Source organism: Pseudomonas sp. GXZC, from assembly GCF_026967615.1.
Taxonomy (GTDB): domain Bacteria; phylum Pseudomonadota; class Gammaproteobacteria; order Pseudomonadales; family Pseudomonadaceae; genus Aquipseudomonas; species Aquipseudomonas azotoformans_A.
Genome location: NZ_CP114115.1, coordinates 6814616 through 6871381, shown reverse-complemented (window position 1 = coordinate 6871381; position 56766 = coordinate 6814616). Strand labels below are relative to the sequence as shown.

At 60.2% G+C, this 56766-nt stretch carries 51 protein-coding genes and 3 pseudogenes (2 of these 54 only partly in view); 24 read left to right on the top strand and 30 right to left on the bottom strand.

Annotated features, from left to right (window positions below; all coding sequences use genetic code 11):
* The 3 genes from OZ428_RS32570 to OZ428_RS32560 form a co-directional block, all read left to right on the top strand.
* Positions 1–636 carry the 3' end of a formylglycine-generating enzyme family protein gene (locus tag OZ428_RS32570; protein WP_133075572.1) on the top strand. It extends 1074 nt beyond the left edge of the window, so only the last 636 of its 1710 coding nucleotides appear in the window; the start codon falls outside the window, past its left edge; its stop codon occupies positions 634–636.
* Positions 637–720: 84 nt separating this feature from the next.
* Positions 721–1650, top strand: a complete 930-nt coding sequence (gene tagQ / locus OZ428_RS32565; protein WP_033901114.1) for a type VI secretion system-associated lipoprotein TagQ — start codon at positions 721–723, stop codon at positions 1648–1650.
* A 124-nt stretch (positions 1651–1774) separates the two neighbouring features.
* Positions 1775–2158: a helicase gene (locus OZ428_RS32560; protein WP_269132321.1), complete on the top strand. Its 384-nt coding sequence runs from the start codon at positions 1775–1777 to the stop codon at positions 2156–2158.
* A 49-nt stretch (positions 2159–2207) separates the two neighbouring features.
* Here the strand turns inward: OZ428_RS32560 and OZ428_RS32555 are convergent, their stop codons facing one another.
* The 6 genes and pseudogenes from OZ428_RS32555 to exbB form a co-directional block, all read right to left on the bottom strand.
* A complete protein-coding gene (locus OZ428_RS32555) occupies positions 2208–3608 on the bottom strand; it encodes an aminoacyl-tRNA deacylase and HDOD domain-containing protein (RefSeq protein ID WP_269132320.1) in 1401 nt (466 codons plus the stop codon).
* A 77-nt stretch (positions 3609–3685) separates the two neighbouring features.
* Positions 3686–5761: an ATP-dependent DNA helicase RecG gene (recG, locus tag OZ428_RS32550; RefSeq protein WP_269132318.1), complete on the bottom strand. Its 2076-nt coding sequence runs from the start codon at positions 5759–5761 to the stop codon at positions 3686–3688.
* Between the two features lie 8 nt (positions 5762–5769).
* On the bottom strand, positions 5770–6690 hold the full coding sequence (locus OZ428_RS32545) for a hydrogen peroxide-inducible genes activator (RefSeq protein ID WP_016975936.1): 921 nt from the start codon (positions 6688–6690) through the stop codon (positions 5770–5772).
* Between the two features lie 144 nt (positions 6691–6834).
* The gene (locus OZ428_RS32540; RefSeq protein WP_016975935.1) at positions 6835–7584 is read right to left on the bottom strand and encodes a TonB family protein; all 750 of its coding nucleotides are present in this window, start codon (positions 7582–7584) and stop codon (positions 6835–6837) included.
* Complete coding sequence (gene exbD / locus OZ428_RS32535) at positions 7581–8006, bottom strand: TonB system transport protein ExbD (RefSeq protein ID WP_003195519.1); 426 nt, start codon at positions 8004–8006, stop codon at positions 7581–7583. Before exbD ends, OZ428_RS32540 begins: the two co-directional genes overlap by 4 nt.
* A gap of 6 nt (positions 8007–8012) precedes the next feature.
* A pseudogene (exbB, locus tag OZ428_RS32530) lies at positions 8013–8982 on the bottom strand (tonB-system energizer ExbB).
* A gap of 188 nt (positions 8983–9170) precedes the next feature.
* Here exbB and OZ428_RS32525 point away from each other — a divergent pair.
* Positions 9171–10028, top strand: coding sequence for an SDR family oxidoreductase (locus OZ428_RS32525; RefSeq protein ID WP_133075567.1), 858 nt, complete (start codon positions 9171–9173; stop codon positions 10026–10028).
* 31 nt (positions 10029–10059) lie between these two features.
* Here the strand turns inward: OZ428_RS32525 and OZ428_RS32520 are convergent, their stop codons facing one another.
* The 6 genes from OZ428_RS32520 to OZ428_RS32495 all read right to left on the bottom strand — a co-directional run bounded on the left by OZ428_RS32520 (position 10060) and on the right by OZ428_RS32495 (position 15354).
* Positions 10060–10803, bottom strand: a complete 744-nt coding sequence (locus OZ428_RS32520; RefSeq protein ID WP_269132317.1) for a hypothetical protein — start codon at positions 10801–10803, stop codon at positions 10060–10062.
* Positions 10804–10859: 56 nt separating this feature from the next.
* Complete coding sequence (locus OZ428_RS32515; RefSeq protein ID WP_003176922.1) at positions 10860–11240, bottom strand: RidA family protein; 381 nt, start codon at positions 11238–11240, stop codon at positions 10860–10862.
* Positions 11241–11262: 22 nt separating this feature from the next.
* The gene (gene spoT / locus OZ428_RS32510; protein ID WP_016975931.1) at positions 11263–13368 is read right to left on the bottom strand and encodes a bifunctional GTP diphosphokinase/guanosine-3',5'-bis pyrophosphate 3'-pyrophosphohydrolase; all 2106 of its coding nucleotides are present in this window, start codon (positions 13366–13368) and stop codon (positions 11263–11265) included.
* Between the two features lie 60 nt (positions 13369–13428).
* A complete protein-coding gene (gene rpoZ / locus OZ428_RS32505) occupies positions 13429–13692 on the bottom strand; it encodes a DNA-directed RNA polymerase subunit omega (RefSeq protein WP_003176920.1) in 264 nt (87 codons plus the stop codon).
* Positions 13693–13859: 167 nt separating this feature from the next.
* Complete coding sequence (gene gmk / locus OZ428_RS32500; protein WP_033901130.1) at positions 13860–14480, bottom strand: guanylate kinase; 621 nt, start codon at positions 14478–14480, stop codon at positions 13860–13862.
* A 10-nt stretch (positions 14481–14490) separates the two neighbouring features.
* On the bottom strand, positions 14491–15354 hold the full coding sequence (locus OZ428_RS32495) for a YicC/YloC family endoribonuclease (RefSeq protein WP_269132316.1): 864 nt from the start codon (positions 15352–15354) through the stop codon (positions 14491–14493).
* Between the two features lie 185 nt (positions 15355–15539).
* Here OZ428_RS32495 and rph point away from each other — a divergent pair, with 185 nt between their 5' ends.
* Together rph and OZ428_RS32485 are read left to right on the top strand one after the other, a co-directional pair.
* A complete protein-coding gene (rph, locus tag OZ428_RS32490) occupies positions 15540–16262 on the top strand; it encodes a ribonuclease PH (RefSeq protein ID WP_003213280.1) in 723 nt (240 codons plus the stop codon).
* A gap of 22 nt (positions 16263–16284) precedes the next feature.
* Complete coding sequence (locus tag OZ428_RS32485; protein WP_133075564.1) at positions 16285–16653, top strand: DUF4870 domain-containing protein; 369 nt, start codon at positions 16285–16287, stop codon at positions 16651–16653.
* 58 nt (positions 16654–16711) lie between these two features.
* On the opposite strand, the gene OZ428_RS32480 is transcribed toward OZ428_RS32485, so the two are convergent.
* The gene (locus tag OZ428_RS32480) at positions 16712–17491 is read right to left on the bottom strand and encodes an exodeoxyribonuclease III (protein ID WP_003195493.1); all 780 of its coding nucleotides are present in this window, start codon (positions 17489–17491) and stop codon (positions 16712–16714) included.
* 82 nt (positions 17492–17573) lie between these two features.
* On the opposite strand from OZ428_RS32480, the gene pyrE reads away from it, so the two are divergent.
* Positions 17574–18218 (top strand): orotate phosphoribosyltransferase, encoded by a 645-nt coding sequence (gene pyrE, locus OZ428_RS32475; RefSeq protein WP_010168197.1) that lies wholly within the window; start codon positions 17574–17576, stop codon positions 18216–18218.
* A 94-nt stretch (positions 18219–18312) separates the two neighbouring features.
* Here pyrE and OZ428_RS32470 read toward each other — a convergent pair whose 3' ends face one another.
* The 6 genes and pseudogenes from OZ428_RS32470 to coaBC form a co-directional block, all read right to left on the bottom strand.
* The gene (locus tag OZ428_RS32470; protein ID WP_269132315.1) at positions 18313–19182 is read right to left on the bottom strand and encodes a hypothetical protein; all 870 of its coding nucleotides are present in this window, start codon (positions 19180–19182) and stop codon (positions 18313–18315) included.
* Positions 19170–20228: a type IV toxin-antitoxin system AbiEi family antitoxin gene (locus OZ428_RS32465; protein WP_133075562.1), complete on the bottom strand. Its 1059-nt coding sequence runs from the start codon at positions 20226–20228 to the stop codon at positions 19170–19172. Before OZ428_RS32465 ends, OZ428_RS32470 begins: the two co-directional genes overlap by 13 nt.
* Positions 20229–20423: 195 nt before the next feature.
* Positions 20424–21329 (bottom strand): acetylglutamate kinase, encoded by a 906-nt coding sequence (gene argB / locus OZ428_RS32460; RefSeq protein WP_016975925.1) that lies wholly within the window; start codon positions 21327–21329, stop codon positions 20424–20426.
* Between the two features lie 19 nt (positions 21330–21348).
* Positions 21349–22764: pseudogene (locus OZ428_RS32455) on the bottom strand (phosphomannomutase/phosphoglucomutase); the annotation flags it as partial.
* Positions 22765–23010: 246 nt separating this feature from the next.
* Complete coding sequence (gene dut / locus OZ428_RS32450; RefSeq protein WP_133075559.1) at positions 23011–23466, bottom strand: dUTP diphosphatase; 456 nt, start codon at positions 23464–23466, stop codon at positions 23011–23013.
* Positions 23467–23471: 5 nt separating this feature from the next.
* Positions 23472–24680, bottom strand: a complete 1209-nt coding sequence (coaBC, locus tag OZ428_RS32445; RefSeq protein ID WP_061434599.1) for a bifunctional phosphopantothenoylcysteine decarboxylase/phosphopantothenate--cysteine ligase CoaBC — start codon at positions 24678–24680, stop codon at positions 23472–23474.
* Between the two features lie 157 nt (positions 24681–24837).
* Here coaBC and radC point away from each other — a divergent pair, with 157 nt between their 5' ends.
* The gene (gene radC, locus OZ428_RS32440) at positions 24838–25512 is read left to right on the top strand and encodes a RadC family protein (RefSeq protein ID WP_033901951.1); all 675 of its coding nucleotides are present in this window, start codon (positions 24838–24840) and stop codon (positions 25510–25512) included.
* A gap of 28 nt (positions 25513–25540) precedes the next feature.
* On the opposite strand, the gene OZ428_RS32435 is transcribed toward radC, so the two are convergent.
* Entirely contained in the window at positions 25541–27133 is a 1593-nt protein-coding gene (locus tag OZ428_RS32435) for an ABC transporter substrate-binding protein (RefSeq protein ID WP_269132313.1), read from the bottom strand.
* 458 nt (positions 27134–27591) lie between these two features.
* Between OZ428_RS32435 and rpmB the strand changes: the two genes are divergently transcribed.
* Positions 27592–27825 (top strand): 50S ribosomal protein L28, encoded by a 234-nt coding sequence (gene rpmB / locus OZ428_RS32430; RefSeq protein ID WP_010207494.1) that lies wholly within the window; start codon positions 27592–27594, stop codon positions 27823–27825.
* A gap of 11 nt (positions 27826–27836) precedes the next feature.
* Positions 27837–27992, top strand: a complete 156-nt coding sequence (rpmG, locus tag OZ428_RS32425) for a 50S ribosomal protein L33 (protein ID WP_003176906.1) — start codon at positions 27837–27839, stop codon at positions 27990–27992.
* 71 nt (positions 27993–28063) lie between these two features.
* On the opposite strand, the gene OZ428_RS32420 is transcribed toward rpmG, so the two are convergent.
* The gene (locus OZ428_RS32420) at positions 28064–28426 is read right to left on the bottom strand and encodes a cupin domain-containing protein (protein WP_016975921.1); all 363 of its coding nucleotides are present in this window, start codon (positions 28424–28426) and stop codon (positions 28064–28066) included.
* A 229-nt stretch (positions 28427–28655) separates the two neighbouring features.
* Between OZ428_RS32420 and OZ428_RS32415 the strand changes: the two genes are divergently transcribed.
* Both OZ428_RS32415 and OZ428_RS32410 read left to right on the top strand, forming a co-directional pair.
* Complete coding sequence (locus tag OZ428_RS32415; protein ID WP_133075557.1) at positions 28656–30149, top strand: aldehyde dehydrogenase; 1494 nt, start codon at positions 28656–28658, stop codon at positions 30147–30149.
* Positions 30150–30299: 150 nt separating this feature from the next.
* A complete protein-coding gene (locus OZ428_RS32410; protein WP_038843526.1) occupies positions 30300–31442 on the top strand; it encodes an MFS transporter in 1143 nt (380 codons plus the stop codon).
* Here the strand turns inward: OZ428_RS32410 and OZ428_RS32405 are convergent.
* A complete protein-coding gene (locus tag OZ428_RS32405; protein WP_269134245.1) occupies positions 31439–33007 on the bottom strand; it encodes a phospholipase D-like domain-containing protein in 1569 nt (522 codons plus the stop codon). The two genes, OZ428_RS32410 and OZ428_RS32405, sit on opposite strands and share 4 nt — an antisense overlap.
* Before the next feature lie 62 nt (positions 33008–33069).
* The gene (locus OZ428_RS32400; protein WP_269132312.1) at positions 33070–34494 is read right to left on the bottom strand and encodes an aminotransferase-like domain-containing protein; all 1425 of its coding nucleotides are present in this window, start codon (positions 34492–34494) and stop codon (positions 33070–33072) included.
* Positions 34495–34661: 167 nt separating this feature from the next.
* On the opposite strand from OZ428_RS32400, the gene OZ428_RS32395 reads away from it, so the two are divergent.
* A complete protein-coding gene (locus OZ428_RS32395; RefSeq protein ID WP_016975915.1) occupies positions 34662–34886 on the top strand; it encodes a DUF1127 domain-containing protein in 225 nt (74 codons plus the stop codon).
* A 1-nt stretch (position 34887) separates the two neighbouring features.
* Here OZ428_RS32395 and OZ428_RS32390 read toward each other — a convergent pair whose 3' ends face one another.
* The gene (locus OZ428_RS32390) at positions 34888–36180 is read right to left on the bottom strand and encodes an NAD(P)/FAD-dependent oxidoreductase (protein ID WP_133075553.1); all 1293 of its coding nucleotides are present in this window, start codon (positions 36178–36180) and stop codon (positions 34888–34890) included.
* A 115-nt stretch (positions 36181–36295) separates the two neighbouring features.
* Here OZ428_RS32390 and OZ428_RS32385 point away from each other — a divergent pair, with 115 nt between their 5' ends.
* Entirely contained in the window at positions 36296–36649 is a 354-nt protein-coding gene (locus OZ428_RS32385; RefSeq protein ID WP_016975913.1) for a YkgJ family cysteine cluster protein, read from the top strand.
* Between the two features lie 8 nt (positions 36650–36657).
* Here OZ428_RS32385 and OZ428_RS32380 read toward each other — a convergent pair whose 3' ends face one another.
* Complete coding sequence (locus OZ428_RS32380) at positions 36658–37146, bottom strand: Lrp/AsnC ligand binding domain-containing protein (protein WP_003176896.1); 489 nt, start codon at positions 37144–37146, stop codon at positions 36658–36660.
* Positions 37147–37302: 156 nt separating this feature from the next.
* Between OZ428_RS32380 and dadA the strand changes: the two genes are divergently transcribed.
* The 6 genes from dadA (at position 37303) to OZ428_RS32350 (ending at position 43397) form a co-directional block, all read left to right on the top strand.
* Positions 37303–38604 (top strand): D-amino acid dehydrogenase, encoded by a 1302-nt coding sequence (gene dadA / locus OZ428_RS32375; RefSeq protein ID WP_038843531.1) that lies wholly within the window; start codon positions 37303–37305, stop codon positions 38602–38604.
* Positions 38576–38929 carry a RidA family protein gene (locus tag OZ428_RS32370; RefSeq protein ID WP_028618462.1) on the top strand — a complete coding sequence of 118 codons (354 nt, stop codon included), beginning with the start codon at positions 38576–38578 and terminating at the stop codon, positions 38927–38929. Before dadA ends, OZ428_RS32370 begins: the two co-directional genes overlap by 29 nt.
* 78 nt (positions 38930–39007) lie before the next feature.
* Positions 39008–40081 (top strand): alanine racemase, encoded by a 1074-nt coding sequence (gene alr / locus OZ428_RS32365; protein WP_269132311.1) that lies wholly within the window; start codon positions 39008–39010, stop codon positions 40079–40081.
* Positions 40082–40197: 116 nt separating this feature from the next.
* Positions 40198–40746 (top strand): cupin domain-containing protein, encoded by a 549-nt coding sequence (locus tag OZ428_RS32360; RefSeq protein ID WP_003176893.1) that lies wholly within the window; start codon positions 40198–40200, stop codon positions 40744–40746.
* A gap of 181 nt (positions 40747–40927) precedes the next feature.
* Entirely contained in the window at positions 40928–41341 is a 414-nt protein-coding gene (locus OZ428_RS32355) for a c-type cytochrome (protein WP_016975909.1), read from the top strand.
* A 133-nt stretch (positions 41342–41474) separates the two neighbouring features.
* Positions 41475–43397 carry an acetyl-CoA hydrolase/transferase C-terminal domain-containing protein gene (locus tag OZ428_RS32350; protein ID WP_269132309.1) on the top strand — a complete coding sequence of 641 codons (1923 nt, stop codon included), beginning with the start codon at positions 41475–41477 and terminating at the stop codon, positions 43395–43397.
* A gap of 83 nt (positions 43398–43480) precedes the next feature.
* Here the strand turns inward: OZ428_RS32350 and OZ428_RS32345 are convergent, their stop codons facing one another.
* Together OZ428_RS32345 and rep are read right to left on the bottom strand one after the other, a co-directional pair.
* Complete coding sequence (locus OZ428_RS32345; RefSeq protein ID WP_025856334.1) at positions 43481–44053, bottom strand: xanthine phosphoribosyltransferase; 573 nt, start codon at positions 44051–44053, stop codon at positions 43481–43483.
* A 58-nt stretch (positions 44054–44111) separates the two neighbouring features.
* Positions 44112–46121 (bottom strand): DNA helicase Rep, encoded by a 2010-nt coding sequence (rep, locus tag OZ428_RS32340; RefSeq protein ID WP_099493208.1) that lies wholly within the window; start codon positions 46119–46121, stop codon positions 44112–44114.
* Between the two features lie 255 nt (positions 46122–46376).
* Here rep and OZ428_RS32335 point away from each other — a divergent pair, with 255 nt between their 5' ends.
* Positions 46377–48050: a putative bifunctional diguanylate cyclase/phosphodiesterase gene (locus OZ428_RS32335; RefSeq protein WP_033901960.1), complete on the top strand. Its 1674-nt coding sequence runs from the start codon at positions 46377–46379 to the stop codon at positions 48048–48050.
* Here the strand turns inward: OZ428_RS32335 and OZ428_RS32330 are convergent.
* Positions 48047–49459, bottom strand: a complete 1413-nt coding sequence (locus tag OZ428_RS32330; protein WP_133075550.1) for a NorM family multidrug efflux MATE transporter — start codon at positions 49457–49459, stop codon at positions 48047–48049. The genes OZ428_RS32335 and OZ428_RS32330 overlap by 4 nt on opposite strands.
* 149 nt (positions 49460–49608) lie before the next feature.
* On the opposite strand from OZ428_RS32330, the gene OZ428_RS32325 reads away from it, so the two are divergent.
* Both OZ428_RS32325 and OZ428_RS32320 read left to right on the top strand, forming a co-directional pair.
* Complete coding sequence (locus OZ428_RS32325; protein WP_061434582.1) at positions 49609–50529, top strand: LysR substrate-binding domain-containing protein; 921 nt, start codon at positions 49609–49611, stop codon at positions 50527–50529.
* A 177-nt stretch (positions 50530–50706) separates the two neighbouring features.
* Positions 50707–52683 (top strand): methyl-accepting chemotaxis protein, encoded by a 1977-nt coding sequence (locus OZ428_RS32320; protein ID WP_269132308.1) that lies wholly within the window; start codon positions 50707–50709, stop codon positions 52681–52683.
* 3 nt (positions 52684–52686) lie between these two features.
* On the opposite strand, the pseudogene OZ428_RS32315 reads toward OZ428_RS32320, so the two are convergent.
* Together OZ428_RS32315 and OZ428_RS32310 are read right to left on the bottom strand one after the other, a co-directional pair.
* A pseudogene (locus OZ428_RS32315) lies at positions 52687–53340 on the bottom strand (ATP-binding protein); the annotation flags it as partial.
* Between the two features lie 372 nt (positions 53341–53712).
* Positions 53713–53931, bottom strand: a complete 219-nt coding sequence (locus OZ428_RS32310) for a hypothetical protein (RefSeq protein WP_269134244.1) — start codon at positions 53929–53931, stop codon at positions 53713–53715.
* Positions 53932–55350: 1419 nt separating this feature from the next.
* Here OZ428_RS32310 and OZ428_RS32305 point away from each other — a divergent pair.
* On the top strand, positions 55351–56766 hold the 5' portion of the coding sequence (locus OZ428_RS32305; RefSeq protein ID WP_269132307.1) for an AAA family ATPase. 597 nt of this gene lie beyond the right edge of the window; 1416 of the gene's 2013 nt are visible here — the first part of the coding sequence; its start codon is at positions 55351–55353; its stop codon lies off the right edge, out of view.

The window sequence follows — 56766 nt, the reverse complement described above, 5'->3', positions numbered from 1 at the left end:
GGCGCCTTGTCGGCGCCGCGTTCACGCTACAAAGAGCTGTTCGCCCAGTGGCAGAAAGAAGGTCGCCTGGCCGCGCTCACCGATGCCATCGACGACGCCCAGGACCCGACCAAACGCCTGGACAGCATCATCGCCGCCAGCGCCGACCCCAAGCTGCAAGCCGAGCTGGGGCTGGTCAACGAAGAGCTCAAGCGCAACGTCTCGCTGATCGCCCAGCAACGCGAAGAGGCGGCGGGCAACCTGATCCAGTCGGCCGCGTTGGTGGCCGAGACCATCGCCAACTACAACATCCGCCTGGCCAACCTGCAGAAGAGCCGCCAACAGTCCCTGGACAACAAGGACGAGGCCAGCGCGCAGCTGTTCGACATGGCGATTGCCAATGGTCGCAGCGCCCTCGATGGCGCGGTGGCGATCTATATCGACAACCTGGCCACCGGCACGCGTTACACCGATGCGGTGATCCAGGCGCAGTTTCAACGGATCAAGGAAGAGTTGGATCGCAAGCCAGTGCTCGGCAAGAGCCTGGTGACGCGCGCAACACTGTTCGTTCGCCATGTCGGCAACTACCGCAAGCAACAGCGGGCCGACCCGGCAACGATCTTGAAGGAATTGCTCGCAGCGAGCGGTCAGCGATGAGCGCTGGCTGTATGGCGAGCTTGGAAGGGACTCAGGCGGCGGTGGGCCGTGCTGGGCAAGTCAAACTTAAACGAGAACACACCTATGCTTTTTTCCCGTAAGGCGGTTTCCAAGCGTCACTTGCTGCTGATCGCAGCCGGTTTCAGCACTGTGTTGACCGGTTGCGCCACGTCGCCGGCCTCCAAGGTCGCGTCGAGCACCAAGGTCGAGTACTACCCGAACTGCTACGAGCCGGTGCAGCACCTGCGCGCGACCGATTCGGACATGACCAAGTCGGTCGTGACCGGCGCGGCCATTGGCGCTGCTGGCGGTGCCCTGCTGGGCGCGCTGACCGGCGACTCTGACAAGCGTGGCCGTAACGCCGCCATCGGCGCAGCGGGTGGCGCATTGGCCGGCGGCGCGGCGGGTTACTACACCGAGCGTCAGAAGCAGATCAGCGATGACAACCAGCGCATTGCCTCCTACTCCACCGATTTCAACAAAAGCGCCTCCGACATCGACCGCAGCACCGCCTACGCCAAAGCGTCGCAGCAGTGCTACCAGAGCGCATTCACCAAGCTGGTGGCTGACCGCAAGGCCAAAACCGTCAACGACACCGAAGGCCGCAAGCGCCTGGCGGAAATCGTGTCCGGCCTGAAGGAATCCAATGACCTGATCGTCGCGGTCAACGGCAAAGCCAGCGAAGACCTGAACAACTACACCCAGGCCTACGAAAAAGACCTGCAACAAGTGGGTGTGCAGCGTAATGACGTGGTGACCGTGGCCCAGGCAGACGTAGCCCCTGCGGTCGTCCCGGCCAAGAAGGGTGGCAAGACTCCACCGAAAGTCGCGAAGAAAAAAGACCTGCCGGTTGTGCCGAAAGAAGCGGTGACCACCGAGAAGAGCATTCAGACCGTGCAGGCCAAGCAGGCTGAAAGCAAGCAGGTCGCCAGTGCCGGTAAGGCACAGATCGAAGGCACCTGCCGCGATCCTAACCTGGCCGACTGGGCGCCCGTGCCTTGCCCGAACGTTTAAGCAACATGCTGCTATAAGCGTCAAACGCCAGCCGATCTTCCGCTAATGCGCAAGATCGGTGGCGTTCTTTTTGCAAATCGTTAAACTGCTGCGGCCACTCAATAATTACACCGAGGCCGTGTGCATGAAATTTCGTCTTCTCCTGTGGGTGCTGGGCCTGATGATGGGCAAAGCCAGCCGCACCAATCCTGCCTTCCAGCAACAGTTGGGCGATAAAGACCTGGCGTTCCAGTTGCAGACCCTCGACGGCAAGGTTGCCCGTCACTTCATCGTCAAAGACCAGCGCATCACCAGCCGCTCGGGCGTTCACCCGTCGCCGGCGTTCGCCATCGCCTTCAAAGATGCCGCCTACGGCTTCGCCACCATGCAGGCGAAGAACAAGCAATTGGCATTCATGACGGGGATTCAGGACAAGTCGATCCAGATCAAGGGCAACCCGGCGCTGGTGATCTGGTTCCAGGGGTTGACCAAGTATTTGAAGCCGAAGAAGAGCAGCGCCAAGAAGTGAGCTTCAAGCTGCAAGCTTAAAGCTGACAACTTGAAGCTTGCAGCTGCTGTTAAGCCTGACTGAACTGCGAGGCCAGCTCACGCAACAACACCTCGGCATCCAGCACTTTGCCCACCACTTCCTCAGCCTTGTCCCGCGTCAGTCCCAGACGCTCAAGCAGCGCATCCGGAATCGCCTCATCCGGCCCGGAGCCAATCCCTCGGCTGCGCAACAAGCGCACCGCCAGGCACACCAGGTTCGGGTATTCAGCGTACTGACCATCGTAGGTCGGGTCATGCTGGAAGCGCAGCGCGGTGGACAACTCATCCGGCATGTCCCAGTAGCGCATCAGCCAGGCGCCAATCTGCTCGCGGCTGATACCCAGCAAGTGTTGCTCGACATAGCTGTGGCACAGGTGCGGGTTGACCTCCAGGTGACGGCAGATCAGCGAAAAGTGCGGCGGGAACACGTGAGCCAGCAGCAGGTAACCGAAGTTGTGCAGCAGACCGGCCAGATAAGTCAGGCCGGCTTCCGGGCGCTGGGCGCGCGGCATGGCGCGGGTCAGGCCTTCGATCACGGCGGCGGTGTAGATCGACTGGTGCCAGTACGGTGTGGACTGGTGCGGGTGGTCCTTGGGCAGGCTCAAGGTCTTGCCCAGGGCCAGGCCCAGCGCCAGGTTGATCACCAGGTCGAAGCCCAGCACGCGCACGATGGCGTCTTCCACGGAGCGGATCTTGCCTGGCGATGCGTAGTAGGGCGACGCGGCCCAGCTCACGACTTGCGCGGCCAAAGCGGGGTCGGTTTCGACCACGCCGGTGATGTCATCAATAGTGGCGTTGGGGTCGACGCGCAGCTTGATGATCTTCTGCGCCGTGTCGGCCAGCGGTGGAATCTCGATGGTCGCTTCCAGGCGTTGCTGGATGCGGCGGGCGGTGAACGCCTGCATCGCCTGGGTGATTTCCTCACGGTCATCATTCGGGCGGTCGAGGTTGGGGCGGATGTTGCTCAACGGCTCGCCGAAGTGGCCGGCGCTGGCCTTGGTGAGCATCGTCTTGAAGGCGTCGCTGGAGATCTCCAGCAACAGGCCGGCTTCACCCGAATGCACCAGCAGGCTCGGCTCGTTGAGCAGGCTGCCTTCGTACAGGCACGGCGAACTGGTGAGCGGCGGCAGGCCCGGCAGCAGGCTGAGTTCGTGCTTGCCCAGCATGCGTTCGACGCGATCCGGCGACACTGCCGTGAGGCGGCGACCGGTAAGTTCGGCGAGGCGGTTGAGGTCGAGCAATTGGTTCTGCGGGAACAGCACCATCAGTGCGCCCACCGCGTCTTCCAACAGCACGGCCTGGACTTTTCGCGCAGGATTCAGGCCCGGTAGGTCGGTGACTTCCGTGTAGGGGATGGCGAGTTTTGCGAGCAGAGCCCGAATGACCGGCGGGGCGGTCAGTGGGACTGTGGCGAGGGCAACTTCTGACATGGCCTGATCCAATTTCTTACAGTCCACGAAGTATAACCAGCTTGATACAAGTGTTGGTCGACTAAGTGAGTCAGGCGTCACACTTGGCCGTATTGCTGCCCATGGCGTAGCCAGCGATCCAGCAACGGGCTGACATGATCCGGCCAACGTTCGAGCAGCGCTTGCGCCGCATCGCGCACGGCCGGCAGCAGGTCGGCGTCGCGCATGAGGTCCGCGACCTTGAATTGCAGCAGGCCGGTCTGGCGCGTACCGAGCATTTCGCCAGGGCCGCGCAGTTCCAGATCCTTTTCGGCGATGACAAACCCGTCGTTGGTTTCGCGCATGATGCCCAGGCGTTGGCGACCGATCTGCGACAGCGGCGGGTGGTATAGCAGCACACAATGGCTGGCGGCACTGCCCCGGCCGACACGGCCGCGCAATTGGTGCAGTTGCGCCAGTCCTAGGCGCTCAGGGTTTTCGATGATCATCAGGCTGGCGTTGGGCACGTCCACGCCGACCTCGATCACCGTGGTTGCCACCAACAGTTGCAGGTTGCCGGCCTTGAATTCGGCCATCACGGCGGCTTTTTCAGCCGGCTTCATGCGGCCATGGATCAAGCCGACCTTGAGCTCGCCCAAGGCGCTGGTGAGGTCCTCAAAGGTGGTTTCGGCCGCCTGGCACGTCAGCTCTTCGGACTCTTCAATCAGCGTGCACACCCAGTACGCCTGGCGCCCTTCGGCGCAGGCGCCGCGCACGCGCTCGATCACTTCGACACGCCGGGTGTCGGTGACCAGTACGGTATTGACCGGCGTCCGGCCGGGCGGCAGTTCGTCGAGGATCGAGGTGTCGAGGTCGGCGTAGGCGCTCATCGCCAGAGTGCGCGGGATCGGCGTGGCGGTCATGATCAACTGGTGCGGGTTCATGCGCCCGCCCACGCCTTTCTGTCGCAGGGCGAGGCGTTGTTGCACGCCGAAACGGTGCTGTTCGTCAATGATCACCAGCGCAAGGTTCTTGAACTGAACTTCGTCTTGGAACAGCGCGTGGGTGCCAACGACCATCGGCGCTCCGCCGGCAATCTGTTCCAGTGCCGCTGCGCGCACCTTGCCCTTGAGCTTGCCGGCCAACCACGCCACTTCCAGGCCCAGCGGTTCAAGCCAGCGCTTGAAGGTGATGAAGTGTTGCTCGGCAAGGATCTCGGTGGGCGCCATCAACGCCACCTGGTAACCGGCTTCCAATGCTTGCAGGGCGGCGAGGGCGGCGACCACGGTCTTGCCCGCGCCCACATCGCCCTGGATCAGGCGCAGCATGGGTTCCTGCTGGCTCAAGTCATAGGCGATTTCGTTGCCGACGCGTTGCTGGGCACCGGTCGGCGCAAAGCCCAGGTTGGCCAGGTACTGCGCAGGCAAACGCGTGGCCTTGGGCATGGCCGGCGCGCGCAGGGAGCGCATGCTCTCGCGCAGGCGTTGCTGGGACAGTTGGTGGGTCAGCAGTTCTTCAAACGCCAGGCGATGCTGGGCCCAGTGATGACCCAGTGCCAGCTCGTCGACATCGGCATCGGCAGGCGGGTGATGCAAGTAGCGAATCGCATCGTCCAGCGACGCCAGCTGATAGTCGCGGGCCAGCTCCAGCGGCAGCCAGTCGGGCAGGCTTTTCGGGTCGAGCATCGTCAGCGTCTGCATGCACAGCTGGCGCAGGCGTTGCTGGGTCAGGCCTTCGGTGAGCGGGTAGATCGGTGTGAGTGTGGTGTCGACCGGCGGCGGTTCGTCGCCGGTGATGGCGCGGTATTCCGGGTGATAGATCTCAAGACCCGACGCACCGGGCCGCGCTTCGCCGTAACAACGAACGCGGGTGCCGCGCTTGAGCCCTTCCTTCTGCGCATTGCTGAAATGGTAGAAGCGCAGGCTCAGGCCACCGGTGCCGTCCTGCAGGCGCACCACCAGGCTGCGGCGCTTGCCCATCACCACATCGGCACCGCTCACGGTGCCTTCGACCACCGCATCCTGCCCAGGGCGCAACTGGCCGATGGGCACGACGCGGGTGCGGTCCTGATAGCGCAGGGGCAGGTGGAACAACACGTCCTGGAGGTTTTCCAGGCCGACCTTGGCCAACTTCTCGGCCATGGCTTCACCGACACCCTTGAGTGCCGTCACCGACACCTGCGACAGCTCAGTCATACCGTTGCTTAACTCGCAGCCGTCGGCTTGGCCACCGAGCACAGGCGGATCGAATCGGCGAGGATCTCAATCGCTTTCGGCCGTGGGAAGCTGGCGCGCCAGGCGATCGCCACGGTGCGGAATGGCACTGGCGGTGTCAGTGGGCGCACTTCGATCACGCCGGGGGCGTAGTGATGGCTGTCCACTGCCGACAGCGGCAGGATCGAAATACCCAGGCCGGACGCGACCATGTGCCGGATGGTTTCCAGGGAGCTGGATTCCACGGTGGTGTGCTTGGCGCCGTCGTTGCCCTTGGTCAGGGTCGGGCAGGCTTCCAATACCTGGTCGCGGAAGCAGTGGCCTTCGCCCAGCAGCAGCAGGCTCTTGTCGTTGAGCAGGCCAGCGTCGATGGTGTCTTTTTGCGTCCACGGGTGGGACGCGGGCATCAAGACGTAGAACGGCTCGTCGTAGAGCGGCAGGGTCAACACGTCCGCCTCGTTGAACGGCAGGGCGATGATGATCGCGTCCAGCTCGCCGTTGCGCAGTTTGTCGCGCAGCACGTGGGTGAAGTTTTCTTCGATATACAGCGGCATCTGCGGCGCGACGCGGTGCAGTTGCGGGATCAGATGCGGGAACAGGTAGGGGCCGACGGTGTAGATTGCGCCGACTTTGAGCGGTGCAGTCAGCTGGTTCTTGCCGGCCTGGGCCAGTTCGCGAATGCTCTGCGCTTGCTCCAGTACCTTCTGGGCCTGGGCCACAATGCCTTCGCCCACAGGCGTCAGGCGCACGGCGCTCTTGCTGCGCTCGAAAATCAGCACACCGAGTTCGTCTTCAAGCTTTTTCACGCCCACCGACAGCGTCGGCTGGCTGACATGGCAACGCTCGGCCGCATGGCCGAAGTGCTGCTCTTGGGCGAGGGTAACGATGTAGCGTAATTCTGTAAGAGTCATAGCGGGCGTCCATGAGGTTGCGGGCCAAGCATACCGGCTGCAATCGATAGACGCACGTTATCAGAACTTTGCTGGGGATTGAGCGGGGAGTTACGCAGATTTTGCTGAGGGTGGTGAGGGTTGCCCCCTCACCACCTTCATTTTTCAGCGACGACGCTTCTCGATGTTGTACACGAACGGTGCAACGATCTCGATGCTGCCGCCTTTGAGCATGTCCGCCGGCGGCTTGGGCAGCGGCTGGGCACGACGGATCATGTCCAGGGTGGCGCGGTCCAGGTCGGCGTTGCCGGAGCGGCCCACCAACTCGTAGGACAGCACGTTGCCTTCGGCATCCACCACGAACTTCAGGCGGTTCAAGCCTTCCTTGCCACGGGCCTGGGCGCCTGGCGGGTATTTCTTGTACTTCTGCAGGTGCGCCAGCAGGGTGCCTTCCCAGGAAGCCTTCGCTGCGATCTGCTGCGGAGACGGGCCTGGAACAGGCTGGGCCGATTTTTCAGCCGGTGCCTGGGTCGGCGGAGCGTCGCTCGGCGGATCCTCGGAGGGTTTCTCCTTGGGCGGCTCGATCTTCTTCTCCACAGGCTTGGGCGGCTGCGGTTTAGGCTTGGGCTTGACCGGCTTGGGCACCTGGATCGTTGGCTTGGGCGCCTCGGCCAGTTTCGGCAGGGGCAGCTCTTCCACCGGTGCAGGCGGTTGCGGCGGCGTTACCACCTTGGGCGGCGCTGGCGGCGGCGGGGCTGGCATCGGTGCCAGGTCGATGACCATGGCAGCCGGTGGCAACTGCACCGTGCGCGGCGCGGACCAATGTAGCGCGATAGCGATCGCGACGGCATGCACGCCCAGTACGACGGCGAGGCTGGTGCCATAACGCGTCAGTTTGTGGCGCGTCGTGATCATTTCTTGGCTGCCGTCTCAAGTCCGACCAGGCCGACCTTGAGGTAGCCGGCTGCCCGCAGGGCATCCATCACGCTCATCAGGTCGCCGTAGTCCACGCCCTTGTCAGCCTGGAAGAAGATCGTCGTGTCTTTCTTGCCTTGGGTCTTGGCGTCGAGCACCGGCCCCAGGGTTTCAGCTTTGACTTCTTCTTCGCCCAGGAACAGGCGTTGGTCCGCCTTGACGCTGAGGAAGATCGGTTTCTCTGGCCGTGGCGCAGGTTTTGCGCTGGACGCGGGCAGGTCAACCTTGATGTCCACGGTCGCCAACGGTGCCGCCACCATGAAGATGATCAGCAGCACCAGCATCACATCGATAAACGGCGTGACGTTGATTTCGTGGTTCTCGACGAGTTCGTCGTCGCCTTGATTCAAATGCAGGCCCATGGCCGATTACCCCACTTTCACCATGTGCGGTTGCGAGCTGCGCTCGGTAGGCAGGTGATCGAGGTCGCGGCTGACCAGCAGCAGGACTTCTGCCGACGCGTCCGATACCTGGGCCTTGTAGCCGGCAATCGAACGGGCGAAGACGTTGTAGATCACCACCGCAGGAATCGCGGCAACCAGGCCCAGGGCGGTCGCCAGCAGGGCTTCGGCGATGCCGGGTGCAACGACGGCGAGGTTGGTGGTCTGGGTTTTGGCGATGCCGATGAAGCTGTTCATGATGCCCCACACGGTACCGAACAGGCCGACGAACGGCGCGGTGGAACCGATAGTTGCCAGCACGCCGGTGCCGCTGCTCATGTTACGACCGCAGGCCGCCACCAGTCGCTCAAGGCGGAAAGCAACACGTTCCTTGATGCCTTCTTTTTCGCGGGTGTTGGCGGACAGGCGCATTTCTTCCAGCGCGTCGTGCACCAGGGTGTTGGCCAGGGTGCCCTTCTTGGTCGCGCTTTCGCTGGCTTCCTTGAGGGTGGTGGCCTTTTTCAGGTGGACGATTTCAGTGCGCAGACGACGTTTGGCGCCCAGCAGCTCGAAGCCCTTGGCGATCCAGATGGTCCAGGTGATGATCGAGGCGATGGCCAGGCCGATCATCACGGCTTTCACCACCACGTCAGCATTCTGGTACATGCCCCACGGCGACAGGTCATGGGCCATGCCCAGGGTGTTGTCTTCCTCCAGCACTACACCGGTGTCGTCGGCGGCGGCTGGGTCAGCTGCCAGGGCCGGGTCGGTGGCGGCGGGCGCTGCGTGGTGCCGCGGCGTTTTGCTCGGCGGCAGCCGGGGTAGCGGGTGCGGTGGCATCAGCGAATGCGGCGGTCGGTGCCAGCAGTACGCTGAGCAGCAGCGCAGCAATCGCGCGCCAGGCGCGGGACGGGCTGTGAAGCTTGGTTGGCGAAGCGGGGGTTGTATTACGTGTCATGCTGGCCGGACCTGAGAGAAAAAAATGAGTGATCGTCCTACCAGACCCAGAGGGTCGAGGACAAATGGGCGGTTATTATTGCAAGTAATTCTTGTTAACAGAAGTAATACAGTAACTTTATTTGTGCTTTTTCTGGCCGTCTGTCATCTGCGAAGGCTAACCTAGACCTTTCAGTACGGAGTTTTGTGATGTCTGCGCCTTCTGTTGTGATTGCCGGATGTGGCGATGTGGGGAGCCGGCTGGCCAGCCAGTTGCTCGCCTCGGAATGGGAGGTCCATGGCCTGCGCCGCGATATTTCGCGGCTGCCCGACGGGGTGATCGGCATCGCCGGCGACCTGTTCAACAAGGACTGCCCTGACACCTGGCCGATCGGCGGGGTGGATTACCTGGTTTACTGCGCCGCAGCGACAGACCACGACGAAGCCGGCTATCGCGCTGCTTATGTAGAAGGGCTGAAACATGTGCTGGAGTGGCTGGGCGATTACGGCCAGGAGCCGAAACACCTACTGTTTGTGTCCAGCAGCAGCGTCTACGGGCAGCAGAATGGCGAATGGGTCGACGAAACGTCGGAGACGCAGGCGAAGGGTTATTCTGGGCAGGTGATGCTGGAAGCCGAGCAAGTCGCACTCGACAGCGGTATTCCGGCGAGCATTGTGCGTCTGACGGGTATCTATGGGCCGGGTCGCGAATGGCTGTTGACCCAGGTTCGCCAAGGCTACCGCGTGGCAATCGACCCACCTTTATATGGCAACCGCATTCACGCGGAAGACGCAGCGGGTTTGCTGGCGTTTTTATTGCGGCATGTGGAAAAGGGCGGTTCGCTGGACAAGGTCTACATCGGCGTCGACGATGCGCCGGCGCCGTTGGCCGAGGTAGTGGATTGGTTGCGTGAGTACCTGGGCGTGACCGAATGGGCTGATGACGCGAGTGTGCGGCGTGCTGGCAGCAAGCAATGCAGCAATGCCCGAGCCAAGGCGTTAGGCTGGACGCCGACGTATCCGAGTTATCGGGAAGGCTATGCAGCGATCCTCGAAGGCCAGCGTTAAGTGAAAAAGGAGCCCAAGGGCTCCTTTTTTATCATTGTTTTTCCAGCAGCCACTGGCGAGGCCCTGGCGTAAACGAAGGCACCTCATCCGCCTGCGCGGTATTGATCGCCTGGAAGATCTCCAGTTGCTTACCCTTGCGCACAAAAATCCACGGGTTGCCTTGGCCGTTCAGTTGCAGCCAGATGCTGTCGTAGCCTCCGCTCATGGACGCGCAATCGCCCGCCAGGCACAGCGAGTACTGATCGACATTCGGCAGGCCGGCAACCTTGCCGTTAGCCTGGAATTGCACGATGGCGCCGCTGCCGAAGCCGTCGAGGATCTTCCAGTCGCCCCCCATATAAGCGGCGTACAGTGCGCGCTCGAAGTTTGCACCCAATGGCGCGCCTTCCGGTGCGGGCTCTTTGGGGCGGGTAAACAGCTGCTCAGGCTCGTTGTCGTTGGCCACTTGCAGCAGTTGTTTGCCTTTGCGCTTGAGTTCGGTGGCGGAGCTGCCGTAGAAGTCCACACTCCAGGCGCCAGATTTTTCACCCAGCAACTTGCCTTCCGCTACTTCAAAACCGTTGTAGTAGCGTGCCTGCGAGGCCTTGGTATTGACCTCCCATTCGAGGTTCGGGCCAAAGCTCTGCAAGGCTTCACGCAAAGGGCCACCCTTGGCTGCCGCATCGATGGCGACCTGGTTGATCCAGGTGCCGCTCACATCCCGGTCGGCAGGGTTGCTGGCGCAGCCGCCAAGCAACAGGGCGAGCAGTGATGAGGCTACAAGCGCTTTGCGCATCATGAAATCCTTTTAAAACGAAGTCGGCGCAGCCTATGGGGGCTGCGCCGGGTGTTTTACTCGATGACCAGAATCGCGTCCATCTCAACCTGCGCACCCTTTGGCAGGGCAGCAACGCCGATGGCGGCGCGGGCTGGGTACGGCTGTTCGAAGTACTTGCCCATGATCTCGTTGACCTTGGCGAAGTGGCTCAGATCGGTGAGGAAGATGTTCAGCTTGACGATGTCTTTGAACGAGCCGCCGGCAGCCTCGGCCACCGACTTGAGGTTTTCGAAGACCTGCACGGTCTGTGCTTCGAAGCCTTCAACCAGTTCCATGGTCTTTGGGTCCAGTGGAATCTGGCCGGACATGTAGACGGTGTTGCCTGCCTTGATCGCCTGGGAGTAGGTGCCGATGGCGGCCGGGGCTTTATCGCTGGTGATAACAGTCTTGGTCATGAATGACTCCTTGTAATGTGGCTTAGGCGCGCATGCGAGTGATGCGGATCACACCCGTCAAGGCACGCAGTTTCTTGATCACGCGGGCCAGGTGCACGCGGTCGTGAACGCTGACCACCAACTGGACCACGCTGATGCGACCATCGCGCTCGTCCATGCTGATCTTCTCGATATTGCCGTCGGCCGCGTTGACGCTGCTGGCGAGCAGGGCGATCAGGCCGCGCTGGTGTTCCAGCTCGACGCGCAGCTCGACGTTGAATTCGCCGGTGACATCCTTGGCCCACGAGAGCTGGATGCATTTTTCCGGGTTGTGGCGGATTTCGGTGATGTTGCGGCAGTTGTCCAGGTGCACCACCATGCCTTTGCCTGCCGACAAGTGGCCGACAATCGGGTCCCCCGGGATCGGCGTGCAGCACTTGGCGTAGCTGAGCACCAGGCCCTCGGTGCCACGAATCGCCAGCGGACCTTCCGGGCTTGGCAACTGTTCGCCTTCGCCGAGCAGGCGGCGGGCGACGACGTAGGCCATGCGGTTGCCCAAGCCGATGTCTTCCAGCAGGTCTTCAATGGTTTCCTGGCGGTATTCGTGGAGCATCGCTTGCACGCGCTCTGTAGGAATCTTGTCCAGGGCGCTGTCGAAACCGTTGAGCACCTTGTTCAGCAGGCGTTCGCCCAGGCTGATGGATTCGGAGCGGCGCTGTAGTTTCAGCGCGTGACGGATGTGCGTACGCGCCTTGCCGGTGACCACAAAGTTTAGCCACGCCGGGTTCGGGCGTGCACCCGGTGCGCTGACGATCTCGACCGTGGAGCCACTTTGCAGCGGCTCGGACAGTGGTGCGAGACGGCGATTGATCCGACAGGCGATGCAGCTGTTACCCACGTCGGTGTGGACCGCGTAGGCGAAGTCGACCGCCGTGGAGCCTTTGGGCAGCTCCATGATCCGGCCTTTGGGCGTGAACACATAGACCTCGTCCGGGAACAGGTCGATCTTCACGCTTTCGATGAATTCGAGGGAGTTGCCGGCACGTTGCTGCATTTCTAGCACGCCCTTGACCCACTGGCGGGCGCGGGCATGGGTGCCTTTTGGCTGCTCGTCGCCGCTGGATTTGTACAGCCAATGGGCGGCGATGCCGTTGTTGGCCATCTCTTCCATTTCGCGGGTACGGATCTGGATCTCAATCGGTACGCCATGCATCCCGAACAGCGTGGTATGCAGCGACTGGTAGCCGTTGGCTTTTGGAATCGCGATGTAATCCTTGAAGCGCCCCGGCAGCGGTTTGTACAAATTATGTACAGCGCCCAGCACGCGGTAGCAGGTGTCGACCTTGTCGACGATGATCCGGAACGCATACACGTCCATGATCTCGTTGAAGGCCCGGCGCTTGCCGCGCATCTTCTTGTAGATGCCGTAGATGTGTTTCTGCCGGCCGCTGACCTCGCCTTCGATCTCGTCGATCGCCAGGCAATGGCTTAGCGACTCTTCGATTTTGTTGACGATTTCCTTGCGGTTGCCCCGGGCGCGCTTGACCGCCTGGTAGATGCGCGCCGAACGCATCGGGTGCATGGCCTTGAAGCCGAGGTCTTCGAATTCGATACGAATGGCGTGCATGCCCAGCCGGTTGGCGATGGGCGCGTAGATTTCCAGGGTTTCCTTGGCGATGCGCCGGCGCTTTTCACCGGACAGCACTTCCAGCGTGCGCATGTTGTGCAGCCGGTCGGCCAGCTTGACCAGGATCACGCGGATATCGCGGGCCATGGCCATGGCCATCTTCTGGAAGTTTTCCGCCTGGGCTTCGGCCTTGGTCTCGAAGTTCATCTGGGTCAGTTTGCTGACCCCGTCGACCAGTTCGGCCACGGTTTCGCCAAATTGCGCGCTGAGCGCTTCCTTGGCGATGCCGGTGTCTTCGATCACGTCATGCAGCATCGCGGCCATCAGGCTTTGATGGTCCATGTGCATGTCGGCAAGAATGTTAGCCACCGCAAGAGGATGGGTGACATACGCCTCGCCACTGCGGCGGCGTTGGCCGTCGTGGGCTTGTTCGGCGTAGAAATACGCTCGGCGGACCAGGTTGACCTGGTCTGGGCCGAGGTAGGCCGATAAGCGATCGGCGAGGGCGTCTATGCTCGGCAAAGTGTGAACTCCTGCCGTTGGCTGTGACCCCGCGCCGTGCTACGTCGACCAGGCATAGGCTTAGACGGCCTCGTTGGACTCGTCCTCGAACGCTGCAAACAGCGGTTCGTCTTCAACGATTTCGGCGTTGGCGATGAACTCGTAGCTCATCAGGCCTTCAGCGATTTCACGCAGGGCTACAACGGTAGGCTTGTCGTTTTCCCACTGGACTAGGGGCTCTTTGCCGCCAGTGGCCAGTTGACGGGCACGCTTGGTAGAGAGCATGACCAGCTCAAAGCGGTTATCCACGTGTTCTAGGCAGTCTTCAACGGTTACGCGGGCCATGGTATTCCTCGGAGCGAATGCAAGATGCGCGCTGCCCGGTTGGGCGAGCGGACTAAACAGTTTAAAAAATCACCAGCGTTTAGGGAAGCGCTGATTTTTCGCAGGCCCTCGCAAAACCGCTACAAGTGCCAATGTAAAGCCCTTGCAGCGGTTTTGGGAAGAGCCAATCAACCGAGCAGTTCGGCCAGTAATTTGCCGAAACGCTGTTGCTGACGCTTTTGCTGGAGCTGATTGGTGCGGAAAATAGCCTTCAAATCGTCCAGTGCATGGGCAAAATCGTCGTTGATGATCAGGTAGTCGTAGTCGACGTAGTGGCTCATTTCGCTGACGGCTTCACGCATGCGGCCTTCGATAATCTCGTCACTGTCCTGGCCACGGTTGGTCAGGCGCTGGTGCAAAGCTTCCAGCGAAGGCGGCAGGATGAAGATCGAGCGCGCCTGCGGCATCAGCTTGCGGACTTGCTCGGCGCCCTGCCAGTCGATTTCCAGGATCAGGTCGTGGCCTTCATCCAGGGTCTGCTGCAAGTGGCTTTGCGAGGTGCCGTAGAGGTTGCCGAACACTTCGGCACGCTCCAGGAAGTCGCCGTGTTCGATCATCTTGACGAACTCGGTGCGCTCGACGAAGTGGTAGTGCTCGCCGTTCACCTCACCCGGACGCATGGCGCGGGTGGTGTGGGAGACCGAAATGCGGATCTGCTCGTCAGCGTCGGTCAGGGCCTTGACCAAGCTGCTTTTGCCCGCGCCCGAAGGGGCGGAAATGATGTACAGGGTGCCGGTGCTGTGGGTCATGGAGGTTGCCTTACTCAATATTCTGTACTTGTTCGCGCATCTGCTCGATCAACACTTTGAGGTTGACCGCAGCCGTGGTGCTGCGCGGGTCGAACGCCTTGGATCCGAGTGTATTGGCTTCGCGGTTGAGTTCCTGCATCAGGAAGTCCAAACGCCGACCGGCGGCACCGCCGGACTTGAGCACGCGGCGTACTTCGAGGATGTGGGTGCTCAGGCGATCGAGTTCTTCGGCAACGTCGCTCTTCTGCGCGAGCAGGACCATTTCCTGTTCCAGGCGCGTCGGGTCGAGGTCGGCCTTCATGTCGGTGAAGCGGTCGAGCACCTTCTGGCGCTGGGTGGCGAGCATCTGCGGCACCAGCTCACGCAGCGTGACCACGTCTTCTTCGATGGCGGTCAGGCGCTCGCTGATCAAGCGCGCCAGCTCGGCGCCCTCGCGCTCGCGGCCGGCTTTCAGCTCTTTGAGGCCTTGGTTGAACAGGGCGAGGGCTGCGGCGTTGAGGGCTTGCGGGTCGGTGGCATCGGCCACCAGCACGCCGGGCCAGGCCAGTACTTCCAGCGGGTTGAGCGCGGCTGGCTGCTTGATGAGTCCGGCGATGGTTTCGGCGGCGGCGACCAGTTGCGCGGCGCGGTCGCGGTCAATCTGCAAGGCTTTGCCGGTGGTTTCTTCGGTAAACCGCAGGGTGCATTCCAGCTTGCCGCGAGAGATACCCTGGCGCAGTGCTTCACGCACGGCGCCTTCGAGATCGCGAAACGACTCCGGCAGGCGCAGGTGCGGCTCCAGGTAACGGCTGTTGACCGAGCGCAATTCCCAGCTCAGGGTGCCTTGGACGCCGGCTTTTTCGGCGCGGGCGAAGGCGGTCATGCTGTGCACCATGGAGGTACCTCGCGTTGCAGCCCGCAAACACGGGCTGATGATTAAGAAGGCGCAGGATTGTAGCGCAGTGGGGCGGACACGCCCAAACCCGAGCATTCGTAACCGGATTTTTTAGCAGTGCCCCGAATCGGCTCGCGGCTCTATAATGCTCGGCAGTTTTTCGTCCTCAGTACAGGTGTCTCCCTATGAAACGTCCAAGTGGTCGCGCTGCCGATCAGCTCCGCTCGATCCGCATCACCCGCAACTACACCAAACACGCCGAGGGTTCTGTACTGGTCGAGTTTGGCGATACCAAGGTCATCTGCACCGTCAGCGTCGAAAACGGCGTGCCGCGTTTCCTCAAAGGCCAGGGCCAGGGTTGGTTGACCGCCGAGTACGGCATGCTGCCGCGCGCTACCGGCGAGCGTAACCAGCGTGAAGCCAGCCGTGGCAAGCAGGGCGGCCGTACCCTGGAAATCCAGCGCCTGATCGGTCGCTCCCTGCGTGCAGCACTGGACATGTCCAAGCTGGGCGACGTGACCCTGTACGTCGACTGCGACGTGATCCAGGCCGACGGCGGCACCCGCACCGCGTCCATCACCGGCGCCATGGTAGCCCTGGTTGATGCACTCAAAGTGATCAAGAAGCGTGGCGGCCTGAAAGGCGGTGACCCGCTCAAGCAAATGATCGCTGCCGTATCGGTAGGCATGTACCAGGGCGAACCTGTACTGGACCTGGACTACCTGGAAGACTCGGCTGCCGAGACCGACCTGAACGTGGTCATGACCAGCACCGGTGGTTTCATCGAAGTACAGGGCACCGCCGAAGGCGCGCCATTCCAGCCGGCCGACTTGAACGCCATGTTGGCCCTGGCCCAGAAAGGCATGACTGAAATCTTCGAGCTGCAGAACGCCGCCTTGGCTGACTGAGCCCGCCTCAAGGAGAAGCGCCATGAATGACAACCAAGAACTTGTGCCGATGCCTTCCTATGAAGTGCGGCAGGGGGCGATGTTGTGCCATCTCGCGGCGTTTCTCGGGTTTGTGTTCCCTTTCGGCAGTGTCGTGGGGCCGCTGATCCTGTGGCAGATGAAGAAAGAAAAAGACGCGTTCATTGATGATCAGGGTAAGGAAGCCCTGAACTTCCAGATCACCGTCGCCATTGCCTGGATCGCTTGTATCGTGCTGGCCTTCGCGGTGATTGGGTTTTTCCTGATGATTGCCCTGGCGGTCGCCACGGTGGTGCTGACCATCATCGGCAGCATCAAGGCCAACAAAGGGATCGTCTATCGCTACCCGTTGACCTGGCGTGTGATCAAATAATGAGCGCCCACAAAAAAACCGACAGCGATGTCGGCTTTTTTGTGCCTGGAAAAAGACCTCAGATGGTCAGTGTCCAGTCGTAGTCCACGATCAGCGGCGCGTGCTGCGAGAAGCGTGGCTGGCGCGGCAGGCGTGCACTGCGCACGAACCGGCGCAGACCTGGAGTCAGCAACTGGTAGTCGAAACGCCAGCCCAGGTTGAGCATCTCAGCCTGTTCGTTGTCCGGCCACCAGCTGTACTGGTCGCCTTCGCGGCTGACTTCGCGCAAGGCATCCACATAGCCCATATTGCCGACAATCTCGTCCATCCAGGCGCGTTCCGGCGCCAGGAAACCCGGGGATTGCTGGCTGTCGCGCCAGTTCTTGATATCCAGCTTCTGTTGCGCCACGTACAGCGAGCCACAATAAATGTACTCGCGACGTTTGCGTCGCTGTTTATCCAGGTAACGGGCGAAATCGTCCATTAGCTTGAACTTCTGGTTCAAGTCTTCATCGCCGTTCTGCCCCGAAGGAAGCAGCAAGGTCGCGATGCTGACCTTATCGAAATCGGCTTGCAGGTAGCGCCCGTAGCGGTCGGCTGTCTCGAAGCCGAGGCCGCTGATGACCGCCTTGGGTTGCAACCGCGAATACAAAGCCACGCCACCTTGGGTGGGCACTTCGGCATCGCAGGCATAAAGGAAGTAGCCATCCAGTTGGAAGGCTGGGTCGTCCAGTTCAAAGGCGGAGGCGCGGGTATCCTGCAGGCAGATGACGTCGGCATTCTGGGCTTGCAGCCAACTGAGCAAACCACGCTCGACTGCAGCCTGAATACCATTAACGTTCACACTGATGATCCGCATAAATGGCCCCAAAAATCGCGTGCGTGTATGATACACGCCGTCTACCTAATTAGCTAAATCCGTGGTATCTGAGGCTTTTTTCATGCAGGCGTATCAACGCGATTTCATTCGTTTTGCCATCGATCGCGGCGTTTTGCGCTTCGGTGAGTTCACTTTGAAGTCCGGGCGAACCAGTCCGTACTTCTTCAATGCAGGCTTGTTCAACTCGGGTTCTGCCCTGGCTCAGCTGGGTCGTTTCTATGCGGCGGCCATCGTTGAAAGCGGTATTTCCTTCGACGTGCTGTTCGGCCCAGCCTACAAGGGTATCCCCCTGGCGGCCGCGACGGCCGTGGCTCTGGCTGAACATCATGGCCAGGACCTGCCTTGGTGCTTCAACCGTAAAGAGGCCAAGGCCCACGGCGAAGGCGGCAGTCTGGTCGGGGCGCCGCTCAAGGGCGACGTGCTGATCATCGACGATGTAATCACCGCCGGTACTGCGATCCGCGAAGTGATGCAGATCATCGCCTCCCAGGACGGTGCCAAGGCTGCCGGCGTGCTGATTGCGCTGAACCGCCAGGAACGTGGCAACGGTGAATTGTCGGCCATCCAGGAAGTGGAGCGCGATTTCGGCATTCCCGTGGTGAGCATCGTGTCGCTGAACCAGGTGCTGCAGTTCCTGGAAGATGATCCGCAGCTCAAGCAACACCTGCCGGCGGTGAAGGCGTACCGCGAGCAGTTTGGCGTCTGATTTCAGGGCTGCTGCGCAACCCAGCGAGAGCAAGCTCCCTCGCCACAAATAAAAAGGCCCCGCTCAATCAGATTGAGCGGGGCCTTTTGTTTTATTAGTCCCGAAGTCGTAAGGCGCGCAATAAGGTATCCACCTGCCCAAAAGCATCTTGCTGCCATTGGTCTGGTGTGCGATCTCCCAGAATCTGGCTGTCTTCGACGAATCGTCTTACCGCCGTCGGGCCATAGTCATCATGGGTAGCAAATTTTTCTCCGATGAACTGAAATCCCTGCTCTCCGCTGCCCGTTTCAAGCACTGATCGACATTCCTCTGCGAGCGCTTCGACACCGTCGGGAAAGTTGCGGACGGAGTAGTAGATGTCATAGGCGTCCTTCTGTTTATGCCTTCCATTCAGCGCATACCCCTTCATTGCCAAGAGTGCGGGGATAGAACATACGGCGACTTCCACGCGATTTTTCCCACCCGTGGGCATGGGACCCTCAATGGCAACCATTTGGTAGAAGCGCATTGCCAAGTCGGCACCGTCAGCACGTTGAACAGCAAAGTCGTTGAGGATTGGAGGTTTGTTCTGGATGATTTCGGCGTCACGCGGCATCAAGAAGTCCACGATCACATCTATCGCCGGTCCGCCGTCCTCCACGGGCACCTGGCGAACGAGTTGGAATCTGCGAAGCGCTCCTCTCTGTTGATACCCGTTGCCCATCAGTGCTTCGATCAATGTCGCGTATTCGCCATCACCGAGTGCTTCTGCGTTCAGGCTCAAATCGACATCAAGGGTTCCAACGTGTTGCATATCGTCATTCGCAAGCAGAAGCCAAGGCACTGCTCCGCCGATCACTGCAAACTTTCCTTTGAAAGAGCCGAGGATTTGACCGATTTCCACTAACACTGCCTTCACGGCGGTCGTGGTTCTGTCGTCATAATCTGAAGCAGACTGGGGTTCTTGAGGGACTAACGAGACCATGTCAGTTTTTCCTGTCTCAAGTATTCGGCAGCTTCTTTCCCGCGCTCTCCTGCAACTGATAGATCCAGGTAGGTCTGAACCAGGCTGGTACATATGGCACCCGGTGCGGGTTCAATGGCGTCGAGTAGAAGCCCTTCCTCTTTGGGTAAGGTGATCACTACGTTTTCTCCCGTTGATGCGGGAACCAACTGTAATGCTTTGACCAGCCTCTCTAACCCTTCACGGTCGGCAAAAAAGTAATTCGTATTGATACGGGCATAGGGGGCGAGCCATTGGGCGGCAGAAAAAGACGCAAAAAGCGCGTGCCCGCGGCTCATTTCTCCAATGGCGTTACGCGCCGCATTTTCCAATGCTCTACCGTGCAAGGCGGTATAGAAGACTTTACGGTCTCCTGCTGGAGGCTCGTATGTCTCGGCCCAAGCGTCTAGGAGAGATTGAGGGTCGGATAGGTTTACGCCATCGTTTGTCGTCCGGGCCCATTCTCTATTCAGGAGTGCTGTTCGGACATTGCTGACTTGCCCCAGGCTCGCTCCGGCAGCTTCGGACAGTTCGACCACGCGCCAGGCTCGGCCCGGATCTCGAAGCATCGTGCGTATGATCTGTGCTGACTTTGGTTTGAAGAAAGACTTCAGCTCTCTGCGTTCTGAGGATGGTTTGTCAGCGACTTGATGGTCAATGGATACGCCACCGAATGAGATCCACGCATTGCCCTCCAGATCCAGATACCCCACCTCTCTTTCCCGGCATGCCTGTCTGGCGATGGGCGACAGATAAGGCGCGACCACAACGGGCGTTGCCTGTGTCCGCTGTTTGGTCAAATAGTCGCGAAGCCGAAGTATCGCCGCACTTATAAATCTGGGTTGGCCGCTTGCTATTACCTCGCAGACCAGAGCATGCGACCTTCCCGAGACGGTTATCTCGACAATGCAGTCGGGCGTCCACCCCTCTGAAGGTGAAGGCAGTTTCAGGTTTTCAATCTTGAGGATCGGCACTTTGCTCAGGAGATTTCGCAGGGCATCCCTTGAGCGGATTTCGAACTCTTTCATTGATCTCACCCTTTTCAACAAGTGCTGAAAATAGTCAAAGCAGTGAAATCTGTCGAGAATTTTCACTGAAACTAATAGTTTCAACGAATGTTGAAAATCAAGTAGCAGTGAAATAAATCAGGTTTCGATAACTCCCGACACAAATAAAAAGGCCCCGCTCAATCAGATTGAGCGGGGCCTTTTGTGTTTTGACGCTTAAGGACGCTTGCGGTTACTGATCAGCGTGCCCATGCCGGTATCCGTGAAGATCTCCAGCAATACCGCATTCGGTACCCGGCCATCAATGATCAACGAGCTGCCCACGCCGCCTTGCACCGCTTCCAGCGCGCAACGGATCTTCGGCAACATGCCGCCGTAGATGGTGCCGTCGGCGATCAACTCGTCCACTTGTTGCGTGGTCAAGCCGGTCAACACCTTGCCTTCCTTGTCCATCAGGCCGGCGATGTTGGTCAGCAGCATCAACTTTTCAGCCTTCAATGCTTCGGCCACCTTGCCGGCCACCAGGTCGGCGTTGATGTTGTAGGACTCGCCATTGGCGCCCACGCCGATCGGCGCGATCACCGGAATGAAGTCGCCTTTGACCAGCAGGTTCAGCAGGTCGGTGTTTACGCCAACCACTTCGCCCACTTGGCCGATGTCGATGATTTCCGGTTGGGTCATTTCCGGTGTCTGACGGGTCACCGTCAGTTTTTTCGCGCGGATCAGCTCCGCGTCCTTGCCGGTCAGGCCGATGGCGCTGCCGCCGTGGCGGTTGATCAGGTTGACGATGTCCTTGTTGACCTGGCCGCCAAGGACCATTTCCACCACGTCCATGGTCTGCGCGTCAGTAACGCGCATCCCATCGATGAAGTGACTCTCGATCGACAAGCGCTTGAGCAGGTCGCCGATTTGCGGGCCGCCGCCGTGCACCACCACCGGGTTGATCCCCACGGCTTTCATCAACACGATGTCGCGGGCAAAGCCGGTTTTCAGCTCGTCGCTTTCCATGGCATTGCCGCCGTACTTGATCACCAGCGTCTTGCCGACATAGCGTCGGATGTAAGGCAACGCTTCGGACAGGACCTTGGCAGTGTTGGCAGCGGCTTCGCGTTCGAGGGTCATTCAGGGCTCCGGTAAAAAATCAGAACGGTAATTGGAGATCAGGGGCAACACGTTTCAACTGGGCGTGGAACACGTCCTTGATGCGCTGCAACTCAGCCTCGGTATCCGCCTCGAAACGCAGGACCAGCACCGGTGTGGTGTTGGACGCGCGAACCAGGCCCCAGCCTTTGGCGTAATCGACTCGCACACCATCAATGGTGGTCAGGTTGGCGCCTTCGCCCCATTGCGCATCGTGCAGTGCGTCAATGATGCTGAATTTGCTCTCCTCGGTCACATGGATATTGATCTCTGGCGTAGAAATATCGTTCGGGAAGGTCTGGAACAGCTCTTCAGCCGTGGATTCTTCCTTGCTGAGGATCTCCAGCAACCGCGCGGCACTGTAAATACCGTCGTCAAAGCCGAACCAGCGCTCCTTGAAGAACACGTGGCCGCTCATTTCGCCGGCCAACAGCGCGCCGGTTTCCTTCATTTTCTTTTTGATCAACGAGTGACCGGTCTTCCACATTAGCGGGCGACCGCCATATTCCTTGATCAGTGGCGTGAGGCGGCGGGTGCACTTCACGTCGAAGATGATCTCGGCGTTGGCGTTGCGCGCCACCACGTCGCGGGCAAACAGCATCAGCAGGCGGTCGGGGAACACGATCTCGCCGGTCTCAGTCACCACGCCGACGCGGTCGCCGTCACCATCAAAGGCCAGGCCGACGTCAGCCCCGGTTTCCTTGACCTTGGCGATCAGGTCCACCAGGTTTTCCGGCTTGCCTGGGTCCGGATGGTGGTTGGGGAAGTGGCCGTCGACCTCGCAGAACAACGGGATCACTTCGCAGTTCAGGGCTTCGAGCAGCTGCGGGGCGATCACGCCAGCCGCGCCGTTGCCGCAATCCACCACCACTTTGAGGCGGCGCGCGAGTTTGACGTCACGGGTGATTTCATCAGAGTAGCGTTGCAGGATGTCGACTTGGGTGATGGTGCCCTTGCCGCTGGTCAGATCGTTGTTTTTTAGGCGGTCGTGCAAGGCCTGGATCTGTTCATTGGCCAGGGTGTCGCCAGCGATGACGATCTTGAAGCCGTTGTAGTCCGACGGGTTATGGCTGCCGGTCAGCATCACCCCGGACTTGCCGGCCAGGACGTTGGCGGCGTAGTACAGCGCCGGCGTCGGCACCAGGCCCACATCGCTGACATGGCAACCGCTGTCGGCCAGGCCCTGGATCAGTTGCTCCACCAGCTCCGGGCCGGACAGGCGGCCGTCACGGCCGACCGAAACGTTGGGCTCGTCCTGGGCCAGGCTCTGGGAGCCGATGGCACGGCCAATCCAATAGGCAGTTTCGGCAGTCAGGGTCTTGGGCACCACGCCACGGATGTCATAGGCGCGAAAGATGCTGTCGGGGAATGTCGGGGCTACGCGGGCTGCGGTACTCATCGCGGGGGGAAACTCCATCTGAAAGGGGCAAGGCTGGCCTTAATGTGGCTGACCGGCAGGCTCAAACTGAAGGGTATGACGGTGTTTTCGGCAGAGAGTTCGTGGTGCAAAAATGCCATCGGAGCGCTGGCTCCGTCTTGATGTCTGCGTAATACCTTGATTTCTATGGAGAAATCTCGCTGATAAAATCCGCGCATTCTTCGTCCTGAAAAGCCCAGCGGTGGCGTCTGGCCGGGCAACGGCGCCCGGCCAGCTTCAGCTTAGTCAGTGACTGCCGGAATGCCCAAAACCGCCTGCGCCGCGTTGGGTTTCATCGAATTCCTCTACCAGTTCGAAGTGCGCCTGCACCACTGGCACCAGGACCAGTTGGGCAATACGCTCGCCGACGGCGATGTTGAAGGCGGTCTGGCCACGGTTCCAGCACGATACCATCAGTTCGCCCTGGTAGTCCGAGTCGATCAGGCCGACCAGGTTGCCCAGCACGATGCCGTGTTTGTGGCCCAGGCCGGAGCGCGGCAGGATCAGCGCCGCCAGGCCAGGGTCGCCCACGTAGATCGACAGGCCGGTCGGAATCAGGAGGGTCTTGCCCGGTTCAAGGACGGTGTCTTCATTGAGCATGGCGCGCAGGTCCAGGCCGGCGGAGCCTGGCGTGGCGTAGGCCGGCAGTGGGAATTCGTTGCCGATGCGTGGGTCGAGGATCTTGGCTTGCAAAGCGTGCATGGAAATTAAACCTGGTTCAGCCGTTGGGCGATAAAAGAGATCAGTTGGCGGGCAATCTTGCCCTTGCTGGTCTGGGCGAAAAGGGTGGCATGCAGGTCGCGGTCGATCACGCTGCAGGCGTTTTCCTCGCTGTTGAAGCCGATGCTCGGGTTGGCGACATCGTTGGCAACGATCAGGTCGAGGTTTTTGTCTTTCAATTTGCGTGCGGCGTAGTCCAGCAAATGCTCGGTCTCGGCGGCGAAGCCGACACTGAACGGACGGTCCGCACGGGTGGCGATGGTGGCCAGGATGTCTGGATTGCGCACCATTTGCAGGAGCAGGCCGTCGCCGCTTGTAGGGTCTTTCTTGAGTTTTTGCGGGGCGACCACTTCCGGACGGTAGTCCGCAACCGCTGCCGAGGCGATGAACAGGTCGCACGGAATGGCCGCCTCACAGGCTGCCAGCATGTCGCGGGCGCTGACTACGTCGATTCGCGTGACCCGATCCGGGGTCGGCAAATGCACCGGGCCGGTGATCAGGGTGACGCGCGCGCCTGCCTCGACCGCCGCTTCAGCCAAAGCAAAGCCCATTTTTCCTGAGCTATGGTTGGTGATGTAGCGCACCGGGTCGATATTTTCCTGGGTCGGGCCGGCGGTGATCAGCACGTGCTTGCCGGTCAGGGCCAAGTGTTGGAAGCAGTCCGCCGCACAGAGTGCCAGGTCAGTGGCTTCAAGCATGCGGCCCATGCCGACGTCACCGCAGGCTTGGCTGCCGGACGCCGGGCCGAACACCTTGAGGCCACGGCTTTGCAGGAGCTGGGTGTTGGCCTGGGTAGCAGGGTCGCGCCACATGGCCTGGTTCATGGCCGGGGCGATGGCGACGGTGGCGTCGGTGGCCAGTACCAGGGTGGTCAGCAGGTCATCGGCGATGCCTTGGGCCAGGCGGGCGATCAGGTCGGCGGTGGCCGGGGCGATCAGTACCAGGTCGGCCCATTTGGCCAGCTCGATATGGCCCATGGCGGCTTCGGCTGCCGGGTCCAGCAGGTCCAGGTGAACCGGGTGGCCGGACAGCGCTTGCATGGTCAGCGGAGTGATGAACTCACTGCCACCGCGGGTCATGACCACGCGCACTTCGGCGCCTTGGTCCAGGAGCCTGCGAACCAGTTCTGCGCTCTTGTAGGCGGCAATGCCGCCGCCAACGCCGAGAACGATGCGTTTCCGATACAGACGCTGCATTGGTTTGCCTTTCCAGTTCAGTGATGCCAGTTCAGTGACGCCTGCGATGCCCCCTCCCCAGGGGAAATCACACGCAAAAAAGAGGGCCTACGATAACACAGCGTCCGTCAGGCAACAGCGACGCACATGCCATGGTGCATATGGAGAGGGAGGTGGGATGAGTATTCGCGATTGGCCGGTGGCAGAGCGGCCCCGGGAAAAGCTTTTGGAATGGGGCGCAGCGAGTCTGTCGGATGCCGAGTTGCTGGCGATCTTCCTGCGTACCGGGGTTTCCGGTCGTAGCGCGGTGGACCTGGCGCGCCATCTGTTGGCGCAATTTGGCGGCTTGCGCCCGTTGCTGGAGGCCAGTCAGGCGCTGTTCAGCCAGCAATTGGGGCTGGGGCCGGCAAAGTTCGCCCAGTTGCAGGCGGTGCTGGAAATGGCCCGGCGCCACATGGCCGAGCGCCTGCGCCAGGATTCGGTGCTGGAAAGCCCGGTGGCCGTGCGGGATTACCTCAAGGCACTGTTGCGCCATGAGCCGCATGAGACCTTCGGCTGCCTGTTTCTCGACTCAAAACACCGGGTGCTGGGTTTCGAGGCGTTGTCCCAGGGCACCATCGATACGGCGATGGTCTATCCCCGGCAAGTGGTCAAGCGTGCCCTGGCGTACAACGCAGCGGCTTTGATCCTGTGTCACAACCATCCTTCCGGCAGCCTTGAGCCGAGTGCGGCTGATCGGAAATTGACCAAGCTGCTGCAAAAAGCCTTGGAGGTGGTGGATGTGCGGGTGCTGGATCACATCATCGTGGGGGATGGCGATCCACTGTCGATGGCGGAGTATGGGTGGATGTAAGCCCGCCCCATGGGAGCGGGCCCGGTTGTCAGGGCTTGACGCTGACTTTTGAGAAATCCTGGCGCCCGAATGGGCTCACCTGGTAGCCCTCGACATTCTTGCGCGCCAGGGCAAACGCGGTCGGGTGCGCGAGCGGCAACCACAGTGCCTGCTGCTGGATCTGCGCCTGGGCCTGCTGGTAGAGCTTGCTGCGGACGCCTTGCTCGCTGGTGGTCTTGCCGGCGCTGATCAGCTTGTCCAGCGCGGGGTCGCAATAGCGGGCGAAGTTGGTGCCGGATTTCACCGCCGCGCAGGAGAACTGCGGGGTCAGGAAGTTATCCGGGTCGCCGTTGTCGCCGGCCCAGCCCATGAACAGTAGGTCGTGCTCGCCGGCCTTGGCGCGGCGGATCAGCTCGCCCCATTCGATCACGCGGATCTCGGCCTGGATGCCGACCTTGGCCAGGTCAGCCTGTAACAGCTGTGCGCCGAGGTTCGGGTTGGGGTTCAGCAGGCTGCCGGTGGGGCGGGTCCAGATCGTGGTCTTGAAGCCATCCTTGAGCCCGGCGCGGTCCAGCAGTGCCTTGGCCTTGGCGAGGTCCTGTGGATAACCCGGCAGGTCCTTGGCGTAGCTCCAAGTGTTGGGCGGGTAGGGGCCGTTGGCGGCTTCGGCGGTGCCTTCAAACACGGCCTTGAGGTAGCTGCCCTTGTCGAACGCCAGGTTGATTGCCTGGCGCACTTCGGGCTTGTCCAGAGGCGGGTGCTGGCTGTTGATGGCTACAAAGGCGGTCATGAAGGCGGCGGTTTTCTCCACCTTGAGCGCTGGGTCTTTTTCGGCTTCACCCACATCCAGCGGCTTGGGAGACAGGGCGATCTGGCATTCGTCGCGATGCAGTTTTTGCAGGCGCACGTTGGCGTCCGGGGTGATGGCGAAGATCAAGTTATCCACAGCCGGTTTGCCGGCGAAGTAGTCCGGGTTGGCCTTGTAGCGCACCACGGCATCTTTTTGGAATCGACTGAAGATGAACGGCCCGGTGCCGATCGGCTGGCTGTTGAGCTTCTCCGGCGTGCCGGCCTTGAGCAGTTTGTCGGCGTATTCCGCCGGGTAGATCGAGGCAAAACCCATGCTCAGGGCGGCGAGGAAAGTGGAGTCGGCGTGGTCCAGGGTGAAGCGCACGGTCAGCGGGTCGAGGGCGTCGATTTTCTTGACCAGCGTTGGCAGTTGCAGCGATTGCGCGTGGGGGAAGCCACTCTGGGCGATCTTGTGCCAGGGGTTGGCCGGGTCGAGCATGCGCTCGAAGCTGAAGCGTACGTCTTCGGCGGTCAGGGTACGGCTGGGGGTGAAGTATTCGGTACGATGGAATTTCACGTCCGGGTGCAGCTTGAAGGTATAGGTCAGGCCATCCGGCGAGACTTCCCAGCTGTCCGCCAGGCTGGGCACCAGTTTGCCGCTGGCCGCGTCGTAGTCCACCAGGCGGTTCATCAGCACATCGGCCGAGGCGTTGGTGGTGGTCAGCGAGTTGTATTGCACCACATCGAACCCTTCGGGGCTGGCCTCGGTGCAGACGCTCAAATTGCTGGCGGCAGAGGCCAGCGGCGCGATAAAGAGAGGGGCTAGCAATAGCGGTAGGGCAGCGAGGCGCATGTTCGGTTTCCTTTGCAGATCGAAGGCCCATCTGCGAGTGCAGTCTGGAAAAGTCCTACCGTAGTGGTCTGATTGGTAAATGACTAGCCCATTTTTGCCTGTGCTTTTGCGCCAAATGCTGTTTTGATGGCACCTCAGCGCGTTTTGCCGAGCACTTCATCGTGCGCGCGGGCGCTGTAAATCATTCTGTGCGACGAGCGGTCGGCTGTGACAGCGGCCCCTCCTGGCAACGGTTCAGGCGTCTGTCGCCAAGATTTACGCCAGTAAAAACACTCGGGCTGTTGTTGCACCTGGGTCTTTCTGGTATAAAGCAGCGCTCTTTTCTAGGGGCCCGGTTCCTTCGCTTGTAGGTGTAGCCGGTAAGACCCTAAAGAAACGCGGCGCCTGGCGCCAAATGACTGAGAGATTAAGCGGCCAACCCATGCCGGGTTGGGCATGTGGTTTTAGAGGGCTGAGGCATGTCGAGAGTCTGTCAAGTTACCGGTAAGGGTCCGGTGACTGGGAATAACATTTCCCACGCAAATAACAAAACCCGTCGTCGTTTCCTGCCGAACCTGCAGCATCACCGCTTCTGGGTTGAAGAAGAGAAACGTTTCGTCCGTCTGCGCGTATCTGCTAAAGGCATGCGCATCATCGACAAGCGTGGCATCACTGTCGTGCTGGCTGAATTGCGCCGCGCTGGCACAATCTAAGGAGCTATATCATGCGTGAATTGATTCGAATGATCTCTAGCGCCGGTACTGGTCACTTCTACACTACCGACAAGAACAAGCGTACTACCCCGGACAAGCTCGAAAAGAAAATGTTCGACCCGCGCGTTCGCAAGCACGTGATCTACAAAGAAGGCAAAATCAAGTAATTGATTTTCCTCCTTGTGAAAAAAAGCCCGTATCTCACGATCCGGGCTTTTTTTTGCCTGCGATTTGCCGGTCAGGCTTTCTGTTCAAACACTACGTAGATCTTGCGGCAGGGTTCCAGCACTTCCCAGGTGCCGCTGAACCCGGCGGGGATCACGAAACGGTCGCCAGCACGCAAGGTCTTGGCGTTGCCATCGGCATCACGCAGTACTGAAACGCCCTGCACAATCTCGCAGTATTCATGCTCGGTGTAGTTGACCTTCCACTGCCCGACTTCACCTTCCCACACGCCCGCGCTCATCTGGCCGCAGGGGCTGTTGTAGTGGTTGTAGATCGTCTGCTCGGGATCACCCTTGAGGATTTTTTCGGCGGCGGGGCGGTAGCGCTCGGCGGCGGTCTTGGCTTGGCTGAAGTCGACGATGTCCTGGATGCTCATGTGCGTGTCCCGTCTGGCCTGCGGTTGGAGAGCCCAAAGTCTATGTTTATTAAAATGAACATCGCAAGGGCGTTTACCGGCGTTATGTCAAATATATTGAAACATCCCCGGCCGCTGGTTTAGGGTGGCAGCTGCCTTGCGCCGAACCATTGGCTGGCGGGCAAGAATTCTTTGAGGCTGCCGTGGGACATCCCCTGGCCCTTGTATTCAATAAGAGGAGGACACTCGCATGACCACCCTGACCCGTGCCGACTGGGAACAACGCGCCAAGGATCTGAAGATCGAAGGCCGCGCCTACATCAATGGCGAGTACACCGCCGCCGTTTCCGGTGACACCTTCGAATGCATCAGCCCGGTCGACGGCCGCCTGCTGGCTACCGTTGCCAGCTGTGACGCCGCCGACGCCCAGCGCGCCGTCGAAAACGCCCGCGCCACTTTCAACTCCGGTGTGTGGTCGCGCCTGGCACCCGCCAAGCGTAAGTCCGTCATGCTGCGTTTCGCAGCCTTGCTCAAGGCCAATGCCGAAGAGCTGGCGCTGCTCGAAACCCTGGACATGGGCAAGCCGATCAGCGACTCCCTGAACATCGACGTACCCGGCGCAGCCAATGCCCTGAGCTGGAGCGGCGAGGCCATCGACAAGATCTACGACGAAGTCGCCGCCACTCCGCACGATCAACTGGGCCTGGTGACCCGTGAGCCGGTTGGTGTGGTTGGCGCGATCGTGCCGTGGAACTTCCCGCTGATGATGGCTTGCTGGAAGCTCGGCCCGGCGCTGTCCACCGGTAACTCGGTGATCCTCAAGCCGTCCGAAAAATCCCCGCTGACCGCCATCCGCATCGCGGCCCTGGCCGTTGAGGCCGGTATTCCAAAAGGCGTGTTCAACGTACTGCCCGGCTACGGTCACACCGTCGGCAACGCGCTGGCGCTGCACATGGACGTCGACACCCTGGTGTTCACCGGTTCGACCAAAATCGCCAAGCAGCTGTTGATCCGCTCCGGCGAATCGAACATGAAGCGCGTATGGCTGGAAGCGGGCGGCAAGAGCCCGAACATCGTGTTTGCCGATGCGCCCGACCTGCAAGCCGCCGCCGAATCCGCTGCAGGTGCCATCGCCTTCAACCAGGGTGAAGTCTGCACCGCCGGCTCGCGCCTGCTGGTCGAGCGTTCCATCAAGGACAAATTCCTGCCGCTGGTGATCGAAGCCCTCAAGGGCTGGAAACCTGGCAACCCACTGGATCCAGCTACCAACGTTGGCGCACTGGTGGACACTCAGCAGATGAACACCGTGCTCTCGTACATCGAAGCCGGCCATGCCGATGGCGCCAAGTTGGTTGCCGGTGGCAAGCGCACGCTGGAAGAAACCGGCGGCACTTATGTGGAACCGACGATTTTCGACGGCGTGACCAACGCCATGAAGATCGCCAAGGAAGAGATCTTTGGCCCGGTCCTGTCGGTGATCACCTTCGACAGCGCCGAAGAAGCGGTTGCCATCGCCAACGACACCATCTACGGCCTGGCCGCAGCGGTGTGGACAGCCGATATCTCCAAGGCGCACCTCACCGCCAAAGCCCTGCGCGCCGGTAGCGTATGGGTCAACCAGTACGACGGCGGCGACATGACCGCGCCGTTCGGTGGCTTCAAGCAATCGGGCAACGGTCGCGACAAGTCGCTGCATGCGTTCGACAAGTACACCGAGCTGAAGGCGACCTGGATCAAGCTCTAAGCCACACCGCAGGCCAGATGTGGGAGCGGGCTTGCTCGCGAAATGCGGTATGACAGTCACGCATGTATTGACTGGTACGCCGCTTTCGCGAGCAAGCCCGCTCCCACGTTGTTTCGTGTGATCTTAAAAATTATCCACAGGAGCGTGGACATGCGTTGGGCGACTTATTTCGCCGTCCTGGCCTCGGTACTCAGCGTCGGTTTGGCGCTGGGTGTCAGCATGCCGCTGGTGTCCCTGCGCCTTGAAAGCTGGGGTTATGGCAGTTTCGCCATCGGCGTGATGGCAGCCATGCCGGCCTTTGGCGTACTGCTCGGCGCGAAGGTCTCCAGTCGCATGGCCTCATGGCTCGGCACCGCCAACCTCATGCGCCTGTGCCTGTGGGCGGGCGCGGTGTCCATCGGCTTGCTGGCGATCCTGCCCAGTTACCCGGTTTGGCTGGTGCTGCGCCTGATGATCGGGGTGATCCTGACCATCGTGTTTATCCTCGGCGAAAGCTGGATCAACCAATTGGTGGTGGAGCAGTGGCGCGGCCGGCTGGTGGCGCTGTATGGTTGCAGTTATGCCTTGAGCCAACTGTCAGGTCCGTTGCTGTTGGGCTTGATCGGCACCGACCATGATTACGGTTTCTGGGTCGGCGTAGGCCTGTTAGTGGTGGCGCCATTCCTGTTGCTGGGGCGATCCGGCGCGCCGACCGCCGAGTCCTTCAGCGTGACCTTTGCCGACCTGTGGCGCTTCTGCCTGAGCCTGCCGGCGATTGCCTGGGCGGTGGCTTTATTCGCCGCCTTCGAGGCAATGATTCTGACGTTGTTGCCGGTGTATTGCCTGCAACAAGGCTTCACCGCCGAGATCGCCCTGGCCATGGTCAGCACGGTGGTGGTCGGGGATGCGCTGCTGCAGTTGCCCATCGGCGCGCTGGCCGACTACCTGCCGCGACGCACGCTGTTCCTGAGCTGTGCGGTGTTGTTACTGGCATCGAGCCTGGCGATTCCACCGCTGATGCACACGGTGTTGATCTGGCCGATCTGGGTGTTGTTCGGCGCGAGTGCCGGAGGCTTGTTCACCCTGTCGTTGATCCTGATCGGCGAGCGTTACCGCGACGACGCACTGGTGCGCGCCAATGCCCATGTGGCGCAGTTGTGGGGGATCGGTTGCCTGATCGGCCCGCTGGTGGCCGGCGCCGGCAGTCAGTGGATCAGCGGGCATGCATTGCCATTGCTGATGGCGGCGGGTGCGCTGGGGTTGGTGGTGTTGTTGCTGCGCCAAGGTGCATTTGGCGCGGCGCAGCCGGCCTAGAGCATGCGCTCCAGGCCGACGCTGGTGGCAAACCAGGCATTGAAGCGTCGCCACCAACTGCCCGGTTCGTGGGTCAGGGTGTGCAGTTGGCCGTTATCTTCGGTCACCCACACCACTTGGCCATCCTGCAGTTTCGCCTCATAGCTCAAGGGCGGCGCCATGCCTTGCAGTGCCAGGTTGCGCACATGTTCGGCCAGCTCCGGGCTATCGACCAGCACCCCGACTTCGGTGTTCCACAGTACCGAGCGTGGGTCGAAGTTGAATGAGCCGATAAACGACTTCTCCCGATCAAAGATCATCGCCTTGCTGTGCAGGCTCGAATCCGAACCGCGGAAGGTGCCGCGACGAAACAAATGTGGGCCGCTGCCGCCGCTGGGATCGCCCGGTTGGCGGCGTAGCTCATACAGCTTCACGCCGTGCTCCAGCAAGGCCTTGCGATACGGCGCATAACCGCCGTGCACGGCAGGTACGTCGGTGGCTTCCAGGGAATTGGTCAGCAGGCTCACCGACACACCTGCATCGGCGCGGCCGGTCAGGTACACCAGCCCAGGTTGCCCTGGCACGAAGTACGCCGAGATCATCATCAACTCGTGATTGACGCCCTCCAACTCCGGCGCCAGTTGGGTGGTGAGCAACAGCCGAGGATCCGGGTCGGCCTTGGCCAGCACCTTGCTCGGCGCGTCCCACAGCGCCTGGTTCCAGGCCCAGATCAGCTCGCGACGCCAGGTGTCCATGCGCGGTTGGGTCTGATAGGTGCGCAAGCGGTTGTACAGCGCGTGGTTCTGCTGGCGTGATTCGGCGAGGGACGCTTCCAGGCGCACGCGGGCGGCGGCCAGGTCGCCTTTGGAGGGCGTATTGGAGACAAAGTCATCAATCGGCTTGCTCAGGGCGCTGTTCCAATACTGGTCGAAACTGTGACCCAGCTGCTCGGCCACCGGGCCCACGCTGAGCATGTCGATATCAGTGAAGTTCAGGTTGGGCTCGGCGTCGAAATACTCATCCCCCAGGTTGCGCCCGCCGACGATGGCCACGCTGTTGTCCGCCAGCCACAGCTTGTTGTGCATGCGCCGATGTTGCAGCGACAGGTTGAACAGCCGGCCCATGGCCCGCGTGACGCCCGTGCTGCGCCCCAGGTGCAAGGGGTTGAACAGGCGGATCTCGATCTTGGGATGGGCGGCGAGGGTGGCGATGATCTGGTCGAGGCCGTCGCTGGTGGTGTCGTCCAGCAGGATGCGCACGCGTACGCCACGGTCGGCGGCCTTGAGCAGTTCGTCCACCAGCATGCGCGTGCTGATGCCGTCGTGCACGATGTAGTACTGCAGGTCGAGGCTGGTCTGGGCGTTGCGGATCAGCTCGGCGCGGGCCATGAACGCCTCGCTGCTGTTGGGCAGCAGGCGAAAGCCGGAGCGGCCTTGATACGGCGCGGCCTGGGCCTGGATCGAGCGGCCGAACGACGATTGCGCGGCGGGCAGGGCGTCGCTGGGGATGCGCGGCGTACTCACCGTCGTGCAGCCGCCCAATGCCAGGGCTCCCAACAGGAAAAACGGTAATAGCCGTTGAATCATCAAGGGAGTTGCTTCCAGATCAGGGCGGTTGTCGACATATGACGGCAAATTCCCGCGAAAGGTCAGTCGGCGGCCTCGGTCAGCAGCTTGATGGCGGCAGCACCCACCTTGCGCACGGCTTCTTCAATCTGTGGCGTGGGCTTGGCCCCGTAGTTCATGCGCAGGCAGTTCCGGTACTTGCCCGACGCCGAAAAGATGCTGCCGACGGCCACCTGCACGCCTTGTTCAATCAGGATTCGGTTGAGTTTCAGCGTATCGAAGCCCTCCGGCAGTTCGACCCACAGCATGAAGCTGCCTTGAGGGCGGCTGGCGCGGGTGCCTGCCGGGAAGTAGCGGCTGACCCAATCGATCATCAAGTCGCGATTGCGCTGGTATTGAGTGCGCATCCGCCGCAAATGCGGTTCGAAGTGGCCACCTTTGAGGAATTCGGCAATGGCGATCTGCGGTTGTGTCGCGGTGCAGCCGGTGCTGATGTACTTCATGTGCAGCACCCGTTCCAGGTAGCGACCGGGTGCGACCCAACCGATGCGCAAGCCCGGCGCCAGGGTTTTCGAAAACGAGCTGCACAGCAATACACGGCCGTCCTCATCGAAGGACTTGATGGTGCGCGGGCGTGGGTAGCTGTAGGCCAGTTCGCCATACACATCGTCCTCGATGATCGCCACGTCAAAGCGCTGGGCCAGGGTCAGCAGCGCCTTTTTGCGCGCCTCGGGCATGATGTAACCCAGGGGATTGTTGCAGTTGGGGGTCAGCTGGATAACCTTGATCGGCCACTGTTCCAGCGCCAATTCCAGGGCTTCCAGGCTGATGCCGGTGATCGGGTCGGTGGGGATTTCCAGGGCCTTCATGCCCAGACCCTTGAGGGTCTGCATGGCGCCGTGGAAGCTCGGCGAGTCCACCGCGACGATGTCGCCAGGCTCGCAGATCGCATGGATGCTCGCGGACAGCGCCTCATGGCAACCGGTGGTGATCACGATGTCCTCGGCCGTCAGTTGGCAGCCGGAATCCAGTGACAGTCGCGCGATCTGTTCGCGCAATTCCATACAGCCGAGAATATTGTCGTAATACAGCCCCGGCAGATCCTGGCGTCGGCTCACGCGGGCAAGGCTGCGCAGCAGCGGCTTCATGGTTGGCGACAATACATCCGGCATGCCACGCCCCATCTGTATGACATCTTTGCGCGGTACTGCGCGAATCAACTCCAGTACCTGATCCCACTGGGATATCTCTACGGGCCGTTGCGCCGGACGCCCGACTTCGGGCAGGGCCGGCAAATCGCGGCCGACGGGTACGAAGTAGCCGGATTTCGGCTTGGGCATTGCCAGGCCGTTGTCTTCCAGCAAGCGATAGGCTTGTTGCACGGTACTCAGGCTGACCCCGTGTTCTACGCTCAAAGCCCGTACAGAAGGCAGCCTGTCTCCAGGGCGATAGAAGCCCTGTTCGATGCGGGTGCCCAGTAATTCGGCGAGGTTCATGTACAGGGTCATGGCATTCGCTCCCGAGAAACCATTACAGATAGCCAGAAAATACAGGATTCAGCCGCCCATAGGCAGTATCTGTATGGATTTAATAAAAACGGGTTGAATCTGTAATGGTTTTTGCCCGGCGCCCATGCTTGTCACTCAAGGCAACAAGGCAAATGAGGGGCGGCAAAATGAACGGCATGAGCGATGTGCGGCTGGCGCTACACGGTCAGGAACTGCAGGCAGGGCAAGAGCGGGCGACGGCGCCGCGCGATATCAGCCGCTGGGGTCTGTTCTGGCACCGTCGTCACACGCGTAAGGCGTTGCTGCATCTGACCCGTGAACAATTGCGCGATGTCGGGTTGACCGCCGAACAGGCGCGCCAGGAAGGTCTGAAACCCTTCTGGCGCGACTGAATTACACCAGCTCTTTGAGGCGATGCCACAGCATCCCCAGGGCCAACAGCGGCGACCGCAAGTGCTTGCCGCCGGGGAAGGTGATGTGTGGCACCTGGGCGAACAGGTCGAAGCGCCCCTGTTGCTGGCCACTGATGGCTTCGGCCAGCAACTTGCCCGCCAGATGGGTGGCGTTGAGGCCATGGCCGGCGTAGGCCTGGGCGTAATACACGTTGGGTTGATCGGCCAGGCGGCCAATCTGCGGCAAGCGATTGGCACCGATGCCGATCATGCCGCCCCATTGAAAATCGATGTTCACGTCGGCCAATTGCGGGAAGACCTGGAGCATTTTCGGGCGCATGTAGGCGCCGATGTCCTTGGGATCGCGACCGGAGTAGTGACAGGCGCCGCCGAACAGCAGGCGACGGTCGGCGGACAGCCGGAAGTAATCCACGGTGACACGCTGGTCGCACACCGCCATGTTTTGCGGCAGCAGTTGGGTGGCCTGGGCTTCGCTCAACGGTTCGGTGGCGATGATGTAGCTACCGGCGGGCAATACTTTGCCGCTCAGGTGTGGATTGAGGCCATTGAGGTAGGCATTGCAGGCCAACACCAAGGTCTTTGCGCGCACGTTGCCCTCGGCGGTGTGCACGCTGACTTCGGGGCCGTAGTCGATGCGGGTGACTTTAGACTGCTCGAACAGCTTCACGCCCAGCTGCTGCGCGGCGGCGGCTTCGCCAAGGGCCAGGTTCAGCGGGTGCAGGTGGCCGGAGCCCATGTCGATCATGCCGCCCACGTAGCGATCCGAACCGATCACGCTGCTCATCTCGTTGGCCTGCAGCAAGCGCACTTCGTGGCGATAACCCAGGTCGCGCAGCTCTTCAGCGTCTTCGGCCAGGCCTTGCAGGTCGCGGGGCTTGTTGGCGAGGTCGCAGTAACCCCAGGTCAGGTCACAGGGAATCTGGAAGCGTTCGACGCGCTCACGCACGATCTCCACGGCTTCCAGGCCCATCAGCTTCATCTGGCGCACGCCATCGGTGCCGATCACATTGGCGAACTGGTCCAGGCCATGGCCGACGCCACGGATCAGCTGGCCGCCGTTGCGTCCGCTGGCGCCCCAGGCGATCTTGCGCGCTTCCAGCAACACCACGCGCAAACCCCGCTCCGCCAGCTCCAACGCCGTGTTAAGCCCGGAAAAACCGCCGCCCACCACGCAGACATCGGCCGTCACTTCGCCCGTCAGCACCGGGTAATCGGGTTGCGGCACGCTGCTGGCGGCGTAATAGGAAGTGGTGTGCCGGGCGCTGGCAGTCATGGGTAGCCTCCCTGTTTGGAAAATTTGACGCAGGATACAGCGGTCGGATGACGCTGTCTGCGCAGGGCGTTTTGCGGCAGAATCCACGCCTATTCGCCGTTCGGTATGTGTTTCGATGAGTTGCAACAGTCAGAAAATCAGCGCGCTGCGTCGGCAGATTCCTTCGTTCGAGTGCGTCCCGGGTTGCCACGACTGCTGTGGGCCGGTGACCACCTCGCCCGAGGAAATGTCGCGCCTGCCGCGCAAGACCGCCGCCGAGCAGGATGCGGCCATGGATGAACTGAACTGTGTGCACCTGGGCCCCAACGGTTGCACGGTGTACGACGAGCGACCGCTGATCTGCCGGCTGTTCGGCACCACCAAGACCCTGCCGTGCCCGAATGGGCGGCGCCCGGTGGAGCTGATTCATCCGCGGGTGGAGAAACAGATCCATGAGTATATGGCGAGCACCCGGCAGGTCTTGGTTTAGCCCGCTGTTCAGTCCGGAATCGGTAGGTTCAGGCTCTCTTTCACCTCTTCCATCACGATATAGCTCTTGGACTCCCGCACGTGGGGCAGCTTGAGCAGGATATCGCCCAACAGTTTGCGGTACGACGCCATCTCGGAAATCCGTGCTTTTACCAGGTAATCGAAGTCGCCTGAGACCAAGTGGCACTCCAGCACATGGGGCAGTTTCAGCACTGCGCGACGGAACTCCTCAAAGGTGTCGCCGGACTTGTAATCGAGGCTGATCTCGACAAATACCAGCAAACTGCCTTTCAAATGCTGCGGGTTTAGCCGCGCGTTGTAGCCCATGATGATCCCTTCGCGCTCCAGCCGGCGCACACGCTCGGTACAGGGCGTGGTCGACAACCCGACTTTTTCCCCCAGCTCCGTGAACGAAATACGCCCATCGGTTTGCAGGATGCGCAGGATGTTGCGGTCGATCTTGTCCAGCTCCCGCTTGGTCTGGGTGTTGGTACGCATAGGGGATACGCCTCTGTGAAAAGGGTTTTTGCCGAGAATTGTCGCCAAATATAGGCAGTTATATAGTGAAATGCACTGGCAATTGTTTTTTAAACTGCGCTCATCATTGCTCGAATAACACACGTCAGCGGCCATGCCCGCGATGAGGATATAAAAATGCGCGTTCTGGTCTTGGGTAGCGGCGTCATTGGTGTGACCAGTGCCTACTATTTGGCGCGGGCCGGCTTTGAAGTGGTGGTCGTCGATCGTCAGCCCGCCGCTGCCATGGAAACCAGTTTCGCCAACGCCGGCCAAGTGTCCCCAGGTTATGCGTCGCCATGGGCCGCGCCGGGCGTGCCGCTCAAGGCCATCAAGTGGCTGCTCCAACGCCACGCACCACTGGCCATCAAGGCCACCGCCGATATCGACCAATACCTGTGGATGGCGCAGATGCTGCGCAACTGCACTGCCAACCGTTATGCGGTGAACAAGGAGCGCATGGTGCGCCTGTCCGAGTACAGCCGCGACTGCCTCGACGAACTGCGCGCTGAAACCGGCATTGCCTACGAAGGCCGTAGCCTGGGGACGACACAGCTGTTCCGCACCCAGGCGCAGCTGGATGGCGCGGCCAAGGACATCGCTGTGTTGAAAGAGTCCGGCGTGCCGTTCGAAGTGCTCGACCGCGCCGGCATTGCCCGCGTTGAGCCGGCCCTGGCCAGCGTCACCGATATCCTCGCCGGTGCCTTGCGCCTGCCGAACGACCAGACCGGCGACTGCCAGATGTTCACCACCCGCCTGGTCGACATGTGCAAGCAACTCGGTGTGGAATTCCGCTTCGAACAAGACATCCAGCGCCTCGACTACGCCGGTGACCGAATCAACGGCGTGTGGATCGACGGCACGCTGGAAACCGCCGATCGCTACGTACTGGCGCTCGGCAGTTACTCGCCGAAATTGCTCAAGCCGCTGGGGATCAAGGCGCCGGTGTACCCGCTCAAGGGTTACTCGCTGACCGTGCCGATCACCAACCCGGCGATGGCGCCGACTTCGACCATCCTCGACGAGACCTACAAGGTCGCGATCACCCGTTTTGACAACCGCATCCGCGTCGGCGGCATGGCTGAAATAGCCGGTTTTGACCTGTCGCTTAACCCGCGTCGGCGCGAAACCCTGGAGATGATCGTCAACGACCTTTATCCTCAGGGCGGCGATTTGACCGAAGCCAGTTTCTGGACCGGCCTGCGCCCGACCACCCCCGACGGCACGCCGATTGTCGGTGCCACCCCGTTCAAGAACCTGTTCCTGAATACCGGCCACGGCACCCTCGGTTGGACCATGGCCTGTGGCTCCGGTCGTTTGCTGGCCGACCTGATGGCGAAGAAAACACCGCAGATCAGCGCCGAAGGCCTCGATATTTCCCGTTATGGCAACCACCAGGAGTCCGCACAACATGTCAATCCAGCGCCAGCTCACCAATGAGCGCATGAGCCAGATCGTTGTCCACAGCGGTACCGTGTATCTGGCCGGGCAAGTCGGCGACGACATGAACGCCGGGATTGAACAGCAGACCCGTGAAACCCTGGCCAATATCGAGCGTTTGCTCGACCTGGCGGGCACTGACAAGAGCAAGCTGCTGTCGGTGACGATCTACCTGAAGGACATCGACGCAGACTTCGCCGGCATGAACGCGGTGTGGGACAAGTGGCTGCCCAAAGGTGTCGCGCCCGCCCGTGCCACGGTGGAAGCCAAGCTGTGCGAACCGGAAATTCTGGTAGAGCTGTCCGTCGTGGCGGCGCTGCCTTAACAACAATCCCTCTCCCGGTGCCGGCGTTGTCGGTCGGTGCCGGTTTTTCTTCACTCTGCCGCCTAGAAGCCTGCCGCCATGCGTCCTGCCCGTGCCCTGATCGACCTCCAAGCCCTGCGCCACAACTACCAATTGGCCCGTGAAGTCACGGGGGCCAAGGCCCTTGCCGTGATCAAGGCCGATGCGTACGGCCATGGCGCCGTGCGCGTGGCCCAGGCGCTGGAAGCCGAGGCCGATGGGTTTGCCGTGGCGTGTATCGAGGAAGCCCTGGAGCTGCGTGCCGCCGGGATTCGTGCGCCGGTGCTGTTGCTGGAAGGTTTTTTCGAGGCCGACGAGCTGCCGCTGATCATCGAGCATGACTTCTGGTGCGTGGTGCATTCGCTGTGGCAGTTGGATGCGATTGAGCAGGCCAAGCTGAGCAAACCGCTGACCATCTGGCTCAAGCTGGATTCCGGCATGCACCGCGTTGGCCTGCATCCCAAGGACTATCACGAGGCTTACCAGCGCCTGCTGGCCAGTGGCAAAGTCGCCAAGATCGTTTTGATGAGCCATTTCGCCCGCGCCGATGAACTCGACTGTGTGCGAAGCGATGAACAGGTGGCGGTGTTTGAAGCAGCGCGCCAGGGCTTGTCGGCCGAGGTCAGCTTGCGCAATTCGCCGTCGGTGATGGGCTGGCCGAATGTGTCCAGCGACTGGGTGCGCCCCGGCATCATGCTGTACGGCGCCACGCCGTTTGGCGAAGACCAGGCCGTGGCGGCGCGTTTGCAACCGGTGATGACCCTGGAATCCAAGGTGATTTGTGTAAGGGAACTGCCAGCCGGTGAACCGGTGGGGTACGGTGCCAAGTTGATCACGCCCAAGCCGATGCGCATCGGTGTCGTCGCCATGGGTTATGCCGACGGCTACCCGCGTCACGCGCCAACCGGTACGCCGGTATGGGTGGCGGGGCAGCGCAGCCAATTGCTGGGTCGTGTGTCGATGGACATGCTGTGCATCGACCTGACGGACGTACCGCAGGCCGGGCTCGGTTCCACCGTGGAACTGTGGGGTAAAAACATCCTCGCCAGTGACGTTGCCGTCGCCGCCGAGACCATTCCCTACCAGTTGTTCTGCAACCTGCGCCGCGTGCCAAGGCTCTATTCCGGCGCTTGATCGCCCGGTACGAACACAACCGCCCGGGATTTAGGCCCAAGTGTTGTAAATACTGAACGCTGTCGCCATGATAACGCTCAATTACAACAAAGCCTGAATCCTAGGAGGCTCCTGCATTGGACGTCGGCGAACGACTGCAATCCATCCGTAAACTGAAGGGTCTTTCCCAGCGCGAGCTCGCCAAGCGCGCGGGTGTCACCAACAGCACCATTTCGATGATCGAAAAAAACAGCGTCAGCCCCTCGATCAGCTCCTTGCGCAAGGTGCTGGGCGGCATCCCCATGTCCATGGTCGAGTTCTTTTCCGAGGAGATCCTCCAGGAAATACCGACGCAGATCGTCTATAAAGCCAATGAGCTGATCGACATCTCTGACGGCGCCGTCACCATGAAACTGGTAGGCCGGGCGCACCCCAGCCGGGCGATTGCGTTTCTCAACGAAATCTACCCACCGGGTGCCGACACGGGCGAGGAAATGCTCACCCACGAAGGCGAAGAAACCGGGATTCTGGTGGAAGGTCGCCTGGAGTTGGTGGTCGGTCTTGAAACTTTTGTGCTTGAAGCCGGCGATAGCTACTACTTTGAAAGCACCAAGCCTCATCGTTTTCGTAATCCGTTCGACGTGCCGGCGCGACTAATCAGCGCAGCCACACCCGCGAACTTTTAAGAAAAGAGGCGTCCTGCCAGCGTTGCAGAGACTCCCGTAGCTGTATCCGTGAAGCCGAATCTCCCTTTATTTAATAGGGTTGTTTCGGCCGGGCGGGCTAACCGTTATACTTTCGCCGCCTGCGAAACCGTGGCCGCAGGCGTGAATAGCCACCATTGAGGGTGAACGCGTGAACCTAATTATGAAAATGCTGGCTGCACCAGCAACCGTACTGGCCCTATGGGCTGTCAGCGCTCAAGCTGCGACCAATGATGACATTGCCAAACGCCTGGAGCCGGTCGGCCAGGTGTGCGTCCAGGGCCAGGAATGCAAGGGGATGGAAGTGGCGGTGGCCGCAGGCGGCGGCGCTGCGAAGACGCCGGATGAGATCATCGCCAAGCACTGCAACGCTTGCCACGGCACCGGCCTGTTGGGTGCGCCGAAAATCGGTGATACCGCCGCCTGGAAAGAACGCGCCGATCATCAAGGCGGCCTGGATGGCATCCTGGCCAAGGCGATCACCGGCATCAACGCCATGCCACCCAAAGGCACCTGCTCCGATTGCTCGGATGATGACCTCAAAGGTGCGATCGAGAAGATGTCCGGCTTGAAATAAACCGATCTTCGCCAAAAAGCCGCTTACGAGCGGCTTTTTTGTACCCGCGATTTGTGTTTCAGCCCTGTTATTTGCAGCAAAGACCCGGCAAGCTCGGTCCAACCCCTAATCATGGAATGTTCAGGAGGGTCGGATGGTGCAGTTGTGTTCAATCGAGCAAGCAGTTGACGACGTATTGGCGCGCTTGCCAGCGCATATCCACATGGGCATGCCGCTTGGCCTGGGCAAGCCGAATCTGTTCGTCAACGCGCTGTACCGGCGTGTCGCCAAATTGCCCGAGCGCTCACTGACGATCTACACCGCGCTGGCCCTGGGGCGACCGCCCTTCGGTGATGGGTTGCAAAAGCGCTTTCTGGAACCCTTTATCGAGCGGGTGTTTGGCGATTATCCCGAGCTGGATTTCCTGGCCGACCTGCACAAAGACGGCCTTCCGAAAAATATCCACGTGCAGCAGTTCTTCATGCAGCCCGGCAGCTTGCTGCACAGCGAGTCGGCGCAGCAGGACTACGTGAGCAGCAACTACAGCCACGCGGCCCGCGACATCAACGCCGCAGGGTTGAATCTGGTGGCGCAATTGGTCGCCAGCAGCAGCGAACACCCTGATCGGCTGAGCCTGAGCTGCAACCCGGATATCACCCTCGACCTGTTGCCGATGATCGCCAAGCGCCGCGATGCCGGTGAAACCGTGCTGATCGTCGGCCAAGTCCACAGCGATTTGCCCTATATGCCCGGCGATGCCGAGTTGGGCATGGACGCCTTCGATTACCTGATCGATGAAAAAGACAGCACCACGCTGTTCTCCACACCGAACATGCCGGTGGGTTTCCAGGACCACTTTATCGGCCTGCATGCCAGCACCTTGGTACGCGACGGCGGCACCTTGCAGATCGGCATCGGCTCCATGGGCGATGCGCTGACCGCCGCGCTGTTGGCGCGCCAGGCGGATAACGAGGCCTACCGGTTGTTGCTGACGGACCTGGACGTTTACCAATGGGCGCCGTTGATCAGCCATGAAGGCGGCGTCGATCCGTTCGCCCGTGGCCTCTACGGTTGCAGCGAAATGTTCGTCAACGGCCTGCTGGTGCTGGCGGACGCAGGGATTATCCGCCGCAAGGTCTACCCCGACGTGACGACGCAGGAGCAGGCCAATGCCGGCGTGCTGGATGACGCCGCACAGCCGGATGGCATCTCGATCCACGGCGGTTTTTTCCTTGGCCCGCGCAGCTTCTACCAGCGCCTGCAGGAAATGCCCCACGCCAAACGGCTTGAATTCAACATGACCCGCATCAGCTACATCAATGAGCTGTACGGCCAGGAAGAACTCAAGCGCCTGCAACGCCTGGATGCGCGGTTTATCAATAGCGCGATCATGGTGACGTTGCTCGGCGCGGGCGTGGCCGATCAGTTGGAGGATGGCCGCGTGCTCAGCGGCGTGGGCGGGCAGTACAACTTCGTTGCCCAAGGGCATGCGCTGGAAGGTGCGCGTTCGATCCTGATTTTGCGCAGCTGGCGCGAGTCGGCGGGGGAGGTCAGTTCCAATATCGTCTGGGATTACGGCCACTGCACGATTCCCCGGCATCTGCGGGACATCGTCATCACCGAGTATGGAATTGCCGATTTGCGCGGTCAGACGGATGCCAAGGTGATCGAGGCGTTGCTCAACGTTACCGACTCACGCTTCCAGGATGATTTGATCGAACAGGCGCAGAAGGCTGGCAAGTTACCGAAGGATTTCCGCTTGGATCCGCGTTTTGCCGACAACACGCCGGAGCGGCTCAAAGGTATTCAGGCACGTCATCATCGGCTGTTCCCGGAGTACCCGCTGGGCAGCGACTTTACAGATGAAGAGCGGGATTTGTTGCGGGCGTTGAACTGGCTCAAGAGCAAATTCAAGCTGACGGAAATTCTGGAGCTGGGCAAGGCGGCATTGGATGCGCCGGAGCCGGAGGCGTTTCCCAAGCATCTGGAGCGGATGCGGTTGGATAAGCCGGAAGGGCTAAAGGAAGATTTGTATCAGCGGCTGTTGCTGGCGGGCCTGCAGGCGACTGCACATTAGCCAGCAGCGCCGGGTTTTTGTGGTGAGCGGGCTTGCCCCGCGCGAGGCAAGCTCGCTCACTACAAAAATCCTGTCGGGCGTGATTACTCGATGAAGGTCACGACGCCGCCTTCCAACGACTTGACCCGCGCCAGCGACTCAACCCGATAACCCTGCGCATCCAGCTCCGCACGGCCGCCCTGGAACGACTTCTCGATCACGATCCCCAAGCCGGCAACAGTCGCGCCAGCCTGCTTGATAATCGAAATCAGCGCCTGGGACGCCTTGCCGTTGGCCAGGAAATCATCGATCACCAGCACGCGATCGCTGCTGGTCAGGTGGCGCGGGGAGATCGCCACGGTGCTTTCGACCTTCTTGGTGAAGGAGTACACCGTCGCCGACAGCAGGTTTTCCGTGAGGGTCAGGGATTGCTGCTTGCGTGCGAAGATCACCGGTACGCCCAGGTTCAGGCCGGTCATGATCGCCGGGGCGATGCCGGAGGCTTCGATGGTGACGATCTTGGTGATGCCCGAATCCTTGAACAGTGCGGCGAATTCGTCGCCGATCAGTTTCATCAGTGCCGGGTCGATCTGGTGGTTCAGAAAGGCGTCGACCTTGAGTACCTGATCGGAAAGCACGATGCCTTCTTCGCGAATTTTCTTGTGCAGTGCTTCCACGGAAAGCTTCCTCTAATGGCGCGGTGTGCGCCGAAAGTAGATTAAAAAGTAGTCGATTCTAGCGCTTCAACATCGCGCGTATATCCGCCAAGGCGGTGTTGCCGCGAACGGCCTTCACCTCGGTCGGGGTGTCGTCATTGCCTTCCCAGGCCAGGTCGTCCGGCGGCAGTTCGTCCAGGAACCGGCTGGGGGCACAATCGATGATTTCGCCGTATTGCTTGCGCTTGGCGGCAAAGGTGAAGGCCAGTGTCTGACGCGCGCGGGTAATGCCCACGTAGGCCAAGCGGCGTTCTTCTTCGATGGTGTCGGCTTCGATACTGGAGCGGTGCGGGAGGATTTCCTCTTCCATGCCCATGATGAACACGTAGGGGAATTCCAGGCCCTTGGACGCATGCAAGGTCATCATCTGCACGCCTTCGGCGCCGTCTTCCTCTTCCTGCTGGCGCTCGAGCATGTCGCGCAGTACTAGCTTGCCGATGGCGTCTTCGACGGTCATTTCGCCGTCTTCGTCTTTTTCCAGAGTGTTCTTCAGCGCTTCGATCAGGAACCAGACGTTGCTCATGCGGTAATCCGCCGCCTTGTCGCTGGAACTGTTGGTGCGCAGCCAGTTTTCGTAGTCGATGTCCATGACCATGCTGCGCAGGGCGCTGATCGGGTCTTCGCCGGCGCACTGCTCGCGCACCTTGTCCATGAAACGCTTGAAGCGTGACAGGCGATCGGTGAAGCGCGAGTCCAGGTGTTCGCCCAGGCCGATTTCATCGGTGGCGGCGTACATCGAGATCTTGCGTTCAGTGGCGTAGTTACCGAGTTTTTCCAGGGTGGTGGAACCGATCTCGCGGCGCGGCACGTTGATCACGCGCAGGAAGGCGTTGTCGTCGTCCGGGTTCACGATCAACCGGAAGTAGGCCATCAGGTCTTTTACTTCCTGGCGTCCGAAAAAGCTGTTGCCGCCCGACAGGCGATACGGCACCTGGTGGTGCTGCAATTTCAGCTCGATCAGCTTGGCCTGATAGTTGCCGCGGTACAGGATCGCGAAATCGCTGTAGGGCCGGTCGGTGCGCAAGTGCAGGCTGAGGATTTCGACGGCCACGCGCTCGGCTTCGGCGTCTTCGTTGCGGCAGCGGATCACGCGGATCTCGTCGCCGTGGCCCATCTCGCTCCACAGCTGTTTTTCAAACTCGTGGGGGTTGTTCGAGATCAACACGTTGGCGCAACGCAGGATGCGGCTGGTGGAGCGGTAGTTCTGCTCCAGCATCACCACTTTCAGGGACGGGTAGTCGTCCTTGAGCAACATCAGGTTTTCCGGGCGGGCGCCGCGCCAGGCGTAGATCGACTGGTCGTCGTCGCCGACCACGGTGAACTGGTTGCGCTTGCCGATCAGCATTTTTACCAGCAGGTATTGGCTGGCGTTGGTGTCCTGGTATTCGTCCACCAGCAGGTAGCGCACCTTGTTCTGCCATTTTTCGAGGATGTCGGCGTGTTCCTCGAACAGCTTTACTGGCAGCAGAATCAAATCGTCGAAGTCCACCGCGTTGAACGCCTTGAGCGTGCGTTGGTAGTGGGTGTAGACGATGGCGGCGGTCTGTTCCTTGGGGTTGCGTGCGTTTTCCAAGGCCTGGGCGGGCAGGATCAGGTCGTTTTTCCAGGCGCCGATCATGTTCTTGATCTCGTCCACGCCGTCGTCGCCTGCGTATTCCTTTTGCATGATGTCGGTCATCAGCGACTTCACGTCGGTTTCGTCGAAGATCGAGAAGCCGGGCTTATAGCCAAGGCGTGCATGCTCCTTGCGGATGATGTTCAGACCCAGGTTGTGGAAGGTGCACACGGTGAGGCCGCGGCCTTCGCCACCCTTGAGCAGGGTGCCGACGCGCTCTTTCATTTCCCGCGCCGCCTTGTTGGTAAACGTCATGGCGACGATGTACTGGGCGCGGATGCCGCACTGCTGGATCAGGTGCGCGATCTTGCGGGTGATCACGCTGGTCTTGCCGGAGCCTGCACCGGCGAGCACCAATAGAGGGCCGCCGACGTAGTTCACGGCTTCTTGCTGCCGGGGATTGAGTCGGGACATACAGAATTTCAGGAGTCGTTGTTCAAAAGGGCGGGCATTTTAACAGGCTCGCAGGATTCTGCTCTGTCAGAACGACAGTGTGACGTACCACTCGATCTAAATTTGCCGGTTTTGATACTTTGCCGCAGGATGTCGGGGTTGTTTGCGACTAATGTTTACAGTTCGCGTGTTTGATAACCCCTATCATTGGTGATTATCCGGCCGCACGTCATAATGCCCGCCGCCACGAAATTTTGCAGAGTCTAGGGAGCTAGCTTGTCTACGCCTGTCGAACCCTTGCGTTTGCTGCTGCTGGCCGATGAGCCCGCGTGGGCAGCGTTGTTGCGCGAGTGCCTGGCGCCGATGGGCGATGGGGCTGTGCTGATCAGCGCACCAAATTGGGAGTCCGTGAGCCGTCTGTTCGATGACGACCACAGCGCCGTGCTGTTGACCACGCCCAGCCTGCAACCCGGTCCTGGCCGTTGCAGCCTGCCGTGCGTGTTGTTGCTGGAGCAGGAACCGTTGGTTTCGCCACTTGGCGTCAGCGATTGGCTGGTGCGTGATGTATTGGATGCCGATACAGTGCGCCGCTGCCTGCGCCATGTCCGCGAGCGCGGTGTGCTGGAAAACACCCTGCAACGCCTCGCCGAACAGGACCCGCTCACGGGCATTGCTAACCGCCAGGGCTTCCAGACCTTGCTCGCCGCGCGACTGGCCGAGAACGAAGGCCGTGGCCTGGCCCTCGGTCACCTGGACCTCGACAATTTTCGCCACGCCAACGACGCCCTCGGCCACCAGGCCGGCGACCGGTTGATCCTGCAAGTGGTCTCGCGGCTCAAAAGCCAGCTTGAGGTCGGGGACCAGTTGGCGCGGCTGGGCAGTGACGAATTCGCCTTATTGATCGACACCCGTCGTGCGCCGCAGCGTGCCGAGTGGATGGCCGAGCGCATCACCGAAGTCATGGCCGAACCCTACTGGGTGGATGGCGAGAGCCTGCTGATCGGCTGCAGCCTGGGCGTGGCCCATGCCCGCGCCCGTGCTGGCGCCGACCCGCTGATGTGGCACGCGCATATCGCCATGCAACAGGCCAAGAGCACCCAAGGCTGCACCTTTCATATTTTCAACGAACGCATCAACCGTAACGCACGCAGCCTGGCCGACCTGGAAAGCGAGCTGCGCCGCGCCCTTCGGCGTGACGAACTGGAGCTGCATTACCAACCGCGCCTGGACCTGGACGACGGGCACATCGTCGGCCTTGAAGCCCTGGTGCGCTGGCGGCATGGCGAGCGCGGCCTGTTGCCGCCCAGTGAGTTCGTGCCCCTGGCCGAGCAAAGCGGCCTGATCGTGCCGCTGGGCTACTGGGTGATTTCCCGTGCCCTGCGCGACATGCAGGACCTGCGCGAACGTGGCCTACCGCCGCTGCACATGGCGGTCAACCTGTCGTTCCGCCAGTTCCAGGACAGCCAGTTGCTCTCCACCCTCAGTCGGCTGATTGCCGAGCGGGGCGTGGAGGCGCAGTGGCTGGAGTTCGAGCTCACCGAAACCGCCGTGATGCGCCGCAGCGACCTGGTCAAGCAGACCATGGACGCCCTTGGCCGCCTGGGTGTGCGGTTTTCCCTGGATGACTTTGGCACCGGCTTCTCATCGTTCGTGCACCTCAACAGCCTGCCGATTGCCTTGTTGAAGATCGACAAGAGCTTTGTCGGCGGCATGGAAGAGCGCGAAGAGAACCGCAAGCTGGTGCACGCCATGATCAACCTGGCGCACAACCTCAATCTGGAAGTGGTCGCTGAAGGCGTGGAAACGCCGGAGCAACTTGCGTTGTTGAGGCTGTTCGGCTGCGACCAGGCTCAGGGATACCTGATCAGCAAGCCGCTGCCGTTGCCGGAGTTGGTGGAGTACCTGACCTTCGGCAATGGCCAGCAAGCCCGCGTAGGCGAAGGGCTTTAATCCGGTTGAGCAGCCTGGAACCCACTACGGGTTTCGGGCTCGGCGCCCTCCTGACGGATCATCCGCTTCATCTTCGCTTCAAACGCCCAGGTCAGGCTGACTGCCGCGCACGCCAGGCCCAGCGCCAAGCCCCACCAAACGCCGGTCGGTCCCCAGCCCAGGGTGAAGGCCATCAGCCAGGCCGACGGTGCGCCAATCAGCCAATAGCAGCCCGCCCCGATCAGGAAGGTGGTCTTGGCGTCCTTGAGCCCGCGAATGCAGCCCATGGCGATGGTTTGCACGCCGTCGAACAACTCGAACCAGGCGGCCACAGCGAGCAGGCTGACGGCCAGGACGATCACGTCGTGGAACGCGGGGTCGTTGTGGTCGATGAGCAGTCCGATCAATGGGTCGGAGTAAAGCCACAGCATGGCGGCAAATCCCAACATCACCGCTGCGCCAAATCCTATGCCGACACGTCCGGCCAGGCGTGCCTGCAGCAACTGCCCGGCGCCGTAATGCTGGCCGATGCGCATGGTCACTGCGTAGGACATCCCCGCCGGCACCATGAACGCCACCGACACAATCTGCAACGCGATCTGGTGCGCCGCCAACTGCGTGCTGCCCATGGTGCCCATGCACAGCGCGGCAAAGGCAAACAACCCGACCTCCACCGCGTAGGTGCCGCCAATCGGCAGGCCCAGGCGCCACAACTCGCGCAGGTACTGGGTGTTCAGGCGCAGCAGGCCGGCGCTCAGCGGGTAAGCAGCGTAGGTGCGGTTGCTGCGGATGTACCACATCAACGTCAGCGCCATGCCGTTGGCGACGATGGCGGTGACCAGGCCGATGCCCATCAGGCCGAGCTTGGGCAGGCCGAACATGCCTTCGATCAGTGCGTGGTTGAGCAGGTAGTTCAGCACGGTGCCGCCGACGCTGATGACCATCACCGGAGTGGCTTTGCCGATGGCGCTGGTAAAACCGCGCAAGGCCATGAAGCTCAAGTAGCCGGGCAGGGCGAACGGCAATATCGTCAGGAATTGCCCGGCCGACTGCACGTTGGTTTCAGTCTGGCCGAACATCAGCAACAGTGGCTTGAGGTTCCACAGCAGCAAGCCGGCCGCCAAGGCCATCAGCCAGGCCAGCCATAGCCCGGCCTGGGTCAACCGGGTGGCGCCTTCGATATCGCCAGCGCCATGACGGATGGCAACAAGCGTGCCTACAGCGGCAATCACGCCGATGCAGAAGATCGACACGAACGAATAGCTCGCCGCGCCCAGGCCACCACCAGCCAGGGCTTCGGGGCTCAGGCGCGCCATCATCAGGGTGTCGGTCAGCACCATCAGCATGTGCGCCAACTGTGAGGCAATCAACGGCCCTGACAGCCGCAGAATGGCCCAGAGTTCGGTACGTGCCGGATGCTGCATGATCATCACACTCGAAAAATCGGAGGGTTGGGGAAGGGTTGATTCTCGGCGCTCTCGGCCGATTGCACAAAGGGATAAATGCGATCATTCACATGACTAAAACTCATGCTGGATGAATCTGGTACGTTAAGGCATCGCTTGTAGGAGTTCTCCAGATGTCACGTCGCCTTCCTCCCCTTTATGCCCTTCGCGCGTTTGAGGCGGCATCGCGACACAACTCCTTCACCCGCGCGGCGGAGGAATTGTCGATTACGCAAAGTGCGGTGAGCCGACATATCCGCACGCTGGAAGAACACTTCGCTTGCCGGTTGTTCCAGCGCAGTGGTCGCACCTTGCAGCTCACCGAAGCGGCGCGCCTGTTGTTGCCCGGCGTACGTGAGGGTTTCGCCGCGCTGGAGCGGGCCTGCCATACCTTGAATGCCGAGGACGACATCCTGCGCATGAAGGCGCCGTCGACCCTGACTATGCGTTGGTTGTTGGCGCGACTCAGCCGCTTCCGCGCATTACAGCCGGGCAATGAGGTGCAACTGACCAGCGCCTGGATGAGCGTGGACGAGGTGGACTTCAACCAGGAGCCGTTCGATTGCGCGGTGCTGCTGAGCTACGGGCATTTTCCGGCGGATTGGGAGGCCAGTTATCTGTTTCCGGAATTGTTGATCCCGGTCGGCGCGCCGAACCTGTTGGAGGACGGACCTTGGGATGCCGAACGACTAGCCACCGCCGAATTGCTGCACCCCACGCCTGACCGTCGTGACTGGCGCAACTGGCTGGAGCGCATGGGCTTGTCATCCCAGGTGTCGCTCAAAGGCGGGCAGGTGTTCGACACACTCGAACTGGGCATGATCGCCGCCGCGCGAGGTTACGGCGTGTCCATGGGCGACTTGCTGATGGTGGCCGAAGACGTGGCCCAGGGGCGGCTGAGCCTACCCTGGCCAACGGCCGTGGCCAGTCGTGAAAATTACTATTTGGTGTGGCCGAAAACCCGCCCCGGTGGCGAGCGGTTGCGGCGCCTGGCGGAGTTTCTGCAGGCAGAGGTCAAGGCCATGGAATTGCCCCAGGTCGAACGCCTTGATTGAGCGGCGACAGACCGTTAGTGCAATCGTTTGCGTGATACCCCTGTGATTCGCTCAAGTATTGCCTCGGCCCGCCGAAGTAGGTGTGTTGGAACCATCGTGCACCAACGCTACCCACTAGATAATTTGCCGAGCAGCGCTATGAGATCAGGATGATCCTGGCCTCGGCCAGGAGCTGTCATGTCTCAACCTCGTGCTCGGATTGCCTCCCAGTTAGGCCTCGCGTTAGCCTTGATTCTGGCTGTCGTCATCAGCGGCAGTACGGTGTTTGCCTTGCGTTCCCTCGACTCCGCCAACCTCGCCACCCGTGAGGAACACTTGGCCAGTGAGGCGCGCTTGCTCGCCGACCAACTCAATACCTTCCACAGCACCTTGCGCGAAAGTACCCAGCGTTTGAGCGGGCTGTTTGAAAAACGCTTCGGCGCGGGCTTGAGTGTGCATGCAGACCAGCCGGTGACCGTGGCCGGGGTACAGACCCCAAGCCTGTCCCTGGGCAGTGAAGTGCTGAACAACAACTTCGATGAAGTGGATGAGTTCAAGCAGATGTCCGGCGGCGTGGCCACGGTGTTTGTGCGCAGCGGCGAAGACTTCATTCGCATCAGCACCTCGTTGACCAAACAGGATGGCAACCGTGCCATCGGTACGGTGCTGGATCGCCAGGGCCCAGCCTATCAGCGCGTGCTCAGCGGCCAGACCTACATTGGCCGTGCAGTGTTGTTCGACCGCTCCTACATGACCCAGTACAGCCCGGTGCGTGACAGCAGCGGCCAGGTCATCGCCGTGTTGTTCATCGGGTTTGACTACACCGATGCGCAGAATGCCCAGTTCGAGAACCTCAAGCGCTTCCGCATCGGCCAGACCGGCTCCCTGGCCTTGCTCGATGAGCAGAAGCGTTGGCTGGTGCCGCCGGCGGGTGTGCAGGCGCTGGACCAGGCGATCCCAGTGATGCTGGACCTGGCCAAGACGCCAGGCGCGGGCCGCTTCTGGGCGGACAAGAACGAAGATTTCTATAGCGTCTCGGTGCCCTTCGAAGGCGGGCCGTGGGCGGTGGTTGCGAGCATGCCCAAGGCCGAGATTCGCTCGGTGACCTGGGACGTCGGCATCCGCCTGGTAATCGGCAGCGTCCTGGCCATGCTGCTGGCAGTCGGTGCAACTGTGTGGCTGCTGCGCAGCAAGTTGGCGCCGTTGGGCGACCTGGTGCGCCAGGCCGAGGCCTTGGGCGCGGGCGACTTGAGCGCACGCCTGAATGTGTCCAGCCATGACGAAATCGGCCAGTTGGCGCGCAGTTTCAACCAGATGGGTGAAGCGCTGTCGACCATGGTTTCGCATATCCGCAAGGCGGCCGAAGAGGTCAACAGCCGCGCCCAGGCGTTGTCCGGGTTGTCCGGTGGTGCGTATGAAGGCATGGAGCAGCAGTCCGGCGAGATCACCAGCATGGCCGGCGCCGTGGAAGAGTTCAGCGCCACCTCGTTGAACATCGCCGACAACATGGGCAGCACCGAACGCCTGGCCCAGGAAAACGCCCAGCAAACCCGTATCGGGCGTAACTCGATGCAAGAGGCGTCGTCGTCCTTGGAGCACATCGCCACAGCCCTGAACAGCACGGCCATGGTGATCAACACCCTTGGCCAGCGCTCCCAGGAAATCGGCGGGATCGTCGGCGTGATCACCTCGATTGCCGAACAGACCAACCTGCTGGCGCTCAACGCTGCCATCGAAGCTGCGCGCGCGGGTGAGCAAGGCCGTGGCTTTGCCGTGGTCGCCGATGAGGTGCGCAACCTGGCGTCGCGCACCCGAGAGGCCACCGACGAGATCTCCGGGATGATCCAGAGCATCCAGCAGGAAACCGGCAACGCCATCAGCACCATGGAGCGCGGCAACGTGTTGATGCAGGAAGGCCTGTCGCGCAACGCCGACGTGGCGTCGGCCCTTGCGCGTATCGACGAGCAAAGCCGCTCGGCCGGCCAGCAGTTCGCGGCGATTACCACTGCCACCCAGGAGCAGAGCAGCACCGCGACCTTGCTCAGCAGCAACCTGCAAAGCATTGCGTTGGCCAACAGCGAGCAGCGCGAAGTGGTGTCGAACCTGGCGATTACCGCCAAGGAATTGGAGACGCTGGCGGCGGGCTTGCGGCATGAGGTGGATCGCTTCCGCTGAGGCTCAGGTGATGGAGGCCGGGCGATATTGCAAGGCCTCCTTCAGATGTTCACGAGTGATGTCATTCACCTGTTCCAGGTCCGCCAAGGTGCGCGCCACCTTGAGCAGGCGGTGGGCGGCGCGCAGGGACAGGGTCAGCCGCTCGCAAGCGGTTTCCAGCCAGCCCTCATCGACCTTCGCCAGCGTGCAGTGCTTGCGCAGCCCAGGCAGGTCCAGGAAGGCATTCGCACAACCCTGACGCCGTAACTGGCGCTCCCGGGCCTCGGCTACCTCGGCCGAGGCCGTCGCGGTGTTATCGCCAGCCTGTTGGGCTGGGTTCAATGCCGTGGTTTCCCGCGCGACGGTCAGGTGCAGGTCGATCCGGTCCATCAACGGTCCGGAGAGTTTGTTGCGATAGCGCTGGATCTGCTCCGGTGTACAGCGACAGCGCCCGCTGGGTTCACCCAAATAACCACACGGGCAGGGGTTCATGGCGGCCACCAGTTGAAAGCGTGCTGGGAAACTCACCCGGTCACGGGCGCGGGAAATCACGATGTGTCCTGACTCCAGTGGTTCGCGCAGCACCTCCAGTACCTTGCGGTCGAACTCCGGCAATTCATCCAGGAACAAGACGCCGTGATGGGCGAGGGTGATTTCGCCGGGCTGTGGTTTCGAGCCGCTGTAGGTTTTGTTAATTAATGCGACTGATCAGTTCTGAAGGCCGCGTCTTTCCTACTCTCATTGTGGAATTATGTGCGAACAGCTTTAGAAATAGATGCGACTACGTCTAGAAACTCTACGAATAGGTGCGACCATCCTAAAGACGATTTTGAGCCGTTACGGAAGCGAGCTAGAAATGCACCCGACTCCTCAAAATATGTTTGTGATCATTGACGCGCTAAATGAAATCGTTCCTTGCCTGAGCACAAAGCTAGCTAGCTTTTTGGTCGAAACACATGGCCTCTCGCCAGATGTAGCTCGCTAACGCATCAGCCGTGCCCCGAAAGAACTTCGGCGGTTGAGTAGTAGCAGCAAGGAGTTAAATCGCGCCTATAACTGCCTCAGGCGCATGATTGAATCTGTGATGGCTTGAGCATTCATGTCCAGCGTTTCCAGAGCCGCGATTGCGTTCGAGGCGACATTCCCTTCGCCATTCTCAGAGAGCCACTTTGTCACCTCTTCAATGGCCGCACCAATGGCGTGCTGGTTGTGCAGGAGCAAAGTGAGAGCATCAGCTGCGGCAATGTTAGCTTCAGGGCTATCTGGCATGGGAATCGTCATCAAGTAAGTTGTGTGGCAATACTAGCTGAATTTTCCAGAGGCTAGAGCTCGCCGATTGATACTGTAAGCTACGAGCATTCTCGCCCGTTGAGCTTGGGCTGAAGTCACAAACTACAACCTTGGGTGCCGAAACCGGGGTGGCGCAATTAGCCCAGACCTACGATCGGTGGGTATTCTTCTCGTAATTGATCTACAGCGTAACGAGGGCGCCTCTTCGGCTTTGCCAACTATGGCGTCGCTGCAGAGTGCTAGGAAAAGCTCAGTAGAGATCACCCGATGTGTATCGGCTTCTGAGGCTTTTGGTACTAAGACGCCATTGGTGGTCTAAGATGATTGCTTCATTGATCAGCGCAAGAATCTCGCTGAGGGGCGTGCCGATGTCGTATTTTTCGGGTATTCCGATGTTTGCGAAATACAACCATTCGTCCGCGTAGCGGAAACGTAGCCGCCGATCCGGAAGGTACGAGCGTTTTCAGAGCTTAGTTGTGCTCTAGCGCCAGTAGCTGATCGTTGCTGAAATTGAACGTCATCAACGCCTGCCAATATGTGTGAAGCTTCAGAGCGGGCATGCATATTACCTTTCATAGCGGAGCTCGGGGTTCTAATGCGGGCAGCTGACCAAACCATGGCCGTAATCGCTGGCATCGAAGCCTTTGGTGAAACAGTTTGCGCGCGCGTACGCAGTAAGGCTTGAGGAAACGGCATTGGCTATATTTGGTGCGTTCCTCTCCTGTAGATGCTGCCACCATAGAGCAGCAACGCCTGCGAAATGAAGGCAAGCCATGCTTGGGCGCTTTTAGCGCTTTGCAGTTCAAAGCCTTTGGATCGTAACCTTGAGCTATGATTTGCGCATCAGGGAGAGGAGTCGCTTACGGCAGGTATTGGTTAGCTAGACGTAATGGCAGTCTCTTGGTACTCAGCGACGTCCTTGTAAAAGCTGTCCGCATTAAATCAACGGTCATTCGCCATTGTGTGGACATTCGTTCGGGATTGATCATCAAATTTTTCTAGTTTAAACGGAATAACTAACAGCAGCTTTCTTGAATTGTGGCTTTTAGGATTTCAATGCATTCTAGGGATTGGCCATTTACCAATGCCACAACCGTTTTATAACTAGCGATCCCTTGGGTGCTAAAATTCGCGAAAAGCAAAAAATCTGCTAGAGTGATTTCCAATGGTTGCATTCGTAGCAAAGGAGTTTCTGAAATATGTTGCGTAAACTATTCTTCATGTCGACCATTATTGTAGTCGAGCCTTGCGTGAACGAGTAAGGTAGTTCAGTTGCGGTGCGATAAAGGATCTCACTTTGTGGGGGAAGCCCTGGCTTCTTAAGGATTTATGCTGAGCATAAAATTCTGTTGTTCTTAAGTCATTCTCTATACCAAGATTTCCTAATGCGGGTGCCCGATGATTTTTGTTGATAGAAGTAGAGTTCCACCGCCATCTGGGTTGTTGGAGTATCATCAGCGAGAAGTGGAGCGATTAGCATCTATCTTCAACTCGCCGGAAGGTAAAAATAACCAGAGGCGCTACCAGTTTTTGCTTCCCGAAAAGCTCAGAAAGAGTATTCGTGAAAGTCTAAGAGAACTATTTCGCGATAGATGTGCGTATTGCGAGCGCACTGGTAGAGATATTGAGCACTTTCGTCCGCGAAGTCGTGCCACAAGACTCGATGGCAGCATTGATCCAGATCACTACTGGTGGCTAGCATGTGATTGGAAAAACTTATATTGGGCATGCTCAGAATGCAACCTTAGGAAAAGAAATTTATTTCCCATTCAAGGTCAAGCTGCACGTCCCCTTAGCAGTTGGGATGAGCTGGAGGCGGAGCAGCCCCTGCTAATTGATCCTTGCGTTGATAATCCTCAGGATCATATGCGTTTTTCCGGCGACGGTTTAGTTGTTCCGCTAACAGATCGCGGCGCGGCAACTATAAAAATATTACAGCTTAATGAAAGGTTTTTGTCAAAGGCGCGAAGCAATCAAGCCAGTCTAGTCAGTGAGTTACTATTGTCCAAAGAATTGCCGAAAGGTGCTGAAATACCTGAAGTATTTAGGCGCTTTGAGCATCAAGCTGTTACTAATGCACTCATCAATGAAGTATCCGAGCCTCATACCAAAGCAGATAGTACGGCTGCTGAAAATGGAGTTTCAGCTGAAATAATTAATGCCATTGAGGCTATACCAGATGCAATTTGGCTTAAAACTGTTGAGATCCATAACTTTAAAGTCATAAATAAACTAAAAATTTCGTTTCCCGCCCCACGTAGCGACGGAGATTCACTGAGTCAACCTTGGCTAATGGTACTAGGTGAGAATGGCGTCGGAAAAAGTAGCTTACTTCAGGCAATAGCTCTGGCTATGATGCCGGCGAATGATCGCGACGCCCTAGACGCAAGCACTTGGCTCCGAAATGAAAAAGGCGTCCGGACGGGCTTCGTGCGTTTAATATTTTCAAATGCTAGCGAGCGCCTTATAACGTTCAAAAAAAATGATAGCAAATTTAAAACTGAAGGAGAAGCTCCCGACCTTCCAGTTTTAGCATATGGTTCGACTCGTCTTCTTCCTGGTGCTAATAGCGAGATGCCTGCCTCGCCTAAGAGTGTAAGTGTTCGCAATTTATTCGAGCATACTCATCCGTTGGCAAATGCTGAGCTCTACCTATGTGACAAAAGCAAAATCTCTGAAGAACGATTCAATCTGTTAGCCGCTAGTCTGAAGGAGCTCCTGCCAGTTAGTGAGGACGCTATGCTTGCACGTGCTCATAAACATATGAGCAGTGAAATTGACGGTAAGACAGTCTCGTTGAGTGAATTGAGCGAC

Coding starts and splice junctions, on each gene's coding strand:
- tagQ (WP_033901114.1), top strand. CDS start 721: ATGCTTTTTTCCCGTAAGGCGGTTTCCAAGCGTCACTTGCTGCTGATC.
- OZ428_RS32560 (WP_269132321.1), top strand. CDS start 1,775: ATGAAATTTCGTCTTCTCCTGTGGGTGCTGGGCCTGATGATGGGCAAA.
- OZ428_RS32555 (WP_269132320.1), bottom strand. CDS start 3,608: ATGTCAGAAGTTGCCCTCGCCACAGTCCCACTGACCGCCCCGCCGGTC.
- recG (WP_269132318.1), bottom strand. CDS start 5,761: ATGACTGAGCTGTCGCAGGTGTCGGTGACGGCACTCAAGGGTGTCGGT.
- OZ428_RS32545 (WP_016975936.1), bottom strand. CDS start 6,690: ATGACTCTTACAGAATTACGCTACATCGTTACCCTCGCCCAAGAGCAG.
- OZ428_RS32540 (WP_016975935.1), bottom strand. CDS start 7,584: ATGATCACGACGCGCCACAAACTGACGCGTTATGGCACCAGCCTCGCC.
- exbD (WP_003195519.1), bottom strand. CDS start 8,006: ATGGGCCTGCATTTGAATCAAGGCGACGACGAACTCGTCGAGAACCAC.
- OZ428_RS32525 (WP_133075567.1), top strand. CDS start 9,171: ATGTCTGCGCCTTCTGTTGTGATTGCCGGATGTGGCGATGTGGGGAGC.
- OZ428_RS32520 (WP_269132317.1), bottom strand. CDS start 10,803: ATGCGCAAAGCGCTTGTAGCCTCATCACTGCTCGCCCTGTTGCTTGGC.
- OZ428_RS32515 (WP_003176922.1), bottom strand. CDS start 11,240: ATGACCAAGACTGTTATCACCAGCGATAAAGCCCCGGCCGCCATCGGC.
- rpoZ (WP_003176920.1), bottom strand. CDS start 13,692: ATGGCCCGCGTAACCGTTGAAGACTGCCTAGAACACGTGGATAACCGC.
- gmk (WP_033901130.1), bottom strand. CDS start 14,480: ATGACCCACAGCACCGGCACCCTGTACATCATTTCCGCCCCTTCGGGC.
- OZ428_RS32495 (WP_269132316.1), bottom strand. CDS start 15,354: ATGGTGCACAGCATGACCGCCTTCGCCCGCGCCGAAAAAGCCGGCGTC.
- rph (WP_003213280.1), top strand. CDS start 15,540: ATGAAACGTCCAAGTGGTCGCGCTGCCGATCAGCTCCGCTCGATCCGC.
- OZ428_RS32485 (WP_133075564.1), top strand. CDS start 16,285: ATGAATGACAACCAAGAACTTGTGCCGATGCCTTCCTATGAAGTGCGG.
- OZ428_RS32480 (WP_003195493.1), bottom strand. CDS start 17,491: ATGCGGATCATCAGTGTGAACGTTAATGGTATTCAGGCTGCAGTCGAG.
- pyrE (WP_010168197.1), top strand. CDS start 17,574: ATGCAGGCGTATCAACGCGATTTCATTCGTTTTGCCATCGATCGCGGC.
- OZ428_RS32470 (WP_269132315.1), bottom strand. CDS start 19,182: ATGGTCTCGTTAGTCCCTCAAGAACCCCAGTCTGCTTCAGATTATGAC.
- OZ428_RS32465 (WP_133075562.1), bottom strand. CDS start 20,228: ATGAAAGAGTTCGAAATCCGCTCAAGGGATGCCCTGCGAAATCTCCTG.
- argB (WP_016975925.1), bottom strand. CDS start 21,329: ATGACCCTCGAACGCGAAGCCGCTGCCAACACTGCCAAGGTCCTGTCC.
- dut (WP_133075559.1), bottom strand. CDS start 23,466: ATGCACGCTTTGCAAGCCAAGATCCTCGACCCACGCATCGGCAACGAA.
- coaBC (WP_061434599.1), bottom strand. CDS start 24,680: ATGCAGCGTCTGTATCGGAAACGCATCGTTCTCGGCGTTGGCGGCGGC.
- radC (WP_033901951.1), top strand. CDS start 24,838: ATGAGTATTCGCGATTGGCCGGTGGCAGAGCGGCCCCGGGAAAAGCTT.
- OZ428_RS32435 (WP_269132313.1), bottom strand. CDS start 27,133: ATGCGCCTCGCTGCCCTACCGCTATTGCTAGCCCCTCTCTTTATCGCG.
- rpmB (WP_010207494.1), top strand. CDS start 27,592: ATGTCGAGAGTCTGTCAAGTTACCGGTAAGGGTCCGGTGACTGGGAAT.
- rpmG (WP_003176906.1), top strand. CDS start 27,837: ATGCGTGAATTGATTCGAATGATCTCTAGCGCCGGTACTGGTCACTTC.
- OZ428_RS32420 (WP_016975921.1), bottom strand. CDS start 28,426: ATGAGCATCCAGGACATCGTCGACTTCAGCCAAGCCAAGACCGCCGCC.
- OZ428_RS32415 (WP_133075557.1), top strand. CDS start 28,656: ATGACCACCCTGACCCGTGCCGACTGGGAACAACGCGCCAAGGATCTG.
- OZ428_RS32410 (WP_038843526.1), top strand. CDS start 30,300: ATGCGTTGGGCGACTTATTTCGCCGTCCTGGCCTCGGTACTCAGCGTC.
- OZ428_RS32405 (WP_269134245.1), bottom strand. CDS start 33,007: ATGATTCAACGGCTATTACCGTTTTTCCTGTTGGGAGCCCTGGCATTG.
- OZ428_RS32400 (WP_269132312.1), bottom strand. CDS start 34,494: ATGACCCTGTACATGAACCTCGCCGAATTACTGGGCACCCGCATCGAA.
- OZ428_RS32395 (WP_016975915.1), top strand. CDS start 34,662: ATGAACGGCATGAGCGATGTGCGGCTGGCGCTACACGGTCAGGAACTG.
- OZ428_RS32390 (WP_133075553.1), bottom strand. CDS start 36,180: ATGACTGCCAGCGCCCGGCACACCACTTCCTATTACGCCGCCAGCAGC.
- OZ428_RS32385 (WP_016975913.1), top strand. CDS start 36,296: ATGAGTTGCAACAGTCAGAAAATCAGCGCGCTGCGTCGGCAGATTCCT.
- OZ428_RS32380 (WP_003176896.1), bottom strand. CDS start 37,146: ATGCGTACCAACACCCAGACCAAGCGGGAGCTGGACAAGATCGACCGC.
- dadA (WP_038843531.1), top strand. CDS start 37,303: ATGCGCGTTCTGGTCTTGGGTAGCGGCGTCATTGGTGTGACCAGTGCC.
- OZ428_RS32370 (WP_028618462.1), top strand. CDS start 38,576: ATGTCAATCCAGCGCCAGCTCACCAATGAGCGCATGAGCCAGATCGTT.
- alr (WP_269132311.1), top strand. CDS start 39,008: ATGCGTCCTGCCCGTGCCCTGATCGACCTCCAAGCCCTGCGCCACAAC.
- OZ428_RS32355 (WP_016975909.1), top strand. CDS start 40,928: ATGAAAATGCTGGCTGCACCAGCAACCGTACTGGCCCTATGGGCTGTC.
- OZ428_RS32350 (WP_269132309.1), top strand. CDS start 41,475: ATGGTGCAGTTGTGTTCAATCGAGCAAGCAGTTGACGACGTATTGGCG.
- rep (WP_099493208.1), bottom strand. CDS start 46,121: ATGTCCCGACTCAATCCCCGGCAGCAAGAAGCCGTGAACTACGTCGGC.
- OZ428_RS32330 (WP_133075550.1), bottom strand. CDS start 49,459: ATGATCATGCAGCATCCGGCACGTACCGAACTCTGGGCCATTCTGCGG.
- OZ428_RS32325 (WP_061434582.1), top strand. CDS start 49,609: ATGTCACGTCGCCTTCCTCCCCTTTATGCCCTTCGCGCGTTTGAGGCG.
- OZ428_RS32320 (WP_269132308.1), top strand. CDS start 50,707: ATGTCTCAACCTCGTGCTCGGATTGCCTCCCAGTTAGGCCTCGCGTTA.
- OZ428_RS32310 (WP_269134244.1), bottom strand. CDS start 53,931: ATGCCAGATAGCCCTGAAGCTAACATTGCCGCAGCTGATGCTCTCACT.